The 57,671-nt window shown below is 54.8% G+C and carries 51 protein-coding genes and 6 tRNA genes (1 of these 57 running past the window's edge); 13 read left to right on the top strand and 44 right to left on the bottom strand.

Annotated elements, in window-relative coordinates:
- Positions 1-575 carry the 5' portion of a polyprenyl synthetase family protein gene (locus J7M22_16525; protein MCD6508209.1) on the bottom strand. The gene continues 409 nt to the left of window position 1, outside the view, so the window shows 575 of its 984 coding nt (coding positions 1-575); it begins with the start codon at positions 573-575; its stop codon lies off the left edge, out of view.
- Between the two features lie 169 nt (positions 576-744).
- On the opposite strand from J7M22_16525, the gene J7M22_16520 reads away from it, so the two are divergent.
- Positions 745-1,476: a DUF1080 domain-containing protein gene (locus J7M22_16520; protein MCD6508208.1), complete on the top strand. Its 732-nt coding sequence runs from the start codon at positions 745-747 to the stop codon at positions 1,474-1,476.
- Positions 1,477-1,485: 9 nt separating this feature from the next.
- On the opposite strand, the gene J7M22_16515 is transcribed toward J7M22_16520, so the two are convergent.
- From J7M22_16515 to J7M22_16480, 8 genes are all read right to left on the bottom strand, one after another.
- Complete coding sequence (locus J7M22_16515; GenBank protein MCD6508207.1) at positions 1,486-2,676, bottom strand: alpha-L-fucosidase; 1,191 nt, start codon at positions 2,674-2,676, stop codon at positions 1,486-1,488.
- 63 nt (positions 2,677-2,739) lie between these two features.
- Complete coding sequence (locus tag J7M22_16510) at positions 2,740-2,862, bottom strand: KTSC domain-containing protein (GenBank protein ID MCD6508206.1); 123 nt, start codon at positions 2,860-2,862, stop codon at positions 2,740-2,742.
- Positions 2,843-3,139, bottom strand: coding sequence for a (2Fe-2S)-binding protein (locus J7M22_16505; protein MCD6508205.1), 297 nt, complete (start codon positions 3,137-3,139; stop codon positions 2,843-2,845). The genes J7M22_16510 and J7M22_16505 overlap by 20 nt, the downstream gene beginning before the upstream one ends.
- 87 nt (positions 3,140-3,226) lie before the next feature.
- A complete protein-coding gene (locus J7M22_16500; protein MCD6508204.1) occupies positions 3,227-3,865 on the bottom strand; it encodes a corrinoid protein in 639 nt (212 codons plus the stop codon).
- 15 nt (positions 3,866-3,880) lie between these two features.
- Positions 3,881-5,065 carry a HEAT repeat domain-containing protein gene (locus J7M22_16495; GenBank protein MCD6508203.1) on the bottom strand — a complete coding sequence of 395 codons (1,185 nt, stop codon included), beginning with the start codon at positions 5,063-5,065 and terminating at the stop codon, positions 3,881-3,883.
- 101 nt (positions 5,066-5,166) lie between these two features.
- Positions 5,167-5,910 carry a LamG domain-containing protein gene (locus J7M22_16490; GenBank protein MCD6508202.1) on the bottom strand — a complete coding sequence of 248 codons (744 nt, stop codon included), beginning with the start codon at positions 5,908-5,910 and terminating at the stop codon, positions 5,167-5,169.
- A complete protein-coding gene (locus J7M22_16485) occupies positions 5,911-7,518 on the bottom strand; it encodes an NAD(P)H-hydrate dehydratase (protein ID MCD6508201.1) in 1,608 nt (535 codons plus the stop codon).
- A 15-nt stretch (positions 7,519-7,533) separates the two neighbouring features.
- Positions 7,534-9,378: a hypothetical protein gene (locus J7M22_16480; GenBank protein MCD6508200.1), complete on the bottom strand. Its 1,845-nt coding sequence runs from the start codon at positions 9,376-9,378 to the stop codon at positions 7,534-7,536.
- Positions 9,379-9,552: 174 nt separating this feature from the next.
- On the opposite strand from J7M22_16480, the gene J7M22_16475 reads away from it, so the two are divergent.
- Positions 9,553-10,557: a tRNA 4-thiouridine(8) synthase ThiI gene (locus J7M22_16475; protein MCD6508199.1), complete on the top strand. Its 1,005-nt coding sequence runs from the start codon at positions 9,553-9,555 to the stop codon at positions 10,555-10,557.
- Here the strand turns inward: J7M22_16475 and J7M22_16470 are convergent.
- From J7M22_16470 to J7M22_16450, 5 genes are all read right to left on the bottom strand, one after another.
- Positions 10,550-11,431 (bottom strand): methylenetetrahydrofolate reductase, encoded by an 882-nt coding sequence (locus J7M22_16470; protein MCD6508198.1) that lies wholly within the window; start codon positions 11,429-11,431, stop codon positions 10,550-10,552. The two genes, J7M22_16475 and J7M22_16470, sit on opposite strands and share 8 nt — an antisense overlap.
- A gap of 18 nt (positions 11,432-11,449) precedes the next feature.
- On the bottom strand, positions 11,450-11,902 hold the full coding sequence (locus J7M22_16465; GenBank protein MCD6508197.1) for a methylenetetrahydrofolate reductase C-terminal domain-containing protein: 453 nt from the start codon (positions 11,900-11,902) through the stop codon (positions 11,450-11,452).
- 265 nt (positions 11,903-12,167) lie between these two features.
- Positions 12,168-12,653, bottom strand: coding sequence for a HyaD/HybD family hydrogenase maturation endopeptidase (locus tag J7M22_16460; protein MCD6508196.1), 486 nt, complete (start codon positions 12,651-12,653; stop codon positions 12,168-12,170).
- Positions 12,654-12,658: 5 nt separating this feature from the next.
- Complete coding sequence (locus J7M22_16455) at positions 12,659-14,218, bottom strand: nickel-dependent hydrogenase large subunit (GenBank protein ID MCD6508195.1); 1,560 nt, start codon at positions 14,216-14,218, stop codon at positions 12,659-12,661.
- A gap of 31 nt (positions 14,219-14,249) precedes the next feature.
- On the bottom strand, positions 14,250-15,134 hold the full coding sequence (locus tag J7M22_16450) for a hydrogenase small subunit (GenBank protein MCD6508194.1): 885 nt from the start codon (positions 15,132-15,134) through the stop codon (positions 14,250-14,252).
- Between the two features lie 167 nt (positions 15,135-15,301).
- On the opposite strand from J7M22_16450, the gene J7M22_16445 reads away from it, so the two are divergent.
- Together J7M22_16445 and J7M22_16440 are read left to right on the top strand one after the other, a co-directional pair.
- Positions 15,302-16,636 (top strand): alpha-glucosidase/alpha-galactosidase, encoded by a 1,335-nt coding sequence (locus J7M22_16445; protein MCD6508193.1) that lies wholly within the window; start codon positions 15,302-15,304, stop codon positions 16,634-16,636.
- A 5-nt stretch (positions 16,637-16,641) separates the two neighbouring features.
- Complete coding sequence (locus tag J7M22_16440; GenBank protein ID MCD6508192.1) at positions 16,642-16,941, top strand: cupin domain-containing protein; 300 nt, start codon at positions 16,642-16,644, stop codon at positions 16,939-16,941.
- Positions 16,942-16,980: 39 nt separating this feature from the next.
- Here J7M22_16440 and J7M22_16435 read toward each other — a convergent pair whose 3' ends face one another.
- Positions 16,981-18,393 (bottom strand): sulfatase, encoded by a 1,413-nt coding sequence (locus J7M22_16435; GenBank protein ID MCD6508191.1) that lies wholly within the window; start codon positions 18,391-18,393, stop codon positions 16,981-16,983.
- 119 nt (positions 18,394-18,512) lie between these two features.
- Here J7M22_16435 and J7M22_16430 point away from each other — a divergent pair, with 119 nt between their 5' ends.
- The gene (locus J7M22_16430; GenBank protein MCD6508190.1) at positions 18,513-19,586 is read left to right on the top strand and encodes a mitochondrial fission ELM1 family protein; all 1,074 of its coding nucleotides are present in this window, start codon (positions 18,513-18,515) and stop codon (positions 19,584-19,586) included.
- On the opposite strand, the gene J7M22_16425 is transcribed toward J7M22_16430, so the two are convergent.
- Together J7M22_16425 and J7M22_16420 are read right to left on the bottom strand one after the other, a co-directional pair.
- Positions 19,560-20,267: an ABC transporter ATP-binding protein gene (locus J7M22_16425; GenBank protein ID MCD6508189.1), complete on the bottom strand. Its 708-nt coding sequence runs from the start codon at positions 20,265-20,267 to the stop codon at positions 19,560-19,562. The genes J7M22_16430 and J7M22_16425 overlap by 27 nt on opposite strands.
- A 9-nt stretch (positions 20,268-20,276) precedes the next feature.
- Positions 20,277-22,160, bottom strand: a complete 1,884-nt coding sequence (locus J7M22_16420; protein ID MCD6508188.1) for a glycosyltransferase family 39 protein — start codon at positions 22,158-22,160, stop codon at positions 20,277-20,279.
- A gap of 248 nt (positions 22,161-22,408) precedes the next feature.
- Between J7M22_16420 and J7M22_16415 the strand changes: the two genes are divergently transcribed.
- From J7M22_16415 to J7M22_16405, 3 genes are read left to right on the top strand one after another with little or no spacing between them, the layout of a single operon-like run.
- Positions 22,409-22,612, top strand: a complete 204-nt coding sequence (locus J7M22_16415; protein MCD6508187.1) for a hypothetical protein — start codon at positions 22,409-22,411, stop codon at positions 22,610-22,612.
- A 3-nt stretch (positions 22,613-22,615) separates the two neighbouring features.
- Complete coding sequence (locus tag J7M22_16410) at positions 22,616-26,899, top strand: VCBS repeat-containing protein (protein MCD6508186.1); 4,284 nt, start codon at positions 22,616-22,618, stop codon at positions 26,897-26,899.
- A gap of 3 nt (positions 26,900-26,902) precedes the next feature.
- Positions 26,903-27,622 carry a hypothetical protein gene (locus J7M22_16405; protein MCD6508185.1) on the top strand — a complete coding sequence of 240 codons (720 nt, stop codon included), beginning with the start codon at positions 26,903-26,905 and terminating at the stop codon, positions 27,620-27,622.
- Here J7M22_16405 and J7M22_16400 read toward each other — a convergent pair.
- The 22 genes from J7M22_16400 to J7M22_16295 all read right to left on the bottom strand — a co-directional run bounded on the left by J7M22_16400 (position 27,608) and on the right by J7M22_16295 (position 44,538).
- The gene (locus J7M22_16400; GenBank protein MCD6508184.1) at positions 27,608-27,880 is read right to left on the bottom strand and encodes an RNA-binding S4 domain-containing protein; all 273 of its coding nucleotides are present in this window, start codon (positions 27,878-27,880) and stop codon (positions 27,608-27,610) included. The genes J7M22_16405 and J7M22_16400 overlap by 15 nt on opposite strands.
- On the bottom strand, positions 27,867-30,266 hold the full coding sequence (lon, locus tag J7M22_16395; protein MCD6508183.1) for an endopeptidase La: 2,400 nt from the start codon (positions 30,264-30,266) through the stop codon (positions 27,867-27,869). Before lon ends, J7M22_16400 begins: the two co-directional genes overlap by 14 nt.
- Positions 30,267-30,330: 64 nt before the next feature.
- Positions 30,331-31,590, bottom strand: a complete 1,260-nt coding sequence (gene clpX / locus J7M22_16390; GenBank protein ID MCD6508182.1) for an ATP-dependent Clp protease ATP-binding subunit ClpX — start codon at positions 31,588-31,590, stop codon at positions 30,331-30,333.
- A 17-nt stretch (positions 31,591-31,607) separates the two neighbouring features.
- Positions 31,608-32,222: an ATP-dependent Clp endopeptidase proteolytic subunit ClpP gene (gene clpP, locus J7M22_16385; protein MCD6508181.1), complete on the bottom strand. Its 615-nt coding sequence runs from the start codon at positions 32,220-32,222 to the stop codon at positions 31,608-31,610.
- A gap of 61 nt (positions 32,223-32,283) precedes the next feature.
- The gene (gene tig, locus J7M22_16380; GenBank protein MCD6508180.1) at positions 32,284-33,591 is read right to left on the bottom strand and encodes a trigger factor; all 1,308 of its coding nucleotides are present in this window, start codon (positions 33,589-33,591) and stop codon (positions 32,284-32,286) included.
- Positions 33,592-33,648: 57 nt separating this feature from the next.
- Positions 33,649-33,736: transfer RNA gene (locus tag J7M22_16375), tRNA-Leu, on the bottom strand.
- A gap of 11 nt (positions 33,737-33,747) precedes the next feature.
- Positions 33,748-33,823, bottom strand: a tRNA-Lys gene (locus J7M22_16370).
- Positions 33,824-33,856: 33 nt separating this feature from the next.
- Positions 33,857-33,930 (bottom strand) — tRNA-Arg (locus J7M22_16365).
- An 11-nt stretch (positions 33,931-33,941) separates the two neighbouring features.
- Positions 33,942-34,018, bottom strand: a tRNA-His gene (locus tag J7M22_16360).
- Positions 34,019-34,026: 8 nt separating this feature from the next.
- Positions 34,027-34,103 (bottom strand) — tRNA-Arg (locus J7M22_16355).
- A gap of 11 nt (positions 34,104-34,114) precedes the next feature.
- Positions 34,115-34,192: transfer RNA gene (locus J7M22_16350), tRNA-Pro, on the bottom strand.
- A 57-nt stretch (positions 34,193-34,249) separates the two neighbouring features.
- Positions 34,250-35,203 (bottom strand): PorV/PorQ family protein, encoded by a 954-nt coding sequence (locus tag J7M22_16345; GenBank protein MCD6508179.1) that lies wholly within the window; start codon positions 35,201-35,203, stop codon positions 34,250-34,252.
- Positions 35,204-35,417: 214 nt separating this feature from the next.
- Positions 35,418-35,678 carry a hypothetical protein gene (locus J7M22_16340; GenBank protein ID MCD6508178.1) on the bottom strand — a complete coding sequence of 87 codons (261 nt, stop codon included), beginning with the start codon at positions 35,676-35,678 and terminating at the stop codon, positions 35,418-35,420.
- A 259-nt stretch (positions 35,679-35,937) separates the two neighbouring features.
- Complete coding sequence (locus tag J7M22_16335) at positions 35,938-36,723, bottom strand: M55 family metallopeptidase (protein ID MCD6508177.1); 786 nt, start codon at positions 36,721-36,723, stop codon at positions 35,938-35,940.
- A 156-nt stretch (positions 36,724-36,879) separates the two neighbouring features.
- Complete coding sequence (locus J7M22_16330; protein MCD6508176.1) at positions 36,880-37,593, bottom strand: apolipoprotein A1/A4/E family protein; 714 nt, start codon at positions 37,591-37,593, stop codon at positions 36,880-36,882.
- Positions 37,594-37,785: 192 nt separating this feature from the next.
- Positions 37,786-38,898 (bottom strand): hypothetical protein, encoded by a 1,113-nt coding sequence (locus J7M22_16325; protein MCD6508175.1) that lies wholly within the window; start codon positions 38,896-38,898, stop codon positions 37,786-37,788.
- A gap of 59 nt (positions 38,899-38,957) precedes the next feature.
- Entirely contained in the window at positions 38,958-40,010 is a 1,053-nt protein-coding gene (gene recA / locus J7M22_16320; GenBank protein ID MCD6508174.1) for a recombinase RecA, read from the bottom strand.
- An 18-nt stretch (positions 40,011-40,028) separates the two neighbouring features.
- The gene (thpR, locus tag J7M22_16315) at positions 40,029-40,601 is read right to left on the bottom strand and encodes an RNA 2',3'-cyclic phosphodiesterase (GenBank protein ID MCD6508173.1); all 573 of its coding nucleotides are present in this window, start codon (positions 40,599-40,601) and stop codon (positions 40,029-40,031) included.
- The gene (locus J7M22_16310) at positions 40,598-41,821 is read right to left on the bottom strand and encodes a competence/damage-inducible protein A (protein ID MCD6508172.1); all 1,224 of its coding nucleotides are present in this window, start codon (positions 41,819-41,821) and stop codon (positions 40,598-40,600) included. Before J7M22_16310 ends, thpR begins: the two co-directional genes overlap by 4 nt.
- A 37-nt stretch (positions 41,822-41,858) precedes the next feature.
- Positions 41,859-42,476 (bottom strand): CDP-diacylglycerol--glycerol-3-phosphate 3-phosphatidyltransferase, encoded by a 618-nt coding sequence (gene pgsA / locus J7M22_16305; protein ID MCD6508171.1) that lies wholly within the window; start codon positions 42,474-42,476, stop codon positions 41,859-41,861.
- An 11-nt stretch (positions 42,477-42,487) separates the two neighbouring features.
- Positions 42,488-43,825, bottom strand: a complete 1,338-nt coding sequence (gene rimO / locus J7M22_16300; protein ID MCD6508170.1) for a 30S ribosomal protein S12 methylthiotransferase RimO — start codon at positions 43,823-43,825, stop codon at positions 42,488-42,490.
- Entirely contained in the window at positions 43,822-44,538 is a 717-nt protein-coding gene (locus J7M22_16295) for an outer membrane lipoprotein carrier protein LolA (protein ID MCD6508169.1), read from the bottom strand. Before J7M22_16295 ends, rimO begins: the two co-directional genes overlap by 4 nt.
- 231 nt (positions 44,539-44,769) lie before the next feature.
- Between J7M22_16295 and J7M22_16290 the strand changes: the two genes are divergently transcribed.
- From J7M22_16290 to J7M22_16270, 5 genes are all read left to right on the top strand, one after another.
- The gene (locus J7M22_16290) at positions 44,770-46,872 is read left to right on the top strand and encodes an alginate lyase family protein (GenBank protein ID MCD6508168.1); all 2,103 of its coding nucleotides are present in this window, start codon (positions 44,770-44,772) and stop codon (positions 46,870-46,872) included.
- 4 nt (positions 46,873-46,876) lie between these two features.
- The gene (locus J7M22_16285; GenBank protein MCD6508167.1) at positions 46,877-47,710 is read left to right on the top strand and encodes a uracil-DNA glycosylase; all 834 of its coding nucleotides are present in this window, start codon (positions 46,877-46,879) and stop codon (positions 47,708-47,710) included.
- Position 47,711: 1 nt separating this feature from the next.
- The gene (gene priA / locus J7M22_16280; protein ID MCD6508166.1) at positions 47,712-50,180 is read left to right on the top strand and encodes a primosomal protein N'; all 2,469 of its coding nucleotides are present in this window, start codon (positions 47,712-47,714) and stop codon (positions 50,178-50,180) included.
- 180 nt (positions 50,181-50,360) lie between these two features.
- A complete protein-coding gene (locus J7M22_16275) occupies positions 50,361-51,593 on the top strand; it encodes an aminotransferase class III-fold pyridoxal phosphate-dependent enzyme (GenBank protein MCD6508165.1) in 1,233 nt (410 codons plus the stop codon).
- 17 nt (positions 51,594-51,610) lie between these two features.
- Positions 51,611-54,715 carry a DUF4832 domain-containing protein gene (locus J7M22_16270; GenBank protein MCD6508164.1) on the top strand — a complete coding sequence of 1,035 codons (3,105 nt, stop codon included), beginning with the start codon at positions 51,611-51,613 and terminating at the stop codon, positions 54,713-54,715.
- A 15-nt stretch (positions 54,716-54,730) separates the two neighbouring features.
- Here J7M22_16270 and J7M22_16265 read toward each other — a convergent pair whose 3' ends face one another.
- The 5 genes from J7M22_16265 to J7M22_16245 form a co-directional block, all read right to left on the bottom strand.
- Complete coding sequence (locus J7M22_16265; protein ID MCD6508163.1) at positions 54,731-54,952, bottom strand: hypothetical protein; 222 nt, start codon at positions 54,950-54,952, stop codon at positions 54,731-54,733.
- 190 nt (positions 54,953-55,142) lie between these two features.
- Positions 55,143-55,484: a PQQ-binding-like beta-propeller repeat protein gene (locus J7M22_16260; protein MCD6508162.1), complete on the bottom strand. Its 342-nt coding sequence runs from the start codon at positions 55,482-55,484 to the stop codon at positions 55,143-55,145.
- The gene (locus tag J7M22_16255; protein MCD6508161.1) at positions 55,442-55,813 is read right to left on the bottom strand and encodes a hypothetical protein; all 372 of its coding nucleotides are present in this window, start codon (positions 55,811-55,813) and stop codon (positions 55,442-55,444) included. The genes J7M22_16260 and J7M22_16255 overlap by 43 nt, the downstream gene beginning before the upstream one ends.
- Positions 55,814-56,123: 310 nt before the next feature.
- Positions 56,124-56,714 carry a hypothetical protein gene (locus J7M22_16250; GenBank protein MCD6508160.1) on the bottom strand — a complete coding sequence of 197 codons (591 nt, stop codon included), beginning with the start codon at positions 56,712-56,714 and terminating at the stop codon, positions 56,124-56,126.
- Positions 56,711-57,367 (bottom strand): 1-acyl-sn-glycerol-3-phosphate acyltransferase, encoded by a 657-nt coding sequence (locus J7M22_16245; GenBank protein ID MCD6508159.1) that lies wholly within the window; start codon positions 57,365-57,367, stop codon positions 56,711-56,713. Before J7M22_16245 ends, J7M22_16250 begins: the two co-directional genes overlap by 4 nt.
- Between the last annotated feature and the right edge of the window lie 304 nt (positions 57,368-57,671).

The following is a 57,671-nucleotide window of genomic DNA, read 5'->3' as shown; positions in this document are numbered from 1 at the left end:
TGCAGATGCTTCGCCCCCGATATCATCGTTCCAAGCATACAGGAGCTCTCCATAAGCGAGGCGGTCTTCATCGATATGAAATCCAGATATCTATCCAGGGTAAGATCTATTTCACCGCAGGCCCATGTCTGCATTATCTCCCCCTCACACATCCGCCTGAGGCAACGCGTGATCAGTCTCATCTGAGCTCGGGACGCGCTTTTGGCCGCCAGGTTCATCGCTCGAGCTAACAGGTAGTCGCCTTCCAAGAGCGCTATACGCGTGTTCCATCTGAAATTTACGGTCGGTTTCCCCCTCCTTATGGTTGACCCATCCACTATATCGTCATGGACGAGTGAGGCCACATGGATCAGCTCGACCGTTGCGGCGAGATCTATCATCCTGCTCTCCTCCTGCGGATCGAGCTCCCGTTGAGCCGTTCCTCTCGTCCACAGAATCAGCAACGATGGTCTCAGCCGCTTGCCGCCTTCGATAGCTCCGAGCGAGATTCGAGAGATCAGGTCGAACTCGCTACGTACCGTTTCCTTCAATCTTTCATCCACCCTCTTGAGATCATCAAGGATAAGGTTAATCATCCCTCTGCCCCGTCCTTTCCGTTGAATTGTATTATCCCATATCGATTCGAGTTTTTCAATATGTCGGGGCCGCCTCGGTTTCCGGGGTGTAGGAAATCCCCTTGATACCATCCTGAAAGCGTAGTATAATTTGGATGCCGTGATTAACTTGAGAAAAGGAGGATATGCCATGGCGAAGTTAGGCTACGATGATACCCCGTTTTTGCCCGGATCGAAATATCGGGTACATGATTCCAACCGTCCTCAACCTCGCATCGTCACGCCGGGCGAGAAGTTGGGCGATCCGCCCTCTGATGCCATCATCCTCTTCGATGGCACCGATCTATCCAACTGGGTAAGCAGCAGGGACGGCGGACCGGCTCGGTGGAAGGTTGAAAACGGATATATGGAGGTCGTCGCCGGCACGGGCGATATCCAGACGAAGGAGCATTTCGGCGACTGTCAGCTGCACATCGAGTGGATGGCCCCGGCGGAAGTCAAGGGCGAGGGACAAGGGCGAGGCAACAGCGGCGTGTTCATGATGGGGCTTTATGAGATACAGGTTCTGGACTGCTATGAGAACCCCACCTATGCCGATGGCACTACAGCCGCTATCTACGGTCAGTTTCCACCTCTGGTGAACGCTTGCCGCAGACCGGGCCAATGGCAGACGTATGACATCATCTGGGAAGCGCCTTGCTTTGAGGGCGACAAGCTGATACGCCCGGCATACGTGACCGTTTTACATAACGGCATTGTCGTCCATAATCATGTTGAGCTTCTTGGCCCGACGGGGCATAGGACCTTACCGCAGTATAGACCTCACCCGCCCGTCGGACCGCTCAGACTCCAAGATCACGGCAACCCCGTGCGGTTTCGAAACATCTGGTATCGTGTGCTGAAAGGCTACGACGAGGGATGAGCTGGGATATCAAACCGGCTCGATCTCGAGCGCATCGCCCTCGATGGTGAGCTCGATCACCGTGGCGATCGAATCACGATCGACCTCGGCCATTTGAACCATGATGCCCTCGTCAGTTTGCCGAACATCCGCTTCACCGGCCGTTCGAGTCCGGGCGGAGATGATCTCGCGATCGATCGGCGGCAGATACAACGGTTCTTCATCCGGCCATTCCATGATGAAGAGGTATATCCTGTCGCCTTTACACGTCGAGACACCCCACCCTCCGGGCTTGAACGGTCCACCTCGTGTGCCGTAGACTCCATCGCCGTATCGCTTGAGCCAATCCCCCATCTCCCTAAGCCGCTGTGCCTGACGCGGTTCTATGCGGCCGTCGGGCATTGGGCCCACGTTGAACAGGAAGTTGCCGTCGCCTCCGACCACGTGTAACAGCGTTCGGATGCACTGCTCCAGCGATTTTATCTCGTCGTTCGGCTTCCAGGACCACTGCCGACCGAGGGTCATGCAGGTTTCCCAGGGCCTTTCCCTATTGAACTCGCCGACTTTCTGTTCAGGCGTTACGAAGTCACCGTATCCGCAGCCGATCCGATTGTTGATCAGCAGGTCCGGTTGAATACCCTTTAGATAACGGTATAGCTCTCTCGCATAATCGGGTTCCTTCCACCCTCCATCGAACCAGAGCACCCCCAAAGGGCCGTATTTATCGATAAGCTCTCGAGTCTGGTTTTTCACGTACTCGAAATACCGCGGCATGTTGGGATTGGGCTTCTCAGTGCGTCCTCCCGGACTGCCCTTCGGATAATCCGGATGCCACCAATCTGGGATCGAATAGTAAACGCAGAACATCACACCCTGGCGCCTGCACGCCTCACTCAGCTCTGCAAGCACATCGCGGCCAAAGGGCGTGGCCATGATATTATAATCGGTATATCTGGAATCCCAAAGGCAGAAACCGTCATGATGTTTGGAGGTGATCACCAGATATTTCATCCCGGCCGTTTTAGCCAGTGAAACCCACTCATCCGCGTTGAATCGGGTGGGATTGAATTGTTTATACAGTTGGTCATACTCCTCCTGGGGCACCTGAGCGCCGCGGGACCATCCGATCTCAGTGCCCTTAAGGCTGACCGGTCCCCAGTGGATGAACATACCGAAGCGCATCTGGCGCCATCTGTCCAATGATTCGGCTGACGTATCCATCGTAATCTCCCTTCGATTAACCCCCGAGTTTCTCCCAAGGATACATGTCTATGATCGTCGATCTCATATAGTTGCCCTTCGAGATGGCCTTCCGCAGACCTTGGGCACATCGTGGTATCGATAGACGCCCGACCATTTGAAGGCCACATCCAGCGTTCCGGTCGCCTCATCGTATCTCACGGGCATGGGATGCCTCCTCGGTCGAGACGAGCACCCCGAGCTGAATCGGCCTAACAGGCGGACGGAAGGTTGAAGGGAGGATATCCTTTATCGGTTGCCCTGTTTCCCTAGCCAGTATCTGAGCGATCAATCTGCGGCAGGTTTTCCCCTGACATAGACCCATTCCCGCCCTTGTCCTCCTCTTTATCTCATCGATCGTCCTAGCACCCTCTTTGATCGCCTCCAGGATCTCGCTTAACGACACCTCCTCGCACCTACAGATGAGCAGATCCCTTCCGGTCATCAGCATGCCTCCGAGTCGTTTTGGTTAGGAGCGGAAGGAATCAACCATGAAGGCGGGCAAGGGGCGCCGAAGCGCCCCCTTCGTTTTTTACGCCACGCCTAGAAGCTCTTTGGCTTTGTCCACGGCGCTGGCGGCATCTCTAGCGTATCCATCAGCGCCTATCTCGTCGGCATAAGCCTGTGTGACGGGTGCTCCACCTATCAGGATCTTCACTTTATCCCTCAGCCCTGCCTCCTTAAGTGCATCGATCGTAACCTTCATCGAGGGCATGGTGGTGGTCAGCAAGGCGGACATGGCAACTATCTGAACCTCCTGGTCGGAGACGGCCTGGATGAACTTCTCGGGTCCGACATCTATCCCGAGGTCTATCACCTGGAACCCACCGCCTTCAAGCATCATGGCGACGAGGTTCTTACCGATATCATGGAGATCGCCCTTAACCGTTCCGATGGCGACCTTACCGACAGGCTCGACCCCTGACTCCGAAAGCAGAGGTCTGAGGATCTCTATAGCGGACTTCATGGCTCTGGCAGCGATGAGGACCTCGGGGACGTAGAACTCGTTGTTTTTGAATTTCTCGCCTACAACCGACATCCCCTTGATCAGCCCCTTGTTGAGGACCTCGGCCGGGGAGAGCCCTTCATCCAGAGCCTGCTTTGTTATCTGCTCTGCCTCTTCCTTTCTGCCGTTTATGATCGCCTCGGCCAAGGCGTTCAGATCGGCCATTATTTGCCTCCTCCTTTAGAGTTTATCGAGAAGCTGGGCAAGCCTATCTTTAACTATATCCTTCTTCTCCTTCTGATATGCTTCGTATAGCTTATACTCGCCATCGTTATCGATCCCCTTTGCGACTTCGGGGGTTTCGAGGATCTCGACGATCCTCAGTCTCACATCCCACTCCTTTTCCTTTGGCAGCATATCGATAAGTTCGCCGGCTATTGAAGGGCCATATCCCTTCAGGGCCTCAGCGGCGGCATTCTGAACGTCATCTGATAGATCGGATGAAAGGATCTTTATCAGCTTGTCCTTAAGGGATTTCGGCGGTTTCCTGTCAAGCATCTTGATGATGTTAGCCCTGACGACGGGATCTTCGTCGTTCAGTTTCCTGGCAACCACCTTTTCGGGAACGTGATTGATCAGGGAAAGGGCATGAGAGGCGATTCTCCTCACCTCGACGTGCGGATCATCCAGAGCTTTAAGTATCTGATCGGCATACTCCTTCTTTCCCATCCTGTACAGGGCGATGACGGACTCTATCTTAACCACGGGATCGGTTGCGGTGGCGCATTTCTCAAGCGTCGACGAGGCGTTCGAATCCCCTATCTCGCCGAGCACCTCCACGAGGTCCCTCTCAGCATCGGGAGGAAGGTCAGATCTGTTCAAAGCCGCGCATAAAGCGTTAGATGCGGGATTGCCTATCCTGACGAGAGCCTCCTTTAAGAACGGCATCAGGTCGGGATACCTGGATCTGTTGTGGCCATCCGTCAGAAAATCGATTATCGGCTCAATTGACAGATCACCATACTCCACAAGCAGATCGATCGCATCGGTCATCAATCTGTTTCGACCTGAGGCCACCTTCAACAGCGCCTTCATCCCGTCTTCGCCCATAGACCGGAGCTTCTCGAAGGTTTCCTTCTCCTTCCTCTCGAACTCCTGCACCTTACCTGCCACCTTCGCTGCGGAGGTATCCTTAGCCCTTCGATACGCTATCACGAGGTAGGCATAGACGAGAGGGTTGTTCGGCTCCTCCTTCTGCGCCTTTTCGAGATAATCGATCGATTGGAACGCTTTCCCGCCGATCAACATATCACTGCCGTATTCGAAGTTGGTCACTTTCCTGCCCCTTTGACGTTCACATCCGACCGCAAACACTGCCAGCAGGATTGTGATGATAATCGACACAGCTACATATCTCCTCGTCATCGCTATCCCCTTGAAAGCTTGTTGCTTTATCCCTTAGAGATTGATTTTAGTTTACTAGATATGTGAAGCGATGTCAAGAACTGAATCGATCATCGATATATTCACCGGACACCCTTCAATCCTCCCCATAGGACAGCGAGTTTATCCTTAGACGACACGTCCAGTTTGAGCTCATTCGGCTGGGGGGCACGGGAGTAGATCCGAAATTCATCCATAGCGCCGACGAAATAATCCCCTGCCAAGCCGAAAGCGGTGTCGCCGGGGCTCATGTTCCCTATCGCCCCCGACTGCCCGTGAGACCCTAATTCATCCCATTTCGTCTTATCTTCCCCCACGAGCTTCCCATCGAGCCAGAGCGACATCTTCCCGTGGTCGTAGATCGCCGCCAATTCATGCCAGTCCCTTGTGTCGTCGAACGGCACGGATATGATCACCGGTGGCGGATGATTCGCGTCGCAGCAGACGGTGGCGAACTCAAGCTTCCCGTCCATTATCCTGACACAGAAACCGGTCCAAGCGCCTCCCTCGTCATATATGACATGTTGTCCTTTCACCTCATCGGCCTTAAAGAAGCATCGGATTGAGAGAGCCGGGTCCGGGGCTTTCATGATGGGAAAGGTCATATCGATCGCCGTCGCCCCATCAAATTGCCATGCCCTTTCCTCGACACCATCTATCAGCTTCGGCTTGCCCTTGACGGTGCCATCACGACCGTTACCGGATTTATCCTTCGCCTCCAGCGTCTCGAAGTCATAATACACATCCAATCCCTTCTCCTGAGCCAAAGCCGGAAGCGATATAACGAGGGAGAGGATCAAACTCGCAATCCCCCTGCCTTTTAGCACCTAAATCACCCCCCTATTTCGGTGAGATGCTGAAATAGCGGATGTGCGATTACGCTCCTCTCCTATGATCTTACCGCACATCTCAAGCACATCGCCCGCGATCAATCCCCTCTGGGAGACCTTCCCTTCCGACAGAAGTCTATCGGCGGCGAGACCGTGATAGAAGACCGCCACTAAAGCGGCGTCGGTAGGGCTTATGCCTTGGGCGATCAAGCCGGATATCAATCCCGTCAGCACATCCCCCATACCTGCTGTCGCCATTCCTGAGTTCCCTGTCGAATTGATGTAAACCCTTCCATCGGGCGAGGCGATAACGGTAGGAGCTCCTTTCAGTGTGAGCGTCAGACCATATTTAACGGCGAAGCTCCTGGCACTTTCCACCCTATCGCTCTCTATCTCCCGAACCGACTTCCCTGTGAGACGGCTCATCTCACCCGGATGGGGAGTCAAGACGACATCAGGTCCGAGCCTTTTCAGCGTTTCGGGGAACTGAGCTATTGCGTTGAGGCCATCGGCGTCGATTACCATGGGTTTGTCCGACTCGAAGCAGAGCTTGCACACCAGTTCGGCGGTTTCCCGGTCCCTCGACAGCCCTGGTCCAACAGCCAGGACGGTTGCCCTCGGCATGAAATCCAGAATCTCATCCATGGCTTTAACTGAAAGCGTTCTATTTGGGGTTTCGGGCAGGGGAAGGGTCATAACCTCGGTGAGTTTAACCTCCATGACCTCGTTAAGGCTCTGCGGTATACCCAGAGTCACCATCCCGGCTCCGACCCGAAGGGCAGCCATCGAGGTCAAAGCCGCAGCCCCCGTCAACCCAACCGATCCGGCTATCACCAAAACATGCCCGAAGGTGCCTTTATGGCCGCTCGGGGATCTGCGGGGTAAAAGGGAGAGAGCCATCTCCTCGGTGATCAGCTCGGTTTTGACGTTCTGCGATTCAATCGCCATTTTCGGGAAACCGATATCAGCAACCCTCACCTCACCGCAGTAATCTGCCCCCGGATACAGCAGAAGCCCCCTTTTGGGAAGCGCCATCGTAACGGTGAAGTCGGCCCGCACACACGGACCTTCCACCGCTCCCGTGTCTGCGTTTAGGCCGGAGGGCAGATCCACCGCCACTCTGACGGCACGGAGTCGGTTCATCCGTTCCACAACCTCACCTGTCAATCCCCTGATAGCCCCTTTAAGCCCCGTGCCGAAGATAGCGTCCACCACGATATCGATCTCGTCCATATCCCCCCAGATCTCGTCGAGTTTCTCCGGCGAGTCGATCGTTTCGATCGGCACCCCTACCTTGCGAGCGATTTCCAAATTTAACCCGGCGTTTCCCGAGAAGGATTCCGGGGGAGCCAGAAGGTAAACGGAGACCCTGTAGCCGTGATCGTGCAGGTACCTGGCGACGACGAGGCCATCTCCGCCGTTGTTGCCCTTACCGACGAAGATAGCCACCTTGAAACCCCCCGGTGGGAAACCCTCCGTAAGCTCGCGGATCAGGTTGAAGACGGACATCCCGGCGTTCTCCATCAGCACGGCGCCCAGTATGCCTATTTCCTCTATAACCCTTCTGTCTATCTCTCTCATCTCCTGAGCGGTCACGACCTTCATCTTTCCCCTCCGGATCTACCTGTTGACCAATATCACCCCTCCGGAGCCCACGGCCCAGACGGTTCCATCTTTTGAGATGCAAACCCCGCGGAGATCATTTTGCACAACAGCGGGCTCCGTGAGCCATGTCACGCCCCCGTCGATGGTGTGGAGTATAGTGCCTTTATCGCCCACAGCCCATCCCTCTTTGGCGTTTTTGAAGGCCACATCGTAGAGGTTGACCTTCGTGCCGCTGACCTGATCGTTCCAGGAACTTCCGCCGTCCGCGGTGTGAAGGATGGCGCCGTTGACCCCCACGGCCCAACCCGTATTCTGATCGACGAAGAACATCCCTCTGATCTGATCGCCGATGAAGGTCGGTTTCCAGTTGGCTCCGGCATCCGTCGTCTTGATTATGACGCTCTGTCCGGCCGCCCACCCGACCGTGGGGGAGATGAAGAAGGTCGCGTAGAGGTTGTTGAAAACCATCATCGATGTTCTGGAGACCCAGGTTTGACCTCCGTCCTCCGTGTATAGGATCTTTCCCACCTCGCCGACAGTACAACCGTTTTGTGGGGTCGGGAAATGGATACTATAGAGGCCCAGTCCGAGTATGGTTCCGTCCGCCTTTATCCTTCGCGTCCTTCTGCCGAACTCATCCCTGGGGTTATTGACGCTGCTCCAGGTTTCCCCTCCATCTTTGGTCTCGATGAGCGTTCCGTTGCTGCCGACGGCCCATCCCTTTTTCCCATCGACGAAGAATATGTCGAACAGATCGAAGGCCGTGTTGCTGGACTGTGATTTCCAGGTTTTCCCTCCATCGGATGTGTGGTATATGGATCCGGCCACGCCGGCAGCCCATCCCTCCTTGTCGTTGACGAAACAGATCGATGTCAGATCGCTGCTGGAGGAGACGACATCCCAGGTTTTACCGCCATCGAGGCTATGGAGCAGGGTGCCGTTAACGCCGCCCGCCCAGGCCTCGGTCTCGCTTACGAACTGAACCGCCGTTAATCTGTTGAAGGTGGGCCTGGGTTTCAATGGGGTCCATGTCTCGCCTCCATCATCCGTTCTGAGTATCACGCCGAACTCCGCGACGGCAAGTCCGAGATCCGGATTGATAAAGTGTACATCCCATATCGGTTCGGGCATTCCGTTCGTATTTGGCACGTGGCTTTCCTGCTCCTTCCAGGTTTTACCGTCGTTCATGCGGACTATGGCGCCGTTTCCCCCCACCGCCCATCCGGTGGTTCCGTTCAGGATGAACATCCCGTCAAGGGGCGACGCGGTGGGTGAGGGACGGAACTTCCACGTTTTGCCGCCATCCGTCGTTTGAAGTATCGTCCCGCCGGCGCCGACCGCCCAACCTGTTGTGGGAGATACGAACTGTATATTCGTCAACTCGTAGTTCGTGCCCGTCTCCTGTTTCTCCCACGATTTGCCGCCGTTCGATGTATGCATTATGGTACCGCCATCGCCACATATCCAGCCGTTTTCCTCGTCGACGAACCAAACCCCTGAAAGGGTGGTTACAGTTCCACTGCTCATCGGAAGCCATGTCCTGCCGCCGTCCGTCGTGTAGACCATATATCCGTTTTCACCTACTATCCACCCTCTATTCCGATCGATGAAATGTATATCATGCAGTTCTTTATTCGTGGCTATTTTGGAGGAACTCCAGGTTTTCCCTCCATCGGTCGTATACCTCACCTCACCTTGGGCGAGGAGGATCCAGCCGTGAGTTTGGTCGATGAACTGGATATCGGCCACATCACCCTGCATTCCGCTCTCCCTAGCCACGCTCCACTTGGCCTGGGCATTCGCTATGAGAAGCGTTGCCGCGAGCATAACGGTCAATCCCAAAGCTATCCCTCTCCTCATCTGATCAAACCTCCCTAAGATTCAAATTTTAATTCCCTCCTCAACTCAAGCTTACCACAAACTTCCCGATCGGTCAAGAGGATCTGATTTGGAAGAACGGGAAGTTGCTTAAATGGAGGAGATCAGGTAAAATAAAGTTGAGGCGATTCCGGCGAGAAGAGGTCTGAAAGCGGGATGGATGGTAGAAGACCAAAAGGTATAGGATTGCTTTCCGGCGGTCTGGATAGCATATTGGCCTTCAAGGTGCTGCAGGAGCAGGATATAGACCTGATAGCCGTTACCTTCGTGACCCCTTTTTTCGGTCCTGAAAAGGCGGTTCGCGCCGCTGAAAAGCTCGGCGTTCCTATCAAGGTAATGGACATAACGGAGGAACATCTGGAGATCGTTAAGGCCCCCAAATATGGCTATGGCAGTCAGATGAATCCTTGTATAGATTGTCACGGCTTGATGTTCCGAATCGCTGGGGGAATAATGGAGGAGGAAGGGGCGGATTTTCTCTTCTCCGGTGAGGTGCTCAACGAGAGGCCGATGTCCCAAAACAGGGGAGCCCTAAGGGCTGTGGAGAAGCTCTCCGGATACGAGGGGTATATCCTCCGCCCACTCAGCGCTAAGCTCTTGCCTGAGACCATACCGGAGCGGGAGGGAAAGGTGAACAGGGAGATGTTGCTCGATCTACACGGCAGATCACGCAGAAGACAGATGGAGCTGGCGGAAAAATATGGGATAGAGGAATATCCATCACCGGCGGGGGGGTGTAGGCTCACTGAGCCGGGATTTTCAGCTAGGATGAGAGATCTGATCCAAAACGAGGATGAGCTGAGGGTGAGGGACATTGAGCTTCTGAAGGTGGGAAGACATTTCAGGATAGCCCACGGGATTAAGGCGATTGTGGGGAGAAACAAAACTGAAAATCAGAGGCTCCTCCAGATGGCCGAAAGGTCGCAAGACGTGATCATCTATGTATCGGGCTTCAAGGGTCCCCTAACCCTCGTGCCCCGAGGGCTGAAAGCGGATAGAAAACACTTGGTAACAGCCGCCCGAATATGTATTCGTTACAGCGATGCACCGCCCTCAGAGGAGGTGGAGGTGATTCTAAGCCGAATCGGGGGAAAGGAGACGATGAAAGCCCGATCGGCTGACGAGGAGCTTCTCTCTTCCTTAAGGATAGCTCCTAACTGATATCACAGGCATCGAGCAGTTCTGGGACATATCTCTCCCATCCCATCGCCATTATATGTATCCCCTGACACATCGGCTTCAGCTCTCTGATGAGCTGGGCCATGAGCTCGATGCTCTTTTTGGCCCTCTCCTTTCTCGGCACCTCCGCCAGGGATTTGATTATGGAATCCGGCACGAAAACCCCTGGTACGTTCTCGTTCATATATCTGGCCATGGCAGGGGACTTTATGATAACGATCCCCGCTAGCACCGGAACGTTGAACTTAGAGGCCTGATCCATGAATCTCTCGAACGTTTTAGGGTCATAGACTGCCTGTGTCTGGAAGAACTGGGCCCCGGCCTCTATCTTCTTTTCCATCTTTATGATCTGAGGCTCAAGCGGATCGGCTCCGGGCGTGACGGTTGCTCCCGGGAATATATCACTTGGCGCTCCGTCCAGCTCTTCACCTGCCAAGTCTCTGCCCTCCTTTAGAGAGGAGATAGCCATGAGAAGGCTGACCGAATCCAGATCGAAGACGGGCTTAGATTGTGGATGATCGCCGAGCGTGGTATGATCTCCCGTAAGCGCTAGGACGTTCCGAATGCCGAGCACATACGCGCTGAGGATATCGGATTGAAGCGCCAATCGGTTCCTATCACGGCACGTCACCTGGAAGATCGGCTCATAACCTTCTTGGACCAACTTCGCGCACAGCCCCAGCGATCCCAGACGCATCACGGAGCTCTGGTTGTCGGTGACGTTGACGGCGACGACGCGACCCTTCAGATACGAAGCCTCCTTCAAAGCGGTCTCCAGATTCACCCCCTTAGGAGGGCCGATCTCCCCTGTGACCACGAATTTCCCCCGTTGCAAGCTCTCCTGTAACCTAGTCATCGTCAACCTCCTCCCTTGTTATCCTATCCAGTTGGGAGCCTCAAAGATCTCGGCCTTTTCAAGCGCCCATCGGGTTGTCACCCTCTGAGGACCGGGGACGTCAAGTTTCCTGTAATCCCTCAGAGGCGGAATCTCTCTTAGGTTATCCAACCTTCCCAGTTCCCTTAGCCTGTATATGAGATACCAGCCACAATCCCTCTCCGGTTCCACCTCACACTTTCCATCACGTTGCCCACCACACATCCCGTTGAGCAGGCTCTTGGAGCAGGCCGTAATAGGACATATCCCACCGGTTAAATGCAGGACACAGTCCCCGCATCCGGCACATCTCTCCTCGGAGGGCCATAATCCCTGCATCCCTTGGCTTGAAAGGGTATTGTTGGCAGGGATCACAGGCAGGTCGATTATCTTACCGACCGCCTGAACTCCGATACCGCACGATATGACCAGGATCGCCTGGGCCTCCTTCAACTGAGGGAGGTGATACTGGAGCTGTGTTCCGACGAGCGCCTTGTTACAGAGGAAGTCTATCTCGGCGCTTCCGGTTATATCCTTCCCCCCTGGCCGAGCTCATCGGCAAGCTCTTTTATCCTTTCCTCCCCCCGCTCTTACATCCAACCGGACATCCTCCACAGGCGAGGATGAAAAGCTTTTGAAAGTCGGAGATCGATTCCTTTATCTCCTCAATCGGCTTCGGTTGAGAGATTATCATCCTTGCCCCTCCTTAATCGATTTTTCAGACGCTCGTAGAAGCGGTGAGCGGGCGGTCCCGCTTAATCTCATCCAATACCCTTTCCACCAGCTCAGGCAATTTCTCCCTCATAATGGACGAAAGCTCCATCGAAAGTTCTATCCTCTCCGGCTCAATGCCGATGAAAACTATCTCCTCAGGGATCCGATGGGTCAACCGTTCCAGCATCAACGCCTCCATTACGCCAACGTCATGGAGTGAGAGGGTTATCTCCGAGATCATCTCCTCAAGCTCCCCGAACTCAAACCGGTAGATCGTTCCGGGCGGCTCACCTCCCAGCACGGCATCCACGATGATCAATTTGTCGAAATCGATCAGATCGTCCACCAGGACATGAAAGGCGGTGCCGCCGTCGAAGAGTTCGACTCCCTCCGGCAGCCTCTCCTTTCGGAGTTCCTCCACCACTTTGACTCCGATCCCCTCATCACCCATCAGGATGTTTCCCACGCCGACGACGGCTATCCTTCTCATCGGTCTCAGGCGACCCTCACCACAGCCAATTTTTTACCCCTGGCATTCAAGGTATGGACAGCGCAGGCGAGACAAGGATCAAAGGATCGAACGATACGCACCAGCTCATAGGGATTCTCCGGATCTCTGACTTTCGTTCCCATAAGCGCCTGTTCCATCGGGCCGGGTTGATCCAGATGATCTCTGGGCGAGGCGTTCCAAGTAGTGGGAACCACGAGCTGGTAGCTTTCGATTTTACCCTCCTTGATCCTGATCCAGTGTCCCAACGCTCCTCTTGGAGCACCCACGATCCCCATCCCTTCGGCCTCCTGCGGCACCTCATATGGGGCGCAGACCGGATCATCGGGCTTGAGCTGTAAAACCCATTCAGCCATACTATCGGCCACGAGTTTGGCCTCGAGGGCTCTGGCGGCATGTCTGCCCAGCGTTGAGTTCAAAGCGACCGGTTCAGCCTTGAGCTCGTCCAGTAGATCATCCATCATCCTCTTGACCTGTTTCCTCCCGGCATGGTATGAAACCAACATTCTGGCCAGAGGACCCACCTCGTATACCTTTCCCTCGTATCTTGGGGCCTTCAACCAGCTATACCCCTCATCCTTTCCCCTATTGGGCTTGGTCTCCTCCTCGGACGGATGAGCAGCACCTCTCCATTCGAACCAAGAGTATTTGACGCTTTCGGTGATCGAGCTGACGTCAAGCTTCTTCAGATCTTCCATCCCCTCCAGCGCTCCCTGAGCATGGAGCCTTTTTCTCGTGACATAGTCCGGATTTTCATCCTCCAGGTCGAAAACGCCGTATGAGAGATAGTTTCCGGGACCGTTCCCTATCCGGAGATAATCGGGATAGGTCTTTGCGACGGCGATTATATCCGGGATGTAGATGGAGTCTATGAAATCACGGATCCTATTCAGCCTCCAGAGGAATCCGGCGATCTTATCCACACTGGGATGCTCCGTAACTCCGCCTGGGACTATGGCGGCGTTATGGGGCATCTTACCCCCGAAGACCGAGAGCATCTCCTGGGCCAGTCGTCGCATTTCCAGCGCGATCAGATAATGTCGGACAAGCTCCTGGTTCGTCTTCCCCTCGAACCGGTAATCTCCCTCGTATCTGGGCACGAAGGGAGATAGCTCCCCCCTCAAGACGAACTCCTTAACTGATCTCATCTCCGGGTCTTCGCCCTCGTAATCGGCCATGGCGGTCACATCCACGTAATCCAAGGCGGCAAGGTGATAGAAGTGGAGGATATGGGATTGGAGATAGTTGGAGCCGAAAATCAAATTGCGGATGATCCTGCCGTTAGGAGGGACCTTGTCAGCTATGCCGAAGGCGCTGTCCAGATTCAGAGCGGAGGCCATGGCATGAGCGGTTGGGCAAACCCCACAGACCCGCTGGGTGATCCTCTGAGCATCCCTCGGTTCCCTCCCTTTGAGGAAGATCTCGAATCCTCTGAAGAGAGTTCCGGAACATCTGGCCTCCTTCACCACCCCGCCCTCCACGATCGCCTCTACCCTCAGATGACCCTCAATCCTGGTAACGGGGTCGATCGTTATCTTAGCGCTCATCTTTGCTCCTCCATTTCAAGCTTTGGGAAGGTTAACGGACGCTGATTTTAAACCTTTCGAGAGCGGTTTCATCCAGCTTTTTAAACATAGGTTGGAGTTTATCCGGGAAACCCGGCTCCACGCAGCCTATACATGGCGAGCCAGCACCCACGCACCAGTTAACACCGTTGTTCCACAATCTCAGCGGGCAATCGGCGTAAGTGACGGGTCCTTTACATCCCAACTCATACAGGCATCCCGGCTCGCCGGTATGCCTTGCAAACTGGCCGGAATCGAAATAAGCCCTGCGCGGACAATTGTCGTGGATCAGCTTGCCGTAAAAGGCTTTGGGTCGGAGAGCTCCGTCCAGATCGTCCGGCGACGGCAGACCGTTGAGAAGCACCATCGCTATCGTGCCCACTAACCAATCGGGATGGGGTGGACAACCCGGGACGTTGATCACCGGCTTTGAGATACCCTCCTCCTCCAATACCTCCTTTACCGATTTAGCTTCCGACGGATTAGGCGATCCTGAAGGTATTCCGCCGAAAGAGGCACAGGTTCCCACGCTAATGATGGCCAAAGCGGATCTAGCGAGCTCGCTCACCGCTTCCCTTACGGTCAGCTCTTCACCTTCCAGCTCACCGATAGTGCAGTAAAGTCCGTCCTCAGCCGTAGGTATCGCTCCCTCCACAAGCAGCAGATACTCCTCGGCCCTTTGAGCGGCTGTATCTCTGACCACCTTCAATGCCGGCTCACCCTGACCTGCCATAATCGTGGCGTGAAACCGCAGGTTAACGTGTTTTCCCGGAATTACAGGGTCGATCAGGAGGTTTTTAATCGAGGGACTCACGGCGTTAAGGAGGGATATCGAACAACCTGAGCAGCTTGCTCCGGCTATCCAGACGGCAGGACATTCGACAACTTTCGAAGACACCATCTTCCCCCTCTCTGGTGGGATATATGTTCGAGTTTAAGCATAACAGAAGGGGGAGAAACTGTCAAGTTGAGAGGAAAGCTCCCAGACAGGTGATTGACGGCGATCGATGGGTGTGGTATAAAGGTGCTGCACGACGATTTGCAGCTTCTCCATAGGAGGGGGAAATGGCGAAACCGATCAAAATAGGCGTAATAGGCGCCGGCAGCGCCGTGTTCTCCCTGACGTTGGTCCGTGATCTCTGTCTCGCGGAGGATCTCTATGGAAGCACTGTAACGCTGATGGATATAGATGAGGAGAGGTTAAACAGCATACACAGGTTAGCCACAAGATATGTGGACGAGCTGAAGGTCGACCTGAAGTTCGAGAGAACCACCACCAGGGAAACGGCGTTGAAGGAGGCCGACTTCGTAATTAACACCGCTCTTGTCGGCGGACACACCCAGTATGAGGCCATGAGAGCAATCGGCGAGAAACATGGGTATTACAGGGGCGGGCCTGGGTTAAACTACAGTCAACTCCGTTTCATGCTAAGTGTAGCCAAAGATATGGAGAGATTCTGCCCTGACGCCTGGCTCATCCAGTCATCTAACCCTGTCTTCGAGGGATGTACGCTCATGACCAGGGAGACGGACATAAAGGTGGTTGGGCTCTGTCACGGACATTATGGATATCGCGAGATCGCCAGGGTCTTGGGTCTCGATCTGAAATATGTCGAGTGTGAGGCTGTAGGCTTTAACCACGTCATCTTCATGACCCATTTCCTCTACAAAGGTGAAGACGCATATCCGCTTCTGGATAGGTGGATAGAAGAGGAGGCAGAGGAGTATTGGCGCACCCATAAGTTGGGGCGCAACGCTCAGCTCTCCCCCGCGGCCGTACACCAATATAAGATGGTCGGACTGTTCCCGATAGGCGATACCCCTAGAACGGGCGGCTGGTGGTATCATATAGATCTGGAGACCAAGAAAAGATGGTATGGCGAGATAGGAGGGTTCGACTCGGAAATCGGATGGCAGGGGTATCTGGACGGACTTGCCAAACGGGTGGAACACATCATGAAGGTGGCGAACGACACCTCCATCTCAGTCACCGAGGAGTTCCCGCCCCGTCACAGCGGAGAACAACATCTGGGCATAATCGAGGCTTTGGTTCTCAATAAGGAGGGGAGATATCAGGTCAACATCCCCAACAACGGCTTGATCGATGACATCCCCGACGATGTCGTGGTGGAGGTGCCAGCGATCGTGAACAAGACGGGCATTCGAGGCATACGAGTGGGCAAGCTGCCGAGGAATCTGCTCCTACAGGTCTTGTGGCCGAGGATGCTCGAGATGGAGAGGGAGGTCGAGCTGGCCCTCTCAAGCGATAAGAGGTTGTTTTTGAGGATGGTATTGGATGACCACAGGACCCGGTCCCTTGAACAGGCTGAGTCCTATATAGAGGAGGTGCTGTCGTTCAACAGTGAGATGGGGGAGAATATAAGGGATAATCGGAGGTGAGAAAGATGGTGATAAGGTTCAAGGACCTACAGCTTAAGGAAGGTGGAACGGTCGGACATTATCCCATACAGGGGTATCAGAAGACCTTTAAGCATTTCGCCTATCGTGTGGTGACCCCCGATAAACCCTTCGGTCCCCACTCGCATAAGGGCGATGAGCTCTGGTTTATACTCAAGGGCAAGGCGAAGGTTAATATCGGCGGCGAGATATTTGATGTCGAGGAGAACGATCTGATAGTCTGCCCTGAGGGCGTCAGCCACGGCATGACATCTGACGGCGAGGTACACTGGCTATGCATAGGATGATCAAAATGAAGGGCGAGCGTCCGCTCGCCCTAGGATCTCCTACGCCCTCGCCACCAGATCGCTGCAGCCGGGGGCATCCGCCTGTCTTTTAGCTAAATCCACAAGCCACTCCGGGAAACTTCCCCCGGCGTCCTCCACGGCCATAGCAAACAGATCGTTCACAACATCCGGGTAACCGTCGGCGACGTTCTCCGAAAACGGATCATCCCTTTTCAGATCGTAAAGCAACACGCCGGTGCCGTCCACCTTGCAGTTCAACCACCACCTCTCATTGATCACCGTAACGGCCGATCCCCATGCGACCGTCACGTGATCCCGCTTCCCAGGCTTTCCTGATATGGCGTCGTCGAGGAAGGAGATCCCATCTATCTTCTGAGGCGGCTCCACGCCGGCGGCCTCCAGGATGACGGCGGTGATGTCGTGATGCTGGACGAATATATCGCTTCTCTTACCGACGTGCTCGCCTTTTGGGAACCTGATCATGAGCGGGATATCATAGACCTCAGGGGCGGATGGATATCCCCGCTTGCCCATGTAGTTCCGATCGCCTATCGAGTGGCCGTGGTCGGAGGTGAAGATGATCATCGTGTCGTTAAGCAGGCCGAGCGTTTTCACCGTTTCCATGAAATACCCGAACCATCTGTCACACATGGTCACCTCTCCGCAGTAGTTCGCCTGCGTGCGTTTCAAGAGCTCCTCCGGCAGATCGCTCACATCCCCATACCTGGAGATGACCTGCTCTCTGGTTTCCTCTTTGAGGTACATCTTTCGATAATACGGCGGCACTAGCCACGGCTCGTGGGGATCAAACGACTCGACGGTCAGGAAGAACTTATCGGCGTCCTGGTTCTGCTCAAGCCACAGGGCGGCTTCCTTCAGAACTCTGGGAGCGAAATAATCCTCCTCCTTCGTCCGATCATGTATGTTCATGATGCACTGCTGGATGAACTCGATCCTCCCCTGTCCCCTGCCTCGCATCTCCTTCGGAAGCCAGTAGTCGATCTCCTCATCCGTCAACCTCGGACCGGAGCGATAAGGGTCTTTCTCCTGCCCGCGCAGGAAGGTCCACTGGTCGAACCCACGCCAATAGTTCTTTGACGGCTTGAACATGTGATAGACATCGGCGATCAGGGCGGTGCGATATCCGGCCCCTTTGAGTATCTCAGCCAGCGTCCACTGATCCTCCGGTATCGGCCCCCACCCCGGCGCGCCGACGAAATCTCCTTTCAGGCGAAAATCGGCGTTATGGAAGGGATAGACCCTGTTTCCCGTATATATCGCCCTGCGGGCCGGAAGGGTAGGGAGGGATTCGGGATAGGCCCGCATCATCATCAGCGACTCCTGCGCGAAGGAGTCGAAATAGGGGGTGTGGATCTTCCACCATGGAGGAGATCCATACGCGCCGACACAATCCTTACGCAGTGAATCGAAGATCACCAGGATGATGTTCACCTTGCCACCTCTCAACGGGGGATTGTTTGAGGATATGATACTACAGAGCAACCGGGATTTCAATTCTCCCTTCCTCATATGGTATAATCCTGTCTGATCGTTCACAGGCGGTGGATGTGATGAAGTTATTGATCCTCAGCGACGGCAAACCTGGACATCTGAATCAGTCCCTCGGCATAGCGGAGAGGATGGCCGAGATGACCGATGTGGAGTATGTCCTCGTGGAGATCAGGCATAAAAACAAGCTGAGAGACGATCTCCTGAGGGTTTTGATGAGATTTCTGGGATGGGCTCCGATACCTCATCCGCTTGTCCGATCGCTTCTGATCTGGAGTCTGACGCCCGAAAGCGCCGCCGAGATCCCAGTAAACGAGGAATTCGACGTGATCCTTTCGACCGGCTCATCGGTCGCCCCCGTCAATCTGCTTCTAAAGAAGCTGATCGGCGGCAGAAGCGTCGTCTCACTTCGTCCCTCTCCCACGGGAATCGCATGGTTCGATCTGGTCGTCCTGCCCAGGCATCTCTGGCCTAAGCTTCGGTGGCGAAACGTTTTCAGGGTCGTCGGCGTGCCCAATAGGGTGACCCCCGAATCGATCTCCTCCCTGAGAGAGAGGATCGAGAGAGAGATGAAAATTCAACCGAGGCCGAGGATAGGCGTGTTGATGGGCGGCGAGGAGAGATACAACACGATCCGGATCGAGACGGCCAGGAGGTTGATCGAGGCCCTGAGGTCGATCTGCCGGGATCTGGATGGCGAGCTGTTTCTGACCACATCCCGGCGAACCCCCGATGAGGTTGAAAGGTTGCTCGAGGGGAAACTCTCCGCGGAACCCAGGTGCAGAATGTTGGCTCTGGCGAGGAGAGGAAAGGGCGATATAAAGGATGCCGTGCCTATGATATTGGCGATGTGCGATCTGGTGATCGTCACCGAGGACAGTCTCTCGATGGTGAGCGAGGCGGCCAGCAGCGGCAAGAAGGTGATCATACTCAAAATCGACCGTAAAACTCGCCGCACGCCGAGGAGGGTGAAGATGTATAGGGAGATATGCCGGAGATGTGGAGCGATCATGTGCGGAGTAGAGGAGCTGAAGGAGAAAATCTTCGAGCTGGGGAAAGGCGTGGAGGTTAACCCGCTGAGGGATTCCGAGGGAGCCGCCCGCGAGATATTATCTCAACTCATTGGACGGGGATAACCCGGCTCTCTCCTCTACGATCTTCCCATCCTTCATCCGCACGATCCTGTCGGCATCCTCAAGCAGGCCCACCTGATGTGTGACCACAACTATCGTCGTGCCGTGTTCCCTTTGCAACTCCCTTATCAGCTCCATCAGATTTGCGCTCTGGCGGCTGTCGAGGTTGGCCGTGGGCTCATCGGCGAAGATCACCCGCGGATTGTTCGCCAGCGCCCTGGCAAAGGAAACGCGCTGTTTTTCACCCCCTGAAAGCTGTGAGGGGCGGTGATAAAGCCTATCTCCTAATCCGACCCTCTCAAGGATTTCCTTGGCCCTCCTCTCCGCCTCCGGTCCCTTTTTGCCATCGATTTCCATGGCGATGAGCACGTTTTCAAGGGCGGTCAGATAGGGGATCAGATTGAAAAGCTGAAACACAAATCCTATCTTCTCACGTCTGATCTTGGGCAGGTCATCCCTGAGGGGATCAATTCTCTTCCCCTCGATCCACACCTCGCCTTCGGTGGGACGGAGGATACAGCCCAGAATGCTTATGAGGGTGGTTTTGCCGCTGCCGCTATCGCCCGTGATGACCAAAAGCTCGCCCTCATCTATGGAGATATCCACGTGATCGACGGCGGTGACGGCGGCCTCCCCCTCGCCGAATCGCTTTGTCAATCCAACTCCCCTTATGATCTCAGCCATATCCCCACCTCATCGTAAGTAATATGTCACATAGGCCATTATGGCGATCACTGCCGTGACGACATACGCTATCCATCTCATACGGCCCGGACGGATCATATCGAAACCCTCGCAGGCAAAGACAACAAATGGGCCGAGCAGGGATAACAGAAAGAAAGCCTTCACGGTTGAGAAAAACGGGATCTCCATCGAAAAGTTTACCGCGGAGCTAAGGCTCAGAAAAGTCAGGAGGAGCAGGGCAAAGGCGTAAAGGTCGTTACCGAAAAACGCCTTTCTAACGGATCTCAAAGCTCCCGCCATCATGGCTATGCTCGGCATCAGGGCCAGAAACAACGTCCATCTCATCAGGTTCATCTGTAGCTTATCGTCCATCCGCGCCACGAAGAAATGATCTTCGCCCCACATCGAGCCGTATTCGCCGTCCCAAAATGAGGTCCATCTGTGATTTTCGATGTTCTTCGAGTATAGGGCTGACCCGAACTTGAGATAGAAGCTCAGCGTTCTGTATCCCGGATTCTGTTCATAGTGGAAGGTGCTCTGTTCATCCCAGTTACCGACCAGCGGATCGCCGAAGATCACCAGGTTTCTCGCATAGAACCATCCTGCTGAAGCGATCACGATTAAAAGCATGAGGACAACCCCCGCGAACTCCTTCCCCTCTCTGACCCATCTCAGCAGATAGACGGCGGTCAAAGTTATGAGGACAAAGAGGGCGGTGTATTTGGTCAAGAGCGCCAAACTCAAGCTTGCGCCCAGAAGGGCGAATCGGAGCCATCCCACCTTCTCCCTCCTCAGCCATCTCAGTCCCAGGTAAAGCGATAAGGAGATCACCGTCGCGGCCGGAACCTCGTTAGTTATGAGCGGATTCATGTAGATCTGCATCGGCATAAACGCAGCCAGGGTCAACCCTGCGAGATGAAGCTCCCTTCTCTCAGGCAGGATCAGGCGCAGCATCAGAAAAGCCAGCACCACGTTGAATGTGCCGAAAACAGCCGTCAGATATTGAGCTGATTTGAGTGAACCGCTGGCGCGATAGATCAACGAGGCCAGGACGTAATAGAAGGGAGGCTGAAACATCTCCCATCCCTCAAAGGCGAGCGGAACCCTCGCGCTATGCGTGAAATGCTCGATGTATTCGACATGTCCGCTGGAGTCTATTCCCCTCTTATAGGGATAAACGTGGGCGTTATGCAGGTTGAGGAGGATCAGGGCGAACAGTATACCACCGACCGCAGACCAATAAAGAGGCGCTGGGATCTCACCCTCAATATCAACGCTTCCGAGCCGTTTCGGGAGAAAGAGGAAGAGGATAACGCCTAGATACCCGAAAAGCAAAAGCGCCATCTTGGGTTTTAACGGCTCAGGCCTGCGGTAGATCGCCGGGACGCAGCCCACCCATTCCTTCCTGCCCGGTTTGGAGGCCATCCAGCCCGATTCGGGAGAGGTGTTAAGCGGGATCGCTTTCCCCACCTTGCCCTCAACAAGAAGTATAGGAAAACCTGTGGGATTGCTCACCCTCACGACGAGCTCATTTCGACCGGGGCTAAGGAAAGGTCGGATATCATATCGATCGAACCGTTTCCAGTTATGCCCGGGTCTGCTGTGCCCGACGGGCCGGTTATTTATCTTAAGCGAGTAGATCGTCATCGCTTTGATCTTCATCAAGGCCCTCTCTGGAATGGGCGGCTTCAGATCGAAGGACAGTTTGAAGATGACATCCTCCGAAGGAGGACCATGTTGGAAGTGAAGCACGTTCTGTTCGGGATGCAACACCCACTGGGCCTTCAGGCAGGGCGGTAGAAACTCGATTTGAGGGTTGAACCAGATCTGGTAGACGAAAAAACCGATCCAGAGTATGAGCACAATAGCTGTGATCGTTATCTTCAATCTCATATATTTGACACAGGTGGTCTGAGTTTGAAGGCTTCCCCGAGGTTTCTAGCGTTTAGTATTTTCTTCTTCGTGAGATACGAGATTGTGATGAATCCAGGTAAATCCATCGGATTCTCACCGCGCCAATTTTATCAGGTTCTAAAAGGAAAGTCAATCAGATTTCACCGTTATAGGAGCAAGTTCGCTTGACATGATTCACAGGGGGATGTTAAAATCTCGTTAGAGGTTTAGGACCTTGGAGGCGCTAAATGCCGAAGATACCGGAGAAAGATATAAAGATCGCCACGATGATATGGGCTGCCACGGAGTTGACCAAGCTCTCGGCCACGAGGATGGTCACAATCGATTTCGCCCAGGCATTTGAAAATTACTTCCGTAAAATCGCCGATGTAGTGAATCAAGTGTTTCCAGAGGGGGAGGGAAAGCCTGAAAAACCAGCTCCTGGCAGATAGAGGGTGAGCCGAAAATTGAGCTTCAAAGCCCCGCTGGTACTCTTGCTCTTTCTCTCTACCGTGTCCGCTTTCGGAGAACCAGAGGGATTAATTCTAGATATAAAACCGGAAATAGATGGCGTATCATATATCCATCGAACGGGATATCCGCCGATACCCGTCCTTTCGATCCTCCTTGAGGTGGAGCGAAACCCGCAGATAGAGCTTCTCTCCTCCGACGAGGTTGAGAGGCCATATCCTTCGACCTTTAAACAGGGTGCTCCCTATCCCCACTCCCCATTCAGGAAAGGGCTTTACGGATCGTTCAGGGGGAGGAGAATACTTCAGATTCAGATCCTCCCGCTACGTTTCGATCCTTCCAGGGGTAAGATCACGGTCTTCAGGAGGATAAAGCTCCTGGTTAAAGGCGAGGCGAAAGTCCTGAAAGGACCCTATATAGATACCGTTGAAGGGCCGGGGAAGCTCGCCGGCGCTCCGAAACTGTCGGGTGAGGTCTTTTATCCCACGGAGTTGGCCAGGGAGTATGAGGCCGATTACCTGATGATCGTTCCGAGAACGCTTATCGGATCTGAGACGGTCAAAAAGCTGGCCGAATGGCGAGCGGCGTATGACGGCTTTACCGTGGCTGTAGTGAACGCCTTCTACATCTACAGCCAGTTCGGTGACGGCTATCCCTCCCCCAAATGGATCAGATCCTTCCTGAAATATGCCTATTATAACTGGAGGGCACGATCTATAGCGGACGGCCGCATCGGATATGTCCTCCTAGTGGGCGACGTGGAGCTGATACCAACTTACAGACGCGAGTACTCTCCCGATGGTGATATGGCTTCAGACAACTATCTGGCCCGCGTTGATGGAGATGATCCCGTGCCGGATCTGGCCATCGGTAGGTTTCCCGTTAAGACGGAGGGGGAGCTTAAATGGATCGTGGATAAGACGATTAACTATGAGTCAAACTCCGTCAAAGGGGATTGGGCTAACAGAGCGCTTATCGTGACCGGGTCGGTGGAGGAGCTTTATGACATCGCCGAGGAGGCTGCTGATCGGATGTTAAAGCCAGCCGGATTTGATGTGAAATGGGTCAAAAGCTGGAAGGGGATAGTGTTCGAGATAAATCGCGGCTGTCTGATAGTTGAGTACGCCGGCCACGGCTGGGAGGACGGATGGGAACAGTTTAAGACCTCCAGCATCTCCGCTTTGAATAACAAGGGTATGTATCCCGTTATATCCAGCCTCTCATGTAGCACGGCGAAATTCGACGCCCCCCAGGATAGCTTCGCGGAGGTGATGGTCAAGGCGAGGGAGAAAGGCGCTGTTGCCTTTCTGGGGGCGTCGAGAACCGCCTATATAAGTGACTTCGGCTTCAGCCTCTCAAAGGCGATCTCGCAAGAGCACATCTTCAAAACCGGAGATATACTCCTTTACGCGAAGATGAACCTGATATCCGATTCGCCCGATGATCTGGACCTGTATAACCTGCTGGGCGATCCCGCCCTGGACGTCTACGCGCCGAGAAGGGTGAGGGGAAAATGCGATCTCGTCGTTTCATCCAGCGATATCAGCGTCGTTCCGGAAAATCCCAGACAGGATCATGAGGCCGTTATCAAGGTGAATCTGAGGAACATCGGCGTATCCCCTTCATATGGATCAACCCTCGAGCTGAGGGTTGATGGAAGGATTATCGCCACACGATCGATCCCATCCTTGGAAAGCCTTCAGGTTTATACCGTGACCGTCCCCTGGAGGGTTCCGATGGGAATCGGGGAGGCGACCATCTACGCCGCCGTTATGCCGAATTCCATCGATCATGATGCCTATCCCCAAAATAACGTCGCCTTCAAATCGGTTCAGATATCCCTCGAAAAGGAGGGGTTCCCGATAACATGGGACGCATCAGGAGTGCCGATGGCGCCGATCATAGAGGATCTGGACGGAGACGGCAGGGGCGAGATCATTCTCGGCAAGATCAGCAATTCAAAGGCCTATATCGACGTGCTCGATTCCAACGGGAGATTCCTGTGGAGAAGGGAGATAAACATGGGGAGAACCTCCGGGTGGAATCCCTATGTCGGTCCATTTCCGGCCGTGGGGGATATCAACGGGGATGGGCTTAAAGAGGTGGCTTTCAATTCTCCGGACGGGCTGCTTTACGCCTATGGATATGACGGGCGGAAGATAAAGGGGTTTCCGCTGCGTCTGGGGAGATACGGCGGCAGCACGCCGGTTTTCGCCGATCTCGATGGCGATAGGGCTCAGGAATTGCTGGCCGTCTCGCGCTGGGGTAAAGTGCACGCCTTTAAATATAAAGAGGGTGGACCTGGGGAGATGAGAGGATGGGGGTTTAAGATCGGGAAGAAAGGCGGATATTCGATCTCCGTCGGCGATCTGGACGGCGATGGTTCTGTCGAGGTGATACTGGGATATGAGAGAAGCGATAGGGGAAGCGTTTATGCATTTAAGGCTGATGGGAGACCGGTCGACGGATTTCCTATGAATATCGATAACCTCAGGCTTCCCCTTGCCATCGGCGATCTGGACGGCGACGGTCGGGCGGAGATCGTAGGGATCGAGGATGACGGCGTGACCATACTGGGAGAGGGGGAGTTCTCCTCCTGGAAGACACCCGAATTCAAGCCGATCGATCCAACCGGGGCGCTGCTCGCTGACCTAGATGAGGATGGAGATCTGGAGATCGTCGTAACGGCCGGGGATGGCTACATCTGCGCCTTCCATCACGATGGCAGATCGGTCTACGGATATCCCATCAGGGTGATCCCGTATCCCACCCAGCCGGTCATAGCGGATATAACGGGCGATGGGAAGGATGAGATCCTGGTCGGCGACGGAAGCTATGGTCTCAAGGCCTTCGATTTCACAGGGGCTCCTCTGCCAGGATGGAAGATATCGCAGGAGGAAAACATATTCCGTTTCATGGCGGTGGGGGATTCCGATGGAGATGGATCGAACGAGGTGCTTTTCATCTCCGGGGAGGAAGAGATACATCTCCTTAAGACGATGGGAAGGTTCAATCGAAGAAGCGGATGGAAATGTTATGGATTGAATGGGGCCAGGGATTTCTATTATGGCGTCAGGAAGCTCCTGCCGCCGCCTGAGGGCCTTATCGCCGAGGACATACCGAACGATAGAGGAGGGAAGATCAGGCTCAGGTGGAATCCCACAGGGTCCTCTCTCAACGTGAGATACAGGATCTACCGATCGACGGACAGAAACGGCAGATACGACCTGATCGCCGAGGTTCCCGGAGGGAGGGGATCATATGTGGATGAGGGCTTACAGGACGGGATCAGATACTGGTATATCCTGAGGTGCACCGACAGCAGATATATCTCATCGCCCACATCCCCGGTGGACGTCATACCGATCAACAACTTCGCTCCCCCGCCGCCCGGGGAGCTGAGACTTGAGGGATTCGACGGCGATCGAATAAATATATCGTGGTCTCCCGTCCCGGGAGCCGTCGGATACAAGGTCAGATATGGCTTTAAGTCCGGGGATTACAGGAGAACGGTGGATGTCGGCTCGACGACGAGCTGGTCGTTGATCCCGATCGCTCAGATCAATCACTTCATCGTGGTATCGGCATATGACGGACAGGGAAACGAGAGCCTTTTCTCGAAGGAGTTGGCCGTGTTGCCGAGAGATGACGACACGGAACCCCCCATCTTCCTCGAATCGGAGCCCAAGAAGGTCAGAGCAAACAATTCCTTTAAGATCAAATGTGTGATCAGGGATAAATCCGGAATCCAGGATGGAAGCGTATATCTCGTTTGGGATAACGACGGCGAGATCGAGATCGACTCCAACACGACGCCCATGGTTAGGGTGTCGGGGGATATCTTTGAAACGGCGACTCCCATCCCTCCCCAGCGAAGGGGGGCGAAATTTCTCTACTGTATCTTCGCCGCGGATGATGACCACGATATGGGGAACGAGGAGGATAGATCCCTGGGCGGAAGCAATCTGAGGCATGTCGAGGTTGTGTCCGGCGCGGATGAGATATACGTCTATCCCAATCCCCTCTCCGAAGTCCTCAACCTTCACTACATCCTACCTGATGAGGCCCAACTCGATGTGACGGCCTTCGACGTATCGGGGAACCCTGTCTGCAAGCTCAAGCGGATCGTTCGAGGGGGTGAGGGCAGCGTGAGTTGGGGGATCGATCTACCCTCAGGGATATACATATACCGTCTGAGGATACGATATCCAAATCTGGGAGGACAAAACGAGGAGATTTTCAGGGGAAAATTCGCCGTAGTGAGGTGAAAGATGAAAACGATAAAGGTGGCTCACAGGGGAGCCTCGGCCTATGCCCCCGAAAACACGATGACGGCCTTCAGAAAGGCGATCGAGATCGGGGTCGATTGCATCGAGCTCGACGTCCATATCTGTAAAACGGGCGAGATAATCGTCATGCATGACTCGACGCTCGATCGAACGACGGATCTTTCGGGCAAGATCTCTGAGGTCCCACTTGAGGAGATAAAACGGGCGGACGCCGGGGCGTGGTTCAGGGAGGAGTTCAGGGGTGAGCCGGTGCCAACCCTGGAGGAAGCCCTGAATTTCATCGGTGAAAGGGCGATCACGGTTGTGGAGATCAAGGATGAGTGGATCGCCGCTCAGGTTTTGGAGACGATCAGGAGGGCAAATGCGACGGAGAGGGTTGTGGTCATCTCATTCCATCCAAGGGTCTTGGACGAGATAAGAAGGATAGGAAGCTCAATCCCGACGGGATTGTTAATCGGCGAAAGCCCGGAAGACGAGATCCCGCAGGCGATGAGGTTCATCAGGATGGCTGCCGAGGTGGGGGCGGGGATGATCTCGTTAAACCACAATCTGGTTCGCCCGCGACTTGCCTATGAGATAAGAAGAAGGGGATTCGGGCTGTGGGCCTGGACTGTAGATGAAATCGATAGAATGAGGGAGCTGGCTCAAATGGGGGTTGTGGGCATAACAAGCAACAAGCCGGATCTGTTAAATCAGATCTGATGAAGTCTCTCTGGAGATCACCCTATAGAGCGAATCCGCCTTCGCCTTGCTCACGTTTCCAGCCGGTACCTCCAGGACCTCGACGATCAACCTGCCTCTGGAACCCAGGTTCACCTCTATCCTATCGCCCGGCCGTGCCTTCCTGCCGGCCTTGGCGATTTGGCCGTTAACGAGCACCGCACCCCGGTCGCATATCTCATTTGCCAGGGTGCGGCGCTTTATGATCCTGCTCACCTGAAGGAACTTATCCAGCCTCATGACATTCCGGCGTAACTACGATGCGTCCTTCGGAGGGAATGGGAACGGGGATGAACGACGGCATCTCCTCCGCCTTTTCCCCCTCGGGTTTCTCCCTCAAGGCGATCCTGAAAACCTCCTCAACGGTCTCAACCGGATGGAAGTTGAGCGAATCACGGATATCCTTGGGAATCTCGACGAGATCCTTCTCGTTATCCTTGGGGATGATGATATTCTTTATGTTGGATCTGTGGGCCGCTAGCACCTTCTCCTTGAGACCGCCTATCGGCAGGACCTTGCCGCGCAGCGTGATCTCCCCGGTCATGGCGACGTCCTTTCTAACCGGGCGGGAGGTCAATGCGGATGCTATCGCCGTGGCGATCGTTATGCCGGCGGATGGCCCCTCCTTTGGCACGGCTCCCTCTGGCACGTGTATGTGTATATCTATCTTCTTGAAGTCCAGATCCTGCGGCACGCCGATCTCGCTCGCTCTGGATCGGATATAGCTCAGGGCGGTCTGCGCCGACTCCTGCATCACATCCCCCAATCGACCGGTCAAGACCAGCTTCCCGTCCCCTTTCATGGTGGTGGCCTCAACGGCTATTATATCGCCTCCGGCCTGTGTGTAGACCAGGCCGGTTGCCACCCCGATCTCATCCCTCTCGTTTGCGGTGTTATAGGTGAACTTCGGTACGCCCAGATACTTGTTGATGTTCCTGGCGGTAACCCGAACGGGGCCCTTGAGTCCCTTTCGCTCCACCACCTTTTTCGCCACCTTACGACAGATGGAGGTGATCTCCCTCTCCAGGTTTCGCACTCCGGCCTCCCGCGTATAGCTTCTGATGATCTCATATATGGCCGAGTCGGAGATCCTGAGTTTATCCTTATCCAGCCCATGTGCCTTCAGCTGTTTCGGGATGAGGAAGTATTTGGCGATCTTGTGCTTCTCATACTCCGTGTATCCGGGCAGGTGTATTATCTCCATCCTATCGCGCAGGGGTTCAGGTATGGCTTCGAGGTAATTGGCGGTTGTGATGAACATCACGTCCGACAGATCAAAGGCGACGTCCAGGTAATGATCCCGGAACGTGCTGTTCTGCTCCGGGTCGAGCACCTCAAGCAGGGCGGCGGTCGGATCACCGCGGAAATCGGTGCCTATCTTGTCGACCTCATCCATCAGGAAGAGCGGGTTTTTGGATTTGGCGTCTCGGATGCCCTGTATGATCCTTCCCGGAAGAGCGCCGACATATGTCCGGCGATGGCCGCGTATCTCGGCCTCATCCCGGACACCTCCCAGCGACATCCTCACGAAGTTCCTCCCCGTTGCCCTGGCTATCGATTTGGCAAGCGATGTCTTACCTACACCTGGCGGACCGACGAAGCAGAGTATAGGGCCTTTCAGCTTCTTGACGAGCTTCAATACGGCGAGATACTCCAAAATCCTCTCCTTGACCTTCTCCAGTCCATAGTGATCCTCGTCCAGTATTCTGGCGGCCTCGTCGATGTCTATCTTGGTTTCGGTGTAGACGGACCATGGCAGCGAGATAAGCCAATCGATATAATTCCGTATCACCGCCACCTCGGCGGACATGGGAGGTATCTGCTCCAACCTCTCCAGTTCCTTCAGCGCCTTCTCCTCCGCTTCGGGGGTCATCTTGGCCTCTTTGATCTTCCGCCGCAGCTCCTCGATCTCGCTCTCCTCGCCTCCCCCTAGCTCCTTCTTGATCGCCTTAAGCTGCTCGGTGAGGTAGTATTCACGCTGGTTTTTCTCCACCTGTTTGCGGACGTTGTTACGGATCTTCTCCTCGAGCTCTAGGATCTCCATCTCCGTCTCCAGCAACACGAGCAGGGTTTGTAGCCTCTCCTTCGGCGGTATCGTCTCCAGGATCTTCTTGAGCCCGTCCGGTTTTATGGCCGTGTACGCGGCGATCGAATCGGCGAGTCTGCCGGGGTGTTGCTCCTTGCTCACCAGCATCAGGATCTCAGCCGGCACACGTTTGCTCTTCTTGACGTATCTCTCGAAGAGGGATATCGCTTCCTTCATAAGGGCGATCGTGACGTTATCCCTCTCAGCCGATTCCTCGATGGGCGTAACCTTAGCCCTATAAAGCTCCCTAGTCGGTATGATCTCTTTAATGGCGGCGCGCGAGATACCCTCGACCATTATCCTGATCGTGCCGTCGTCGGGATCATAGGATTCCAGTATCCTCGCTATCGTGCCGACGGAGATGAAATCATCCGGTGAGGGGTCCTCCTTGTTCTCCTTTTGAGGCAACAGGAGGATCTGTTCCCCGTGGAGCAGGGCGAACTTAACGGCGTTGACATCCCTGGTTCTGACAGGGACCAGGGGGATGCGCATGCGGGGGAATATAACTTTATCCCTCAGCGCCAAGACAGGCAAGGTCATATATACGTTCCCCCTTCTGGAGGCCGATTTCCTTTCCTTCTTCATCATCTCTATCGCCATCCCTTCAAGCGGGCACTGCTCTTTCTTCCTCGTGATCGTAGATGAAAATCGGATTTTCGCCTTTAAGTATGACGTCGGAGGTTATGACACATTCCCTAACCCCCTCAAGCGAGGGGAGCTTATACATCACGTCGAGCAAAGCGTTTTCGAGGATCGACTTCAATCCTCTCGCCCCTGAGCCTCTTCGCATCGCCTCCCTCGCTATGGCGCGAAGGGCATCATCCCTGATATGGAGCCTCACGTCCTCGAACTCAAAGAACTTCGAAAACTGCTTGACCAGGGAGTTTTTCGGCTCGACGAGGATTTTGACCAGCGCTTCCTCATCGAGGTCATCCAGGGTGGCTATCACGGGGAATCTGCCGACGAATTCGGGGATGAATCCATATTTCATCAGATCCTGAGGTTGGACGTGGGCGAGGATCTCGCCTATGTTCTTCTTCCTGTTCACCTCGATATCGGCGTGGAAGCCTATGGTCTTACGGCCGATCCTCTGCTCTATGATCTTATCCAAACCGTTAAAGGCTCCGCCTGCGATGAAGAGTATCTTCGACGTATCCAGTTGTATAAACTCCTGCTGGGGGTGTTTTCTGCCACCCTGTGGGGGAACGTTCGCCACCGTTCCCTCCAGGATCTTCAGGAGCGCCTGCTGGACGCCCTCTCCGGAGACATCCCTCGTGATGGAAGGGCTGTCCGATTTGCGAGCGATTTTGTCTATCTCATCTATGTAGATTATCCCCCTTTCAGCCTCGGCCCGGTTGAAATCGGCTGCCTGCAACAGGCGGAGCAGGATGTTCTCCACGTCCTCCCCGACATAACCTGCCTCCGTCAGCGGGGTTGCGTCGGCTATGGCGAACGGGACCTTCAGCATGCGCGCCAGCGTCTGAGCGAGCAGGGTTTTGCCGGTGCCGGTCGGGCCGATCAGCATTATGTTGCTCTTTTCAAGCTCGACATCATCTTCGAGCTTATCCTCCGACATGATGCGCCTGTAATGCTTGTAGACCGCCACCGCCAGAGTCTTTTTAGCCCTCTCCTGACCTATGACATATTGATCGAGGAACTCCTTGATCTCCTCGGGGGTGGGCAGATCGAAACTTTCGCCCTCTATATCCTCGTCGAACTCCTCGTCCCCCAGCGATTCGGCCAGGATCTCGTTGCAGAGTTCGACGCACTCATCACATATAAACACACCGGGGCCCTGAATGAGCTTTCGGACCTCGTTCTTGGTTTTTCCACAGAACGAGCACCTGAGCTCCTCGTAGTTCATGATATCACCCTCCTAACTTAAGTGCTCTCCTCCGACTCAACCCGAACGTCGAGTCTGGAGCTAACCACGTGATCGATGATCCCGTACTCCTTCGCCTGTTCGGCCGTCATGTAGAAATCCCTTTCCACGTCAGCCTCTATCTTCTCCAGAGGCTGGCCGGTGTGTTTGGAAAGGATGTTGTTTATCTCCCTTTTGACCCTGAGTATCTCCCGGGCATGTATGCTTATGTCGGTTGCCGGTCCCTGAACGCCGCCGGCCGGTTGATGTATCAGGATGGTGGAATGGGGTAAAGCGAACCTTTTGCCGGGCGTCCCGGCAGCCAGAAGCAAAGCGCCCATGCTGAACGCCTGGCCTATACACCACGTGCAGACATCGGGCTTTATGAACTGCATCGTGTCGTATATCGCCAGCCCTGCGTTGACCGCCCCGCCCAGCGTGTTTATGTATAGCGTTATGTCGGCGTCGGGATCCTCCATCTCCAAGAACAGCATCTGGGCGATCACCGAGGTCGCCAACTGGTCGTCTATGGGCGCGCTTATGATGATTATCCGGTCCTTGAGAAGCCTGGAATATATATCGTAGGACCGTTCCCCTCTGCTCGTCTGCTCTATAACTACAGGCACAAGATTCATGAGCTTTTAACACACCTCTACCTTCGATATCTTTTTCGGTTTCTAAGCCGATATGCTTAACTCAAACTATGGCGTAGCTCTCCTCCGTTGCGTTCTTGATCAGAAAGTCACACACCTTGGAAGCTAAGATGTCATCCTTAACCCCTTCGAATCTGTTGGCATCCTTGATCTGGGATATGTACCTTTCGGGATTGATGTTCCGCCTCAACGCCTCCAGCCTCAGAACCTGCTCCGCCTCCTCGTCGGAGACCGTTAGGTTCTCCCTTCTGGCGATCTCCTCGAAGATCCAGGCCTTCTTTATCTCAAAGATAAGCTGCTGACGGAGCTGGTTGATATAATCCTCCGCCTGATTGGGGTTTCGGAGCCTTTCCCTGTCCTCCGCCGTTCCAACCCTGCCCGTGCGAATCTCCCTGATGATTTCGGATAGCCTCTTCTCGATGACGGACTCGGGTATGGCCACATCGGTTTTTTCGACGATCTGCCTGGTCACCTCGTTGTAAAGCCGCGCGGTGATCTGCGCCTTTTCCTCCTCGACCATCCTGTTCCAAATCGTCGATCTCATCTGTTCCAGGCTCTCGAAGTTCATCTCTTTGGCGAACTCATCGTCCAAATCGGGGAGTTTTCTCTCGAGTATCTCCTTGAGGGTGATCTCGAAAGAGGCGTTTTGACCGGCCAGCACCGGTTCAGGATGATCCCGGGGAAAGCTCGCTTCAACCTTACGGGTCTCTCCGGGGTTCATCCCGATCACATTCTCCTCCACCTCCTTTGGAAGGTGTCCCTGGCCGATCTGGAATATCAAATCCTTCTCCTCGGCGTCGAATATCCCCTTTTCCGGGACGGAAAGCTTGAGGTCGACCTTGACGAAATCGCCCTGTCGGGCAGGTCTTTTCTCCTCGATCGGTATGTACTCCGCCCGTCCTTCTCGCAGGGACTCTATGTATCTATCCACCTCTTCTCTGGGGACATCCGGACGCCATTTCTTTATGTGGATCTGATCGTATGGCGGGAGCTCGATATCCGGTTTAACCTCCACTTCGACTTCCACCACCCAGGGCTGATCGCCCCTGAGCGGCAGATCGGAGAGTTCCGTTTTCACCTCCGGTTGCGAAAGCGGGGTTATGCCCTTTTCCTTGAAAATATTCTCCAGCTCCGATGAGAGGATATCCGATATGATGCTATTCTTGATATGATCTTCGAATCTGAGGAACAGGATATCCTTCGGGACTTTTCCCTTTCTGAAGCCCGGGACGGAAACCTCCCGTCTCAGCTCCCTGTATACGGTTTCGAGTTCCTCGTTCAATCTTTCCCGGGGCAGCTCAATGCGTAACCTTTTCCTTGTCGGACTTAACGTTTCAACATCTACTTTCAAACAAGCTCCTCCCGCTAGCTAAAAGTTTTCCTTCAAGGGGGTAAGGATCAAACGGAATGGTGGGCGAGGAGGGACTTGAACCCTCACGGGCTTCAAGCCCAGTAGATCCTAAGTCTACCTTGTCTCCCACTTCCAACACTCGCCCGAAATAAAAAATGGTGCGCCGTGAAGGAATCGAACCTTCAACCCCCTGATTAAGAGTCAGGTGCTCTGCCAGTTGAGCTAACGGCGCACGCAAAGGAAAATTCATGATTTTCATTTTTAGCGCACCCGGGAGGACTCGAACCCCCAACCAATGGATCCGAAGTCCATTGCTCTGTCCAATTGAGCTACGGGTGCGACAAGATAAATGGGGTGAGTGGCGGGATTTGAACCCGCGGCCACTTGATCCACAGTCAAGTGCTCTAACCACCTGAGCTACACTCACCATCCTCCTGGCGCGCCCGGCAGGACTCGAACCTGCGACCTGCTGATTAGAAGTCAGCTGCTCTATCCAGCTGAGCTACGGACGCCCAACCCATCCTGGTCGGGGCGAGAGGATTTGAACCTCCGACCACCTGCTCCCAAGGCAGGTGCGCTTGCCTGTCTGCGCCACGCCCCGCCTCAAGTGCGCATAAATGATAACATATCAAATTTGATTTTGCAAGATCCCGGCCGGTTAAAAACGGGTGATAAAGGAGATCCTATGCGAATCGCCGAACCGCCTATCCGGTATATAGGCATAGTCGAACTGGAAGTTCACGTTCTCAAGAGGCTGCGTCCCATATGCCTTCAATCCCACGCCCGCCGTCAACCCGCTTGACGGATTTTCAGCCGCCGAATCAAATCCGAGGTTGTAGCCCACCCTCAACGCCAAAACCTGATGTATCCATCGCTCCAGACCCACCCTTACGCTCGGATCGCCATAAAAGGGCATATTGGCCTCAGCCGACAGGTTGAGCTTCCCATCATCCAACGATATCGCCCCGCCCGCTCGCAGAGAGGTGGGCAGTTTCTTCTCGCTTTCAAGCTCCCCATCCGTCCAACCCAGATTCTGCAGGGCAGCTCCGGCCCTTATCCTGCCGCCTAAAAGCCTGATCATCCCGCCTAGATCGACCGCGAGGCCGTTCACCTCGTACTGGTCGTAGTTCTGATATATGTACTTGACCGTTCCTCCCACCGATATCCATTTCATCAGCTCATACCCTCCGGAGAGCCCCACCGCCATGCCGCCCGAGTAGAACCTCTCCTCGGGTTCCTCTGAAGGCCCAGATCTCCTCTCTATCTCGGCGAAAACGCCTTGAAGTGAGAGCCCAGCCGTAAGCTTGCCGAGCTTTCGGGCATATCCTGCCGTGACGTTGTTGACGCCCCCGAAGGAGAAGTTCTGCATCGCCGATAGCTCGCTCTTCCGGATCGAGGTCAGGCCGGCCGGGTTCCAGAACAGGGCGTTTACGTCGTCCGCCAGCCCGACGAAAGCGCCGCCCATAGCTCCGGGACGACATCCGGGCTCCAGCTTCAGAAAGGCCGCACCTATCGTGCCTGCATCCCCGTGTATCTCCGCCTTCTCATCGGCAAAGGTTGAGAGAACGGCGAGAAAAGCAAAACAGACGTAAATCAGACTCTTAACTCGCATCTCCATCTCCTTAGACTCTTATTTTCTTTTTCTCCCATGCATAATCCTTTAGACGTTCAACTCCCCTTAATGTTTAGTTCATTTCCCCTGAGTGTAGCGGTTATCCATGAGGAGGAACGAGGAGAAAGAAAATCCGTTGCACGTTCAACGTTTAACGTTGTAACGTTTTCTGACCTCTCAGGTCTCTGCTACGCTTAACGATAATATGAGCGAATCACGCTGACATATGTTCCGTCCTCGCGATTATCTCCGCCTGCATGCTCGGGCTTAGACGCACGAAATAGTCCGAATAACCGGCAACCCTGACGAGGAGATCCTGGTAATTCTCAGGGCGCGCCTGGACATCCCTCAGAAGGTCCGCGCTGACGACGTTGACCTGTATCTCAAACCCTCCCCGTCTGAGATAGGTCTCTATTAGGTTTCTCAAAGCCTTTAGGCCCAACTCCGTCCCGAGAAAGCTCTTCGTGAACTTCACGTTCTGTACCACCCCCCGATCGCCTTCCTGTGGCTCCACTTAGTGGTGGAGAGTATCGACGCCGTAGGTCCACATCTCTCACGCCCTTGAGCGGCTCCAGCTCCGTCGGCGAGGGGAAACCCCGATCTGCGCCCATCCGGGGTAGCTCCGGTTTCGGATCCAAACTTCTCGTGCATAACCCAACAGAAAAAGCCCGGCACATACCGAATTTCTCGTACTCAGGGCACATGAGGGTGTGTTCGGAAAAGACCAGGGGGGATCAGATGAAAAGGTCGCAGATATTATCGCTCCGTATCACCACGGTTCTGTCGTCGATCTTCTCAGCGCCTCGTTTGAGATATCCCTCGATGCTCACCCCTTCGTAAACGCGTATCTCCTGTTCATATGGCGGATCGACCCTGACCGGCTCGATGGAGCCGATATCCCTGACCGCCTCGGCGGCGGTCCTCCTGATCACCCCTTGGGCGGCTTTAGGCGAGAGGTGGATCGCCAGCTCGATACCCAGCCCCCATTTCACGATTGCGCCGTGGATGTTGGGCACCAGCGCCTTGGCCTCAGCCACGGCCTTATCGTCCCCAGATATAAACACAGTCGGGACGCCGAATGTGCCGGCCATGATCGCCCTCGCGCCGAATTCCCCTACGAACATGCCGTTGATCTTGTAATACTCGATCGTCTTGGACGAATAGGTGTGACACAACGGCGCCCCCTCCGTCCCCGCCATAGCGTGTTGACCTACGAAGAACAGGGCATCAAAGCTTTCATCCAGAAAATAGGGGGGAAAGATGGGCCTGCCGCGGGGGATCAGCTTGGCCTTGGGGTGAAACTCCATGATGTCTATTCCGCCGCTTCCATGGCCGTCCCAGACTATCACCTCCGCATCGGGATAGACGTCCAGGATACCGTCAATGGCGGCGTTCACCTCCCATGTGAGCAGTTTCATGGCTTGGGCCTTCGCCTCAGGGGTGGCGTCTCCCGTTCGCGTCTGATCCCACCTGGAGACCATCGCCACGCCCTCAAGATCGGTGAGGATATATATCTTCATCCCCATACCTCCGACGATTCTATCTCCATCGTCGCCATCATCGGCGTGCTGAATGAGGCGCGAATCCTAAACGTTCCCTCGCCCTCCGATCAGATCAAGTAAGGACAATGTTTGGAAGCTCTCTTTGGGGTCTCGAACATTAGACCACCCGTGATCTTATCCAAAGAGTTTTAATGCCATTAAGGCGCTGATAAGTATCCCAAAGAGAGCTACCGTTCCGACCGTCCACCGTAGCATTTTGTCTATTCGTCCGTTCATTTCAGTCCTGAGCAGATTGATTTCAGACCTGAGGGAGCTAAACTTTTCATTCATCTCAGACCTGAGGGAGTCAAACTTATCGTCCATCTCAGATCTGAGGGAGTTAAATTTATTGTCCATCTCAGACCTGAGGGAGTTAAACTTTTCATCCATCTTAGATCCGAAGGAGTCAAACCTGCCTTCCATCCCAGATCTGAGAGAATCGAACCTACCATACATCTCGGACCTGAGGGAGCTAAATTTTTCATCCATCTCGGATCTGAGGGAGTTAAACTTATCGTCCATCTCAGATCCGAAGGAGTCAAATCTGCCTTCCATCCCAGATCTGAGAGAATCGAACCTACCATACATCTCGGACCTGAGGGAATCAAACCTCTCATTCAGGGAATCGAGCCTTTCGTTTATGAGTCTGATCTCGCGTCTAAGCTCGGTTACCTCACCTTTCAGCTCCCTATATCCGTGCTCAAGCAGATCAAGTCTGGAAAGGATCTCCCTATACTCATCCTTGGTAACGCCCATCTGCCGAACTTTTTCCTCTATCATCTGATCTAGGGCGTCAAACCCCTCAGGTCCTAGCTTTTCCGTTAGGACGGTGACGACCTCAGATCGCATTAGATTCCCCCTAACTTCTGTCGGTTTTTCCATTCGCTCTTATTTCCCTTGAGTGTAGCGGCTATCCATGATGAGGAACGAAGGTATGCAAATTCGAAATGCGAATTGCGAATTTAAATTCGAGATCCGAAATTCGCAATTCGAAATCAAGGTGCTTCCTCGTTCCTCGCTCCTGGTTCCTTCGATAATACGTTAAGTTATCCCTGGTATATCCAACTCGTCCGTTCTGAAGCCTAGCATAGCCTTTTTCTCACGCAGGTAATAAAGGTAGTTCTCATAAGGCACATCGGGCGGAACGCGGTGATCCACATGTGGGATAAACCCTCCCTCCTCGACCACAGGTGAGAGTCTCTTGAGCTCCTCGAGGATATCGCTTTTGCCCCTGATGAGCGCCATTTTGTCCACCCCGCCCAGAAGCAGGATGTCCTTGCCGAACCTCTTCCGAAGTTTAACCGGATCGCTTCCGGCCCGAACCTCTATGGGGAACATACAGTTATACCCTGCCTCAAGCCACAGCCCAGCGACATCGTTGATGTTTCCGTCACAGTCGGTGTATATCACATCCACCCCATGTCGATGCAGGAGGTCCGCTATCCTCTTATATCTGGGCACGAGGAGCTTTTTGAACATGGCCGGCGAGATCATCGGGCCGTTGTTGAAGCACATGTCCTCCCATCCGGCTCCATAGTCGTATTCAACAGTTCGGAGCGCTCTCTGGAGGGTGTGCACGATCAGCTCACATATCGTCTCGACGATCTCCTCCACAAGGGCGTAATCGTCATATAACATCAGGGATATGTTCTCGAACCCTATCCAGTTTCGCGGCCAGCCGTATAGCGAGCCCACATTGACGCCTATCGGATGATTCACGTGTCTGAGCCTTTCAGCGATCTGATCCCAGTTTTTGGGATATCTCACCTCGTCATCTATGCGAAGTCTGTCCTTGAACCTCTCCCAGTCCTCGCGGTTTTCTATCGGGAACTTGATGTAATGAGGGATGGTGGAGGTTCCGTCCTTGAAGACCTCGGATATGACGCCGTCGCTGCCCTGTACGATGATCTTATCGCCCTTATCCTCCAGCACCTTATGTTCAAATCCGTAGAGCCATCCTATGTTCGGGCTAGCTCCTCCGCGCGGGTCAAATCCGAAGAACCTGTTGGCTTTAGCCTCGTTATCGATCTCCTTCGGCAACCCCTGTTTATGCCATTCTTTGTAGGTTTCGGACCAATATCCAAATTCGTAATGAGGGATTCTATCCACCGTCTGGTAGTGGAAGACACGACGCCATCTCTCGCGAGGCGTCATAGCGGTTCCACTCCAGCTTTTGATGCTATCCTGATTTTGATCCATTTTCCTCTCCTCGATCAGTTTGCGGCCTCCTCGATAGTTTCCTCCTCAGCGGTTGTCTTCTCTGGCATTTCGCCGGTTCCCTTTTGAGCGTTGATCACCTCTCTGATCTTCCCTTCTATCTCGGCGGCGATCTGGGGGTTTTCCCTGAAGAATTCCTTCGCCTTATCCCGTCCCTGGCCGAGCTTATGCTCGCCATATGAGTACCAGGCGCCGCTGCGTTGGATTATACCCATCTCCACGCCGGTATCCAGTATATCGCCCTCCCTGGATATCCCCTCGCCGAAGATCATCTCAAACTCCGCCTCGGTGAAGGGGGGCGCGAGCTTGTTCTTCGTCACCTTAACCTTGACCTTCTTGCCGATCATATCGGAGCCGGATTTCAGTGATTCGGTGGCGCGCATCTCGATCCTGACGGATGCATAGAACTTGAGCGCCCTGCCGCCGGGGGTGATCTCGGGATTGCCGTATGTCACGCCTATCTTCTCCCGTAGCTGGTTTGTGAATATCAGACAGGTCTTCGTTTTATTGACCACCGATGTGAGCTTCCTGAGTGCCTGAGACATCAACCTCGCCTGGAGTCCGACATGGGAATCACCCATGTCCCCCTCTATCTCAGCCCTCGGCGTTAGGGCGGCGACCGAGTCTATGACGATCAAGTCCACGGCATTGCTCCTTATAAGTGTCTCGACGATCTCAAGGGCCTGTTCGCCGCTGTCGGGCTGTGAGATGAGTAGACTCTCCAGATCAACGCCGATCTTCTGAGCGTATGTCGGATCGAGGGCGTTTTCGGCATCTATGAAGGCAGCTATCCCCCCTCTCCTCTGGGCCTCAGATATGATATGCAGGCATAGGGTAGTCTTGCCGGAGGATTCCTGTCCGTATATCTCGACGATCCTTCCCCTGGGCACACCTCCTATCCCCAGGGCCTTATCCAGAGCCAGCGATCCGGTGGGGATGGTCTCTACGGGGATAACCTCACCTCCCCGCAATCTCATTATCGTCCCCTTGCCGAATCGCTTTTCAAGCTGCTCTATGGCGTTTTCAAGCGCCTTTTCCCTTTCTGTCAACTCCATATTTATAACACCTCACCCTCTCAGATTAAATTCCCTTATCCTTGTGTATATCGCCCCCTTCGGATCGAGCTGGCTTCTTATGAGGCTGAATCCGGCAACCCTCACGGGGGAGAGGTTTGGCATCCGGAAATCGCCGAGAGGGCCGGTTAGGTTAGAGGGGCCTTTGATCCGGGCGAGGGTCAGATGAGGCGTGAACGGCCTCCTCTCCCTTTTAAAGCCCAGCCTCTCCATCGCCTCCTCTATGGCGTTAGCCATCCTTATCATCTCCTTCTCGCCTTCACCGAGCCCAACCCAAAGGACCCTCGGTCTCCTCGGATCGGGAAAAACGCCCACATCCGAGAACCTGATCGAGAAGGGGGCGAATTCGGCGGAGATCTCCTCTAAAGGCGAGGATATCTCCTCGATCCTCTCCGATTCTATATCGCCCAGGAACTTAAGCGTTAGATGTAAATTGCCCTGTTTGACCCATGACGCCCTATTGATGTGGGGTTTGAACATCGCCGCGATCTCGATCAATTCGGATTGAACCTTCTCCGGGATCTCGACGGCGATGAAAGCCCTTATCTTTTTGGGAAGTCCTCTCATCGTATCAGCTCCCTGCGGATAAGATCTATGGCGGCCTGAGAAACCCGTTGTCTCATGGTTGTCTTATCGCCTATCACCTTTATCTCCTTGCTTATCACCTTCGATCCGTCGGCGAGGGCCAGATAGGCGAGGCCGAGATCCGTTTCTGCATATCCCTCCATCACCTCCAGCAAGGCGGTAGCGGCCAGTCCGAAATCAGCACGACATCTCCTCATGACCCATTCGGCCATCCGACGCGCCACCTCTTCGCCGACGATTCGATCGAAGCGTATCCCCATCTCCCTTTCGATGGCTTTCGTGGAGGGCAGGACGAAAGCCCCAAGCAGATATCGCTCGCTCCCCGGAACATCGGTCATTCTGGAGCTGATCCATCCCCCGGTGCTGGTTTCGGCTATGGCGACGGTTTTACCCTTTTGGATCAGCATCTCGCCGGTCACTTCCTCGAGAGTCTGGGGGTCCACGCCGTAGATGTTATCGCCCAGCCTTTCCCTGATTCTCCTTTCAACCTGAGCGATCATCCTGTCAGCTTCCTCGGCGTTTCGGGCCTTCGCCGTTATCCTCACGGTCACCTCTCCGGGACGCGCCAGGAAGGCTATAGTAGGGTTCGACAGCCCCTGCATGACATCCTCTATCATCTCCTGGACGGTCGATTCGCCCAGTCCACAGACCTTAAGCGGTAGCGATTTGATGATCCCCGCGCCCGATCGCCCGGCTATCCATGGGAAGACGAATTCCTCGCACATCGCCTGGAGCTCCCTCGGAACGCCTGGGAGGGTGATGATATGTTTGCCGTCCACCTCAACCAGAAGCCCGGGGGCGGAGCCGATGTGATTTGGGATCACCCGGCATCCCTCCTCGAAGACGTAGGCCTGTCTGCGCTGTATCGGTGTGGCCTCCCTTCCCATTCTCCTGAACAGCTCCTCTATCCCCTTCATCACCTTCGGATCGAACACGAGCCTTCGCCCGATGGCCTCGGCTATCGCCTCCCTCGTGACGTCATCCGCTGTCGGGCCTAATCCCCCGCTTGTGATGACCAGATCTGCCCTCGATAGAGCCTGGCGCACGGCTGAGGCGATTCGATCCACGTTATCGCCCACCTCACACGTGTGATACACGTCCACGCCGAGCTGGGCGAGGTTTCTGCAGAGATAAGCGGCGTTCGTGTTGACTATCTGCCCTAAAAGCAGCTCTGTGCCCACGAATATCAGCTCAGCGACCATCTTTCGATACCCCGTATCCCCTTGGTTTTCCAGATGTTTAATCATCCGGCTGTTGAAACTGATTCATGGTTAACAGGTTCCAAAGCGGTTTACGGTTATTGTATATGAATTCGAGGCCCGATACCACCGTCAGTATAAGCGGCAGATACATCATATAATAGATCGGGCCGTGTCTATCCCTTATCCTCGACATGAAACTCCAGTTCATCCCCAATGTACCTCTGTTATCGTGCAGGGTCAGAAGCATAAGGCCCAGGCTTATAACCGACATCTGAGAGGCGGTTTTCGCCTTACCCCATCTGGTCGCCCCTACAACCGTTCCGTTCGACGCGGCCAGCACGACCCTCAAACCGGTTATGATAAACTCCCTTCCGATAATAACCATAACCATCCACCCGGCTATCAATCCCTCTCCGGCGCGGGTGAAGGAGATAAGCGCTGCACAGACGAGAAGCTTATCGGCGAGCGGGTCCATAAACCTGCCGAATCCCGTCGGACCTTCCCGCCTGGCCACTATGCCGTCGAAAAGATCCGTAATCGAGGCGAGGGCGAAGACGATCAAGGCACTGAGCATCTGTCGGATGGAGAAGAGATACATGAAGACGGGAACCATGAACATCCTGGCGATCGTCAGATAATTGGCGAACCTCATCAGGTTGGATAGGTTCATATATCGCCCCCTTCCGCCTCCGCTATGAGATCGTAGCTGCAAACCTCTTCGATTCGGACCTTTATGAGGTTCCCCATCAGCTCCTCAGCTCTCTCTCGCCTTATGCCTTTCACGAACACGAAATCGTCTATCTCAGGCGCCTGGAACTCCGCCCGACCGAGAGCCACGTTACGTTCGGGATCGAATCCCTCCAGGAGTACTTCGACCTTTCTCCCGATAAGCCTTTTTCTCCTACGGATGGCGATCTCGGTTTGAAGCTCAACGACCCTGTTGAACCTCTCGACCTTCACCTCCTCCGGGATCTGTCCCTCCATCCTGGCGGCCGGCGTGCCCTCCTCGGGGGAGAAGGTAAAGACGCCGAGATGATCGAACTCAATCTCCTCCAGGAACTGAAGAAGCGATTTGAAGTGATGCTCCTCCTCGCCCGGAAACCCGACGATGACGGTCGATCTCAGCGTCACATCCGGTATAAGCCTGCGAGCCATCTCGATGACCTTACGTATCCCCTCTCCGTTCTCCTCCCTCCGCATCCTCGATAGGATGTCGTCGTGAACGTGTTGAATCGGTATGTCCAAGTATTTACAGATCCTATCGTTTTCAGCGATCACCTCGAGCAACCTCTCGTCCACCCTCGAAGGATAGGAATAGAGAAACCTGATCCATCTCAATCCGTCGATTTCGGCCAGCTCGGAGAGCAAATCGGACAGTTTTGGGAGGCCGTAGAGATCCAGGCCGTATCTGGTGGTGTCCTGGCTTACAAGCACGAGCTCCTTTACCCCAGCCTCAGCTAAGGCGGTCGCTTCAGCCGATATGGAGTTGAACTCCCTGCTGCGATATCTCCCGCGCAATCTGGGGATCATGCAGAAGGAACAGGTGTTAGAGCATCCTTCGGCTATCTTGATATACGCGTAATGAGGCGGTGTCCCTAAACAGCGAGGTGTAAGATGATCGTAGAGATACTCCGGTCGGCCGACGAGTGCGAGCTTCGATCCGGATTCCCTCAGGGATCGAGCGACGTATGCGATTTTCTGAAACTCCCCTGTCCCGACGAGGGCGTCCACGCCGGGAAACCTGTTGAAGAGCGATTTGCCGTATCTCTGGGCTAAACACCCGGCCACGATGAGCTTTCTTTCGCCCTTATCATCCAAGATTTCAGATATAACCTCCTCCGCTTCCTCCTCGGCGGCCCTGATAAAGGCGCAGGTATTGACCACGACCACATCCGCCTCATCCGGATCGACGATCTCATGCCCATCCTCCAGCAACATACCCATCATAATCTCGCTATCTACCAGATTTTTGGGACATCCCAGGGATATGATGCCGACCTTCATCCTTTGCCACTCGATATCGTTATAACCTCGACCCCCTCAGGGGCGGTGAACTTGAAGGTATTGGGGGCGAGCTTACGGTCGAGCTTGATGTTCTTAAAGCTGATTATAGTGACCGTTTTATCCCCTTCGCTGTGGTATGCGATCTGGACGGGTATCCAGTCCTTCCCTCTTATCCAGATCTCCAGATATTCCCCGCCGCTTGAGCCGCCGAGTTCCGCCTTCGCCCTCACCTCGACCTTATAGATCCCCCTGGCATTGGCGATCTTATCCTCGACGAGCTTAACGTCATATCTCTCAAGCAGCTTTTCAAACGTCTCGCCCACGCCCGGCAGGAGCTCCTTATGTTCCTGTCCGCTCATATCCTGTTTCGTGACCTGACCGAGCCAGGGGGTGTAGGACCATGCCGTTTTACCGTCAAGCACTATAAGCTGTGCCAGTTTCTTCGGGTCTTTGGGATCGAAGTACTCCTTACGCAGCAGATTTGGCTTGGCGAATATCAATCTCCCTTTAGCCTGGGATTTCTTCCCTCCCAGATAGGTTATCTCCTCGAAATCGGCCTGAAAGTTTTTGAACTTCAGATAGACCGCCCTGAAATTTTTATATATCTCCTCGACGGTGATACCCGATCCCTGTATCACGGCGCCGACTCGGTATGACGGTATAACTCCAACCATCACGGCTATCAAAAGGGGCAGGATCAGCTTGAAACGCATTCTATCTCTCTCCCTTCTCGCTTTATCGTTCATGCTCTTAAGTATACCACAATCCGACCTCGTTGACAATTTTTCCGATCGTTGACCCCAGCCGCGACGGATTCTATAATATACACCATGAGCCTGGAAATAGATGTAAGGTCAAAGGTGAAGACACCATATGTTATGGCCCTTATATCGCTGATCCTCGTCCTGCCATGGGCGGAGATCAGTGAGGGAGAGGAGATTCAAATGGAGGGGAAAATCAAGGCGTCGGAGCTTCCACCCCATCCGCGATTGCTGCTGAATAGAAAGGGGATAGAGGAGCTTAAAGCGCGTATCGAACGATATGAATGGGCTAAGGCTGAATGGGAAAGGATCAGGAGAAACGCCGATCGACTGCTTGCCGAGGTGGTTGAGCTTCCGCCTCGAGGCGGGAACTGGTGGCATTGGTATGCCTGTCCCAAACACGGAGCGGCATTACACACAGGTAGGAAAATAGGAGAGTGGCGGTGGCAGCATATCTGTCCGGTGGACGGTGAGGTGTTTTTGGGCGATCCAGATCATCCCGACAGGGACTACGACGGATGCGTGATCTCCGGAATCCATCATAGATACTCCCGCGCCGTACGCGATCTGGGAGTGGCATATCAGATCACCGGGGATGAGAGATATGCCCGAAAGGCACGCGAGATACTCCTGGCATATGCCGATCGGTATTTGAACTATCCACTACACACCATCCGAGGCGAGTCCAAGATCGGCGGAGGAAGGGTTGGCCCTCAGACACTGGACGAGTCCACCTGGCTTATCCCGATCTGTCAGGGCATGGATCTGATCTGGGAAAAGCTGAGCGAGGATGATCGTAGGGAGATCGCCCAAAAGCTGTTGCTCCCCGCCGCCAGAGAGGTTATCCTACCACATAAGATAGGCGTGCACAACATCCAGTGTTGGAAGAACAGCGCAGTCGGATCGGTGGGATTTCTCCTCGGGGATAAGGAGCTTATAGAGGAGGCGATCTATAACCCGGATCGGGGTTACTGGAGGCAGATGCGCGATGGCGTTCTGCCCGATGGCGTTTGGTGGGAAGGAGCATGGGGGTATCACTTCTACACGCTCTCAGCGCTTTGGAGCCTAACGGAGGCCGCTCGCAACTGTGGGATCGATCTTTACTGCGACCAGCTTAAGAACATGTTTGACGCCCCACTCAGGTTCGCTATGCCGAATCTCCATCTGCCCGCCTTCAACGACAGCAGCGAGGTGGATCTGCGGGGACACGCATCGATATATGAGCTCGCCTTCGCCCGATATCACGATCCGCTTTACGTCAAACTCATCAGATCAAGTGACAGGCGGAACGATTTCGCCCTATGGTTCGGCGTGGGAGAGCTCCCCGGCGGGGAGGAGATCAAATGGAGAAGCATCAACTATCCCCGATCGGGCTATTGTATACTGGCCCGAGGCTCAGGCGATGGGGCGACATGGCTCTGTCTCAAATACGGCCCTCATGGCGGCGGTCACGGCCATCCCGATAAACTCAACTTCGTCCTTTATGCTAAGGGCGAGATCATAGCCCCCGATCCCGGGACATCTCGCTACGGTGTGCCGATACGATCGGGATGGTATCGCACCACCATAGCCCATAACACCCTGACGGTGGATGAGAGATCGCAAAGACCGGCCGAGGGAAGATGCATCATTTTCGGAACCGATGGAGAGGTCGATTACGTCGTGGCTGAGGCGGGCGAGATCTACGAAGGCGTTCGATTCATCAGGACGGCGGTCCTGATCGGCGATAACACCCTTCTCTTCATCGATCAGGTGCGATGTGATGGGGAGAGAACCCTCGACCTAGCCTACCATAATCGTGGCTCATGGATAAGACCCGCTGCAGGGAAAGCCTGGACGCTCCCCGATAAACCCGGCTATCGATATCTCCGCAGTGCCATCATCGCAAACGGCGATGAGGGGATAGAACTGAGGATATCCACGGGGGAAGGGAGGAAGATCGGGATCACGCTGATGGGCGGCGAGAGGACGGACGTGATCACCGCCACGGGCGTTGGAAGACACCTGGAGGATAGGGTCCCGATGGTCATCTTCCGTCGTCATACCGAAGCCACGGCATACGTCTGGGCGATATCGCTTGACGGGGAGAAAGTGGAAATCGAGAGCTTGGAGGTTCAGGACTCGAACGGCGAGTCCGTCCCGATTTCGCTCGCGACAGCGGTCCGGGTTAAGACTTCGGGAGGGATTGAAGATGTCTTCGTCGTCAACCCCGATCGAATCCCGATTGAGGTGAAACTACCTGACGGCTTCTGCAGACGTGTGGAGGAGATCTTCAGGAGGTTGTGATCCCATGAAGGAGATATTAGAGGAGTATCTGTCAGTGCTTTCGAGCGTAAAGGCATATCTGGAGGAACTTCGGAGTTGCGGTTACTTTGAGATGCCGAGCCTCGATTTGAAGGAGGACATCGTCGAGGAGGAAAAACCGCGGCTGAAGGTGGGCGATCTGACCTCCAGGAGGAAACGGACGGAGGAGAAAGGGGTGATCGTTCGATCGGCTCCTCCGGAAATTCCTTCCCTCTTCGGCCCGAGCCTGTCGAGCGAATCGGGTCTTTTCGAGGGATACGACATGGAACGCCTCAGGGAGGAGGCTCTTTCATGCCGGAGATGTGAGCTTCACAAGACCAGGACCAAAGTGGTGTTCGGGGTGGGCGATGAAAACGCCACGCTGATGTTCGTGGGCGAGGCTCCAGGGAGGGATGAGGATCTTCGAGGTGAGCCGTTCGTCGGCAGAGCGGGGCAGCTATTGGACAGGATACTGGCCGCGATAGGGCTTTCGCGGGAGGAGGTTTACATCACCAATGTTCTGAAATGTCGGCCGCCGAACAACCGCGATCCTCTGCCGAGCGAGGTGGAAGCCTGTGAGCCGTTTCTGCTGAGACAGATAGAGCTCGTAAAGCCGAAGCTGATCTGCGCCCTTGGTAGACATGCCGCGCACACGCTGCTTAAAACCAAGGCCTCCTTGAAAAGCCTGCGCGGCAGGTTCCATTCCTATCACGGGATCAAGCTGCTGGTGACATATCACCCCGCCTCCCTCTTGAGAAATCCCGGCCTTAAACGCCCAACCTGGGAGGATATGAAGATGTTAAGGGCTGAATACGATAGGATACTAAGGGGTGAAGGTTAAAATGGCGAGATACGCCCTCGTCGTCTTTCCGATCCCACTCGATAGGAGTTTCTGTTACCTCGTTCCCGAGGAGCTACGGGATAAGGTCCGTCGCGGCGTAAGGGTGATAGCACCTTTCGGCAGGCGGCACGAGGAAGGATATGTGGTCGAGACACCCGATCGACCTAACTATCCGGAGAGGGAGCTCAAGCAGATACTGGATTGTCTCGACGAGGAGCCGTTCTTCTCAGAGGAGATGCTTCTGCTAACCAGATGGATCGCCGATAGATACCTCTCCTCCTGGGGCGAGGCGTTAAGATGCGCCGCCCCTTACGGCACAAGAGCGGTGATAAACAGATATGTTATCCTTAACCCCGATGCTGAGATCTCCGAGAAGATCCTTGAATCGCTACACCAGCGTGCTCCCAGACAACACGCCATCCTGGAGAGGGTCATCGCTAAAGGCAGGATATCGGTCTCCTCGCTGCGAAGGGCATTGGGGAGCAGGGGTTTCTACGCCGCCCTTTCCGCCCTGGAGAGAAAGGGATTTGTGCTGATTGTCCAATCCGTCAGGCCGGCCAGAGAGAGGCGGATAAGATACGTCATGCTCGATATGCCCATAGAGGCTGTCTCCGATGCGGCCGACTCGCTCGAAAGGAGAGCGCCCAAGGCCGTCTCCGCCCTGCGGACGCTGCTCGATGAGGGTGGGATGCCGTTGCGGGATCTGATGGAGATAAGCGGGGCGGCCCGATCCTCGATCGAGCTGCTCGAGAGAAAAGGGCTGATCCGAATCGAAGAGGTGGAGGAGTTCAGGACACCGGAGGAGGGATGGTGTGATAAATCATATGTCGAGAGATTCGATCTGACAGAGGATCAGAGAAAAGCCCTTAAAGAGATCTCGGAGGCGATCCGATCCGAAAAACATCACGTCTTCCTCCTGCACGGGGTCACGGGAAGCGGGAAAACCGAGGTTTACATGCGAGCGATAGAGCTGACGTTGGAGATAGGTAAAGGGGCGATTGTGCTCGTTCCGGAGATATCCCTCACACCGCAGACAGTAGCGAGATTCACCGCAAGGTTCGGAGAAAGGGTAGCCGTCCTGCACAGTCGCCTCTCGCCTGGAGAGAGATACGATCAGTGGAGGTTGATCAGAGACGGGAAGGCCGATATTGTCGTCGGCCCTCGTTCGGCGGTGTTCGCCCCCGTTAGATCGCTCGGCCTCATTGTGATAGATGAGGAGCATGAGACCTCATACAAGCAGAGCGAGCCAGCCCCCAGATACCATGCCAGGGATGTGGCGATAAAACGGGCGCAGATCGTCTCCTGTCCAGTGGTGATGGGGACTGCGACGCCATCTCTCGAATCGTATTACATGGCCTCCACCGGAAGATACACGCTGATCGAGATGCCCAGGAGGGTCATGGATATAAGCCTGCCGCCGATCGAAATCGTCGATATGCGGTATGAGCTGGTGGGCAGAAGGAACAGAAGCATCTTCTCCTTCAGACTCAGACGTAGGATGGCCGAGGAGCTCAAAAAAGGCCATCAAGTGATGCTCTTTCTCAACAGGAGGGGGTTCTCCACATATGTGTTCTGCAGGGAATGCGGATATGTGGAGAGGTGCGAAAACTGCTCCGTCGCCCTAACGTATCATCGGGATAGAAACCTGATGATCTGCCATCATTGCGGTCTGGAGCGGCCCGTTCCCAGAGGATGCCCCAGATGCAAGAGCATGTATATCAGGCATTTCGGCATCGGCACACAGCAGGTGGAAGCTGAAGTGAGGAAATTCTTCCCGAAAGCTCGCGTCGCACGGATGGATTCAGATGCCGTCTCATCCAAAGGCTCGCATGCCAGGATCCTGGACGCGTTTAGAAAGGGAGAGATCGATGTGTTGGTGGGAACACAGATGATAGCTAAGGGTCTGGACTTCCCAAACGTAACTCTCGTGGGTGTTATAAACGCCGATTTAGCCCTAAACCTCCCGGACTTCAGAGCCGGGGAGAGAGCGTTTAACCTCTTGACACAGGTGGCAGGTAGGTCTGGAAGGAGCGAGAAGGGCGGCATGGTGATAATCCAGACCTATAACCCTGAACACTATAGCATAATAGCCGCTAAAAGCCACGATTACAGGTCCTTCTACGCCGAGGAGATAGCCGCAAGGGAGACAGTGATGTATCCCCCTTTCACGGCGGCTGCATCCGTATTGATAAGAGGGTCGGATGAGGAGATCGTCGTACAAGTCGCCCACAGATTGGCCGAGATGATGAGGGAGCTCAGAGATAAGGAGTTCGGAGGGATCGACATCATAGGCCCTGCCCCAGCCCCCCTAATGAGGATCAGAGGGAGATATAGATGGCATCTCCTGGTCAAATCCATCGAGAGGGAGAGGATGACGCTTTTTTTGAGGGAGATTATGAGCCGAGTATCGTCCAAGGTGATGGCCGGTACGGATCTGATCGTGGATGTGGATCCGATCTCCCTCCTATAAGTCAGGTCTGACCGTGAGAATCGCTCAGACATATTTGAAACGGGAGGCGATTTAATGTGGAGAGATAAATACCTTCTGGCAAAGCCGACGGTGAGAATGGCGATTGAGTGGCCGGTATTAACCGAATGGTTTGATGCTTCTTCGAGCCGGTTTGATCGCCGGGAAAGGAGGTGGTAAGCGATGAATTCAACATCCGGAGGTCGATGCGTTGAGGAGTCCTGGAAACTGTATGATCAAGCCGTGAAGGTTATCCCGATGGCGACCCAGACACATTCCAAGGCGCCTCGGGAGAAACTGCGCGGGGTGGAGCCATGCTTCATCGTCCGGGGTGAAGGTTGTCGTGTGTGGGATCTCGACGGCAACGAATATATCGATCTCCGAAACGCCCTGGGACCCGTCACGCTGGGCTATCGGTTCCCGGCCGTGGACGAGGCTATCCGTCGGCAATTGGAGAGCGGCGTCCTCTTCAGCTATCCGCATCCGCTGGAGGTGGAGGTCGCCGAACGTCTGGTCAAGCTTATCCCCTGTGCCGAGCGGGTGAGATTTCTCAAGACGGGCGGCGAGGCGATGGCCGCCACGCACCGGCTGGCCCGAGCGTTTACGGGCCGCGACCTGATCCTCACCTGCGGATATCACGGCTGGGTCAATACGACCTCCCGCCCCGGAGTGCCGGAACCCATCCGGTCCACCTATCGGGCGTTGCCCTGGGGCGATGCGACGCCCTATGTGGAGGCGTTTAAAGCCTCCCCGAAGGGGATCGCCGCCGTGAGCGTGGCGTGTAACTATGCCGATATCGAAAGGGGACACATCTTCCTGGCCGATCTGAGGGAGCTGACGGAGCGATACGGTGCCCTCCTGATCTTCGACGAGATAGTGACGGGATTTCGCCTGAGCGTGGGCGGGGCGCAGGAGTATTTCGGCGTCACACCCGATCTGGCGGTGTTTTCAAAGGGGATCGCCAACGGCGTTCCGCTCTCCTGCTATGTGGGACGGGCTGAGGTTATGGAGCGTGTGAAGGAGGTCGTGATATCCTCCACCTTCGGAGGCGATACGCTCGGATTGGCGGCAGCTCGGGCCGTGTTGGACGTGTATGAGAGGGAAGACGTGATAGGAACCTTTTGGAAACGCGGCAGACAGCTTCACGAAGGATTCAACGAACGTTGCCGACGTCTGGGGGTACCGGTAGGCTTCCGGGGACTGCCGCCCACAGGACAACTGGTGTTCGAACATCCCGACGCCGGACGCAACGGCGATCTCTTCCTACGGTTCAACGCCGAGGTGCTGAAACGGGGCGTCATCATCTATACGGTGTGTTACCCGAACTACTCGCATACGGAGGCCGATATCGACGAGGCGGTGGAGGTGATGGGCGAAGCGCTGGAGGTGATGAAAACTGAGGGGTTGTTCGATTGAATATGTGAGGTGAAGCCGTGAGGAGCTTACAGGCTCTTGGGCTGATGCTGGGGTTGATGGGGCTGGCAGGTATCGGCGGGGCGGATGAGTTGCCGCCTTTGAAGGGCCGTATTAACCTGGCGGCGGGACGACCCGTCGTCTTCTCTCCTACGCCTAACTATTACCTCACCCGACAGGGAGATACCGACTCGGCCGATCTGACCGATGGACGTCTGACACAACGCGAGGATAGACATATGTGGTTTGAGCCGCTGGCCGTCGGGTGGAGTTACGCCGGAAGGGTCAATTTAGCGGTGGATCTGGGTGGGATGGCAGCGATCGAGGAGATCGCCATCCGCTTCTTAGGCGGTTCGCCGCAGCACGGGATCAGTTTCCCCGGCTGGGTGGAGGCCTTCGTGAGCGAGGACGGGGAGAGATTCGTCAAGGTGGCAGAGTTCTCGCGATGGCGTGAGGGCGACTTCATCCGTTTCGGCGTGCCCGAGGAAAGGGGAGAGGCATGGGTACATTGCCTGCGCTTCACCGGCCTGAACGTACACGGACGGTGGGTGGGATTGCGGTTCTACGGCACGGGCTTGACATGTTCGGATGAGCTCTTCGTGTTCGGCACGAGCACGGATAAATCGGCCACCGCGACGCATCTCGGCTCCCCTAGCGGCTTTACCGTATCGCATCCGCAGCCTTACTTCCATAAGCCAACCCTTCTGTTCATCTCCAATCTGCCCGCACCGGTGCCGTTGGGGATAGTCGTTCCCGAGAGCCTACAGGGGCCTCGTGAGGTGCGCCTGACGTTTGATCTGCCCGAAGGAGTCGAGCTGGCGGGAGGTCATATCGGCGGGGTGGATTTGAGCGAGGTGCGACCTCAAAGTCTGGCGGACGGCTATCGCCGCTACGCATTCACCGCCTCCGTTTCTTCCAGCGATAAAACCTGGGGACGTTTATACCTTCGGGCGCCGACGTGGCACGACGGACAGGAGGGAACGCTGCGTTATGGATGGGCCCACGGCGATTGGCGTAGTCCTACGCTCTCCGTTCCGATCCGGGTGACACATGTGCCGCCCGCTCCTCGTCTGAAACATATCCTCATCTCCCTGGGCTGGTGGGGCTCGAGGGATTCGACGGGATGGCCCGATGTGCTTCGGGTATGGCGACATCTCGGCCTGAACGGCTTCCCGCTCTTCACCCGCTGGATACCTAAAGGAACCGATACGCCCGAATGGAGGCTGCTGGAGGAGGCGCGAGGGCAGGGATTCCTCATCGTCGGCATAGATTCGCCGTTTCACCGATTGCTGTATCGACGGAAGGACGAGGCGGAGATCTACTGTCAGTTCGAGGACGGCTCCCACGGTGATCGACTTTGTCCCTCCTATCGAGGTCGCTTTTACCGGGAGGAGATCCAGCGGCTGGCGAAGGAGTGCGCTCAGATAAAACCCGATTTCCTGACGCTGGACATCGAGCTATGGACCTGGCGTGGGCCGACGGACAGTCGCAGATGTAAGCGCTGTCGGGAGGATTTCCGACGATCGGGCCTGGATAGCTGGGAAAGGTGGCAGGAACGAAAAGGTTTCGAGATGTGGCGTGATCTCATCGGCGCTGTGCGGAAGGCGGTACGGGAGGCGGATGGGCCACATGTGGATGTGGGTTTCATCATCTGCATGTCGCTAATCTGCTTAAAGGAGGTGACCGAGGTGCCGATCGTGACCATCACCCTTAAGGAGGACACCCAGGCGGTGCTGCATAATCCCGACATGGGGTGGATCGTCTACGAGAACTACCCGCTGGATCAACGTCCCAACGGCAGCTCCACGCTCGTGACGCTCCCGGATGAGGATTTTCCCGACGTGGACAACGTCGCGATCATGTTCTCCTGGGCGGATATCGAGAGGCGCGAAGGGGAGTACGATTTCTCCAAGGCCGATTACGCCTACGATTGCTGGCGCAAGCGGGGCAAGCAGATCCAGTTGCGGATGAGCACGGAATCGCTGCTGTGGTGGACTAACTCAGATCCACCCAGCGGCAAGGGGATACCCGATTACGTGTTGGATCGACTGCCGCCCGATAAAAAGCAGATCCGCCGCTGGAGCGGAATCCCATATGTGGTCGTCGACGCCCGCGATCCGTTTTACCTGGAACGGCTCGAGGCGTTCCTCAAGGCCGTCTCCAGGCATTTCTCAGGCGAAAGGAGGGTCACGCTGGTTGACCTGCGCGGTTTCGGTCTGTGGGGTGAATGGCATTCGGGATATCGGTATGAGTCAGTCGAAGCAAGGAGGGAGGCCCTCATCAGGATCATAGACCTCTACTCGGAGGCGTTCAAGGAGAATTACGTGGCGCTCAGCTATTCATACGACCCCGATAGTCCAGAGGAGTATTACGCCGGGCCCTGCGACCGATATGATCCGAAATTTACTACGCATTACGCCGACTATCTCTACTATTCGGCCTTCGATTACGCGTTGAGGAAGGACAACGTGACTTTCCGACGGGACGGGGTCGGCGGAGCGGTGCACTCGAATGAGCGTCGATTATGCGAGGAGGCGTTCCGTATCTGGAGGAAAGCCCCTATGGTCTGCGAGTTCGTCGTGGGATATCGGCAGGCAAAGCAAGGAGGCAGGGAGCACGTGACCTGGTTCGTCGAGGACGCCCTCAGCTTGCATCCCAATTACATCAACCTGTTGGGCTGGCAGGCCAGAGATGCCAGGGATTTCCTGTATGAACGGCCGGACCTGATCGCATATGGTCTGCGCAACATGGGCTATCGACTTCTTCCGACACGCGTGCGTTACCCGGGAGCCATCAGAAACGGCGAGGCGTTCTCGCTTGAGATGGAATGGGTCAATAGAGGAGTCGGTCGGGCGCTACAGCGATATGAGCTGCGAGTGCTCCTCGCGGATGCCGATGGGAGGGTCATCGGCACCTGCCGGGCGGGTCCGATGGAGACGGACAGATGGATTAAGGGTAAAAGTTATCCTGTGGTTAAGGAAATCGTCTTCCGCGATGTTCCTCCGGGTAGATATGAGCTACGGCTGACGCTTGTAGATCCGCTCGACGGGCGGATTATCGCCCTGCCGCTCGTTGATCGATGTGATGATGGCTCCTATCGTCTCGGCACCATTCTCGTAAGGTGAGCTGAGCGCCTCCCCCTACTCGAAACAGATGACCTTCCCGTCCAATGTGGAGAGATAAAGACGTCCGGCAGCGGCCGCCATACCGTTAAAAACGGGCGGCGAATTGAGCTTGTACTCCCGAAGCCTCTCGCCCGAATCGGCATCGATCACCCATAAAAGAGCGCCTCTTCTGCCTTCGAAAGCGGCGAAGGGATCCTTGGGGTCGACGATATCGGGCGGCCCCGCTATGAAGAGCATTGATCACAAAGACGTCCTTCCACTGAAACCACAGCCAAGTTAAAGGGTGCTTCGGCCGCTCCCATAGCTTCTCACCGTTCTCGACCGAGAAAGCCATTAGCTTCTCCGGACTCGCGTAGAGGACAACCCCACTGTGGAGGATAAGCGTGCCGATCCAGAGTCCGTTCCCCTTGTCCTCGACCTTTGTGCGCTATCGCTCCTCGCCGGTTTTGAAGTCCAGACAGACGATCGAGTTACCGTCCACGAAACAGACGGCATCTCCATCGGCGGAGGGGTTAAGCACGGGATCGACGGATGGATGCTTGCCGCGGACAAAGGTGATGTACTCCATCTTCGAGCCGCTGTAATCCCTCGTCATCCATAAGGTTTTGCCGGTTTGAGCGTCGACCGCCATCAATTTCAGGCGACCATCGCGGAAAACGGAGAGTATGAGGACGCCTTTGCAATACAGGCTCTCTCTCGTGTCCTCAGTGCCTTTGTAAACCTGCATCACCTTGCCCGTGCGGGCGTCAAGGCGTGTGACTCCTTCCATTCACGCCAGCCCCATCTCTCGATCGGCACCTGCCAGAGCAGAACTCCGTTGAACGCGTCTTGGGCGACCAGAAACCATCTGTCCGGAAGCGGATGGTCGCCGGTCAGGCTGATCGGCGCCTCGTCGACGAGGTAGAAGATCCTGCCGAGCACTGTCACGATTGCTGTTACGCTCGAATCGGTGTCATGTGATCTGAACCACAGCGGTCCGGCGATCCACTGATAATGTTTAGGCGGTCCGACCACCTTATCGTTCGCCACGGGATTGCTGTCCGGCCCGTGAAGATAATGCGTCCACTCATCGATATCAGGCGTCCAGGGTTTTCTCACAACGATCCATACGCCCTGACGCTCGATTATCCGCGGGGATGTGATGCCAATATCCCTCCGTAGATGCCGTTTTGAGCTGATGGCATTTCTGGCTTTCTCCAGGGCGGATCCATCGGTGTCAAGTGCCTGAATTACAAAAGAACAATGTAGTGGGTTAGTCAAGCTGGGAAACAGGCGGGGGAGGTTATCTCGGCAAGGAGAGAGACAAACCATGAGAACCTTATGGTCTTATTCCACAGGGTCCGGGCGAGGACAGAGACCTTAACAACCACCGCCACAGCGGTTTTATCAACGGCAGATCTTTTAACGCCTAAAGCTTCGACATCAGATGCATCGCTAGGCCGGAGAGAATGGGGATGAGGAGGTTATCGTTTATCTTTAGCGGCAACAGCTCTGCCAAAGTGGCGATGAACGCTCCGGTAAGGGCGACATGTGGTGGGAGTAAAGGGAGGCTTATGACCAGGCAGGAGAGAAAACAGGCCGAGCTCCCCTCTAAACTCTTCGACCTTATCAGCTTCGTCCTACCCCACTTTATCCCCACCACGGCGGCGAAGAAATCGCCGAATATCAGAAACATCATGCTGACGATGGCGATCACCTTGGAGAAAAGGATTATACTCAGAAGAGCGCCGATGAGATAATACCCAGAGCCGGTCACCTTCTGATGTTCGTCCTTCCTGAGCAAGGCGGAGAAACGCATGATCAAAAGCCGATTTATCGGAGGATACACGAACCTCAGGAGCTCCGAGGTGAAATAGACCAGGGCTACAGCACTAAGGATTACTACGGCAAGACTCTTCTTATCCTCGGGGAAGAAGTAGTAAAAAAAGGGGATTAACAGTCCCGCGAAGTGAATTGCTTTCCTTCTCAACTCGTGATTGACCTTTTCATCTCCTCTCATCTTCCGTCAGAACCTTTCCTGTATCTCGCCTGAAGTTTCGCTATCTCGGACATGATTCTCTCTCCGATCTTCGAATAGACCTCCCTGGGACGGGACGCGTTCCTGAGCTCCTTCATATCCATAGGGCGGCCGAAGTGGACGTTTATCTCGGCCCGTTTTATGAGAAGGGCGCCGCGTGGAAGCGCCTTCTCGGTGCCGCTGATGTAAGTCGGGATAACCGGAACGGTGGAGTGATAAACGATGAAACCAACTCCAAGGTGGGGTTTACCTAAACTCCCGTCATAGCTGCGCGTGCCCTCGGGGAAGACGAGCACGAGCTTGCCGCTTTCAAGAAGCGTGATGGCGGTTTTTAAAGCTTTTCTATCCGGCCTATCCCGCTTGACAGGGAAGGCGTTCAGGTATCTGAGGAAATCGCCGACCGGTTTCGGCCTGAACAGCGTATCGCGGGCCATGTAAAACAACTCCCTCTTCAAGGCAGCTCCAAGTATCGGCGGATCGAGATAGCTGACATGATTGGAAGCTATCAGAGCACCGCCCTCATCGGGGATGTTCTCCCGACCCACCACACTAAGGTGAAAGGCCCATGTGAAAAGCGGCACGGCGATCCTGTAAAGTATGTTCTGAAACCTCTTCTCCGAATAGGACCCATACATAAGCTCCACACCAAATAACCGATTTGACACTAATTATACTACTCCCATGCTCCAGGCTCAAGGCCGATATCGTCCTCCGATTAAACATCGATTCAAAGTCAGGGGGAATTCATCCGAATCTTAGAGGCCCAGGTCCTCGCATCCCCATACAGCGTGTCAAGTCAAATGATAATGTTACCGAGAAGGTTTTTCAACTGCCGTCAAGCCTTACGCTTGTAACAGCAGCGTATCCTGCCGATAAGGTATAGCTGGAGATCACCTCCGCATCTGAACACAAATCATTGAAGCACTCTCTCTAACGAAT

This window comes from Candidatus Poribacteria bacterium (assembly GCA_021162805.1).
Classification (GTDB): Bacteria; Poribacteria; WGA-4E; order B28-G17; family B28-G17; genus JAGGXZ01.
This window is presented reverse-complemented; position numbering and strand designations above follow the sequence as displayed.

Excerpts from the sequence above, each read along its gene's own strand:
- J7M22_16520 (MCD6508208.1), top strand. The coding sequence starts at position 745 with ATGGCGAAGTTAGGCTACGATGATACCCCGTTTTTGCCCGGATCGAAA.
- J7M22_16515 (MCD6508207.1), bottom strand. The coding sequence starts at position 2,676 with ATGGATACGTCAGCCGAATCATTGGACAGATGGCGCCAGATGCGCTTC.
- J7M22_16510 (MCD6508206.1), bottom strand. The coding sequence starts at position 2,862 with ATGCCCGTGAGATACGATGAGGCGACCGGAACGCTGGATGTGGCCTTC.
- J7M22_16505 (MCD6508205.1), bottom strand. The coding sequence starts at position 3,139 with ATGACCGGAAGGGATCTGCTCATCTGTAGGTGCGAGGAGGTGTCGTTA.
- J7M22_16500 (MCD6508204.1), bottom strand. The coding sequence starts at position 3,865 with ATGGCCGATCTGAACGCCTTGGCCGAGGCGATCATAAACGGCAGAAAG.
- J7M22_16495 (MCD6508203.1), bottom strand. The coding sequence starts at position 5,065 with ATGACGAGGAGATATGTAGCTGTGTCGATTATCATCACAATCCTGCTG.
- J7M22_16485 (MCD6508201.1), bottom strand. The coding sequence starts at position 7,518 with ATGAAGGTCGTGACCGCTCAGGAGATGAGAGAGATAGACAGAAGGGTT.
- J7M22_16480 (MCD6508200.1), bottom strand. The coding sequence starts at position 9,378 with ATGAGGAGAGGGATAGCTTTGGGATTGACCGTTATGCTCGCGGCAACG.
- J7M22_16475 (MCD6508199.1), top strand. The coding sequence starts at position 9,553 with ATGGATGGTAGAAGACCAAAAGGTATAGGATTGCTTTCCGGCGGTCTG.
- J7M22_16470 (MCD6508198.1), bottom strand. The coding sequence starts at position 11,431 with ATGACTAGGTTACAGGAGAGCTTGCAACGGGGGAAATTCGTGGTCACA.
- J7M22_16460 (MCD6508196.1), bottom strand. The coding sequence starts at position 12,653 with ATGAGAAGGATAGCCGTCGTCGGCGTGGGAAACATCCTGATGGGTGAT.
- J7M22_16455 (MCD6508195.1), bottom strand. The coding sequence starts at position 14,218 with ATGAGCGCTAAGATAACGATCGACCCCGTTACCAGGATTGAGGGTCAT.
- J7M22_16445 (MCD6508193.1), top strand. The coding sequence starts at position 15,302 with ATGGCGAAACCGATCAAAATAGGCGTAATAGGCGCCGGCAGCGCCGTG.
- J7M22_16440 (MCD6508192.1), top strand. The coding sequence starts at position 16,642 with ATGGTGATAAGGTTCAAGGACCTACAGCTTAAGGAAGGTGGAACGGTC.
- J7M22_16430 (MCD6508190.1), top strand. The coding sequence starts at position 18,513 with ATGAAGTTATTGATCCTCAGCGACGGCAAACCTGGACATCTGAATCAG.
- J7M22_16425 (MCD6508189.1), bottom strand. The coding sequence starts at position 20,267 with ATGGCTGAGATCATAAGGGGAGTTGGATTGACAAAGCGATTCGGCGAG.
- J7M22_16420 (MCD6508188.1), bottom strand. The coding sequence starts at position 22,160 with ATGAGATTGAAGATAACGATCACAGCTATTGTGCTCATACTCTGGATC.
- J7M22_16415 (MCD6508187.1), top strand. The coding sequence starts at position 22,409 with ATGCCGAAGATACCGGAGAAAGATATAAAGATCGCCACGATGATATGG.
- J7M22_16405 (MCD6508185.1), top strand. The coding sequence starts at position 26,903 with ATGAAAACGATAAAGGTGGCTCACAGGGGAGCCTCGGCCTATGCCCCC.
- J7M22_16400 (MCD6508184.1), bottom strand. The coding sequence starts at position 27,880 with ATGAGGCTGGATAAGTTCCTTCAGGTGAGCAGGATCATAAAGCGCCGC.
- lon (MCD6508183.1), bottom strand. The coding sequence starts at position 30,266 with ATGACCTTGCCTGTCTTGGCGCTGAGGGATAAAGTTATATTCCCCCGC.
- clpX (MCD6508182.1), bottom strand. The coding sequence starts at position 31,590 with ATGAACTACGAGGAGCTCAGGTGCTCGTTCTGTGGAAAAACCAAGAAC.
- clpP (MCD6508181.1), bottom strand. The coding sequence starts at position 32,222 with ATGAATCTTGTGCCTGTAGTTATAGAGCAGACGAGCAGAGGGGAACGG.
- J7M22_16345 (MCD6508179.1), bottom strand. The coding sequence starts at position 35,203 with ATGCGAGTTAAGAGTCTGATTTACGTCTGTTTTGCTTTTCTCGCCGTT.
- J7M22_16335 (MCD6508177.1), bottom strand. The coding sequence starts at position 36,723 with ATGAAGATATATATCCTCACCGATCTTGAGGGCGTGGCGATGGTCTCC.
- J7M22_16330 (MCD6508176.1), bottom strand. The coding sequence starts at position 37,593 with ATGCGATCTGAGGTCGTCACCGTCCTAACGGAAAAGCTAGGACCTGAG.
- J7M22_16325 (MCD6508175.1), bottom strand. The coding sequence starts at position 38,898 with ATGACGCCTCGCGAGAGATGGCGTCGTGTCTTCCACTACCAGACGGTG.
- thpR (MCD6508173.1), bottom strand. The coding sequence starts at position 40,601 with ATGAGAGGACTTCCCAAAAAGATAAGGGCTTTCATCGCCGTCGAGATC.
- J7M22_16310 (MCD6508172.1), bottom strand. The coding sequence starts at position 41,821 with ATGGTCGCTGAGCTGATATTCGTGGGCACAGAGCTGCTTTTAGGGCAG.
- rimO (MCD6508170.1), bottom strand. The coding sequence starts at position 43,825 with ATGAAGGTCGGCATCATATCCCTGGGATGTCCCAAAAATCTGGTAGAT.
- J7M22_16295 (MCD6508169.1), bottom strand. The coding sequence starts at position 44,538 with ATGCGTTTCAAGCTGATCCTGCCCCTTTTGATAGCCGTGATGGTTGGA.
- J7M22_16290 (MCD6508168.1), top strand. The coding sequence starts at position 44,770 with ATGGAGGGGAAAATCAAGGCGTCGGAGCTTCCACCCCATCCGCGATTG.
- J7M22_16285 (MCD6508167.1), top strand. The coding sequence starts at position 46,877 with ATGAAGGAGATATTAGAGGAGTATCTGTCAGTGCTTTCGAGCGTAAAG.
- priA (MCD6508166.1), top strand. The coding sequence starts at position 47,712 with ATGGCGAGATACGCCCTCGTCGTCTTTCCGATCCCACTCGATAGGAGT.
- J7M22_16275 (MCD6508165.1), top strand. The coding sequence starts at position 50,361 with ATGAATTCAACATCCGGAGGTCGATGCGTTGAGGAGTCCTGGAAACTG.
- J7M22_16265 (MCD6508163.1), bottom strand. The coding sequence starts at position 54,952 with ATGCTCTTCATAGCGGGGCCGCCCGATATCGTCGACCCCAAGGATCCC.
- J7M22_16260 (MCD6508162.1), bottom strand. The coding sequence starts at position 55,484 with ATGGAAGGAGTCACACGCCTTGACGCCCGCACGGGCAAGGTGATGCAG.
- J7M22_16250 (MCD6508160.1), bottom strand. The coding sequence starts at position 56,714 with ATGAGAGGAGATGAAAAGGTCAATCACGAGTTGAGAAGGAAAGCAATT.
- J7M22_16245 (MCD6508159.1), bottom strand. The coding sequence starts at position 57,367 with ATGTATGGGTCCTATTCGGAGAAGAGGTTTCAGAACATACTTTACAGG.